Source organism: Cystobacter fuscus (assembly GCF_044360685.1).
GTDB classification, from domain to species: Bacteria; Myxococcota; Myxococcia; order Myxococcales; family Myxococcaceae; genus Cystobacter; species Cystobacter fuscus_C.
This window is the reverse complement of the sequence record NZ_CP043491.1, coordinates 6264762-6322432: the sequence shown is the minus strand read 5'-3', so window position 1 is coordinate 6322432 and position 57671 is coordinate 6264762. Positions and strand designations below refer to the sequence as shown.

Below are 57671 nucleotides of genomic sequence, written 5' to 3'. Positions count from 1 at the left end.
CGCTTCACGGTGCGCGCGGACGGGCGCGCCTGGCAGGGCCGCGTCATCCACGTGGCGGACGCGGCGGATCCGACGAGCCGCATGGTGAAGGTGATCGCGGAGGTGACGGGTGCGGAGGCCCAGGGGTTGCGGCCGGGCTCGTTCGCCTCGGTGACGGTGCCGGTGGAGACGGCCCACGGGGCGCCCGTCATTCCCCAGACGGCGGTGCGCCCGAGCGAGCGCGGCTTCCTGGCCTTCGTGGTGCGCGAGGGCAAGGCGCGCGAGCGCGTGGTGGAGCTGGGCCTGCGCACGGCGGATGGGCGCGTGGAGGTGCGTGAGGGGCTCGAGCCCGGCGAGCAGCTGGTGGTGCGGGGCGGCGAGGCCCTGCGGGAAGGCGTGGCGGTGCGGCTGGCCAAGGGGGACGAGCCGTCCTTCACCGGCGAGCCCCGGGTGATGAGCACGGATGGGGGCACGGGAGCGGTGCGATGAACATCACCGAGGTCTGTATCAAGAAGCCCGTCTTCGCCTGGATGTTGATGGCGGCCACCATCACCTTCGGTCTGGTGGCGGCGCAGCGCATCGGCATCAGCCAGTTTCCGGACGTGGACTACCCCGTCATCAGCATCGGCGTGACGTGGGAGGGCGCTTCGCCCGAGGCGGTGGAGAGCGACATCATCGAGCCGCTGGAGGAGGCGGTGATGCAGGTGGAGGGCGTCAAGTCCATCACCTCCAGCGCGCGGCAGTCGAGCGGCTCCATCACGGTGGAGCTGGATCTGGCGCGCAACGTGGACCTGTCGCTGCAGGACGTGCAGGCCAAGGTGAGCCAGGCCCAGCGCCGGCTGCCCGAGGACATGGATCCGCCGGTCATCTCCAAGAGCAACCCCGAGGATCAGCCCATCATGACGTTGGGCGTGTCCGGTCCATTCTCGCCGCAGTACCTCTCGGACTTCGCCCGCTACCAGCTCAAGGAGATGCTGCAGACGGTGCCCGGGGTGGGGGAGGTGTCCCTCTTCAGCTCGCTGGAGCGCAACGTGCGCATCTGGGTGGACGCGGCGAAGCTGGACGCGCGGGGGCTCACGGTCGCGGACGTGCTCGAGGCGCTGCGCCGCGAGCACGTGGAGCTGCCCGCCGGGCGCATCGAGGCGGAGGGGCGGGAGATCAACGTGCGCGTCATGGGCGAGGCGCTGGAGCTGGAGACGCTGCGCCACCTGGTGGTGCGCGAGGCCGAGGGCTCCCCCGTGTATCTGTCCGACGTGGCCCTGGTGGAGGATGGCTTCGAGGACGAGCGCCGCCTGGCGCGCGTCAACGGCGAGCCCGCGCAGGGGCTGGGCATCAAGAAGCAGCGGGGAGCCAACGCCGTCGCGGTGGCCCAGGGCGTGCGCGAGAAGATGGCGCAGATCCAGGCGGATGCCCCCGAGGGACTGGAGGTGAGCGTCAACTTCGACTCCACCCAGTTCATCGAGGAGAGCGTGCATGAAATCGAGTTCGAGCTGTTGCTCGCGTGCCTCCTGACGGCGCTGGTGTGCTGGGCGTTCCTCGGCTCGCTCTCGAGTACCTTCAACGTCATCCTCGCCATCCCCATGTCGCTCTTGGGCACGGTGGCGGTCATCTACTTCCTGGGCTTCACGCTCAACACCTTCACGCTCCTGGGACTGTCGCTGGCGGTGGGCATCGTGGTGGATGACGCCATCATGGTGATGGAGAACATCTTCCGGCACGCGGAGGAGGGAGCGGACCGGGTGCGCGCCGCGCGCGAGGGCACGCACGAGATCACCTTCGCGGCCCTGGCGGCCACGCTGGCGGTGGTGGCCATCTTCCTGCCCGTCATCTTCATGAAGGGCATCATCGGCAAGTTCTTCCTCCAGTTCGGCGTCACGCTGTGCGTGGCGGTGCTGCTGTCGTACGTGGAGGCCATCACCCTGGCGCCGGCGCGCTGCGCGCAGCTGCTCAAGACGGGGCGCGAGGGGCGTGGCCGGGTGGGGCTCGCCGTGGATCGCGCCTTCCAGTGGCTGGAGCGGCGCTATGGCGGGGTGCTCGCGCGCGCGCTGCGCCATCCCTGGTGGGTGCTGGGCGGGGCGGTGGTGCTGATGGCCGTGTCCGGGCTGGCCTTCAAGGGCCTGTCGAGCGAGTTCGTCCCCTCGCAGGATCAGAGCCGGTTGATGGTGAGGATGCAGACGCCGGTGGGCAGCACGCTGGCGGAGACCAACCGGCTGTTCCAGAAGGCCGAGGCGTTCGTGCTCGGGCGGCCCGAGGTGGCGCGGCTCTACGCGGTGGTGGGCGGCGGCGGCGGGGTGAGCAGCGTCAATGGCGGCATGCTCAACATCACGCTGGTGCCTCCCGAGCAGCGCATGAGCCAGGCCGAGTTCCAGCAGGTGCTGCGCAAGGAGCTCAATTCCTATCCGGGCCTGCGCGCGGTGGTGATGGACCTGTCGCAGAGTGGCTTCACGGCCTCGCGCGGCTTCCCGGTGGAGTTCAGCGTGCGCGGCTCGGATTGGGAGCGACTCATCGAGGCGAGCACGCAGATGCGCGAGAAGCTCCAGGCGAGCGGCAAGGTGGTGGACGTGGACACCGACTATCAGATCGGCATGCCCGAGCTGCGCATCACCCCGGACCGGGCACGCGCCGCGGATCTGGGGGTGTCCATGGAGGCGGTGGGCAGCACGCTCAACTCGCTGGTGGGCGGGGTGCGCGTGGGCAAGTACAGCACGGGCGGGCGGCGCATCGACGTGCGCATGCGCCTGCTCAAGGATCAGCGCGCGCGGCCGGAGGACTTGTCGCTGCTCAAGGTGCGGACCGGCTCGGGTGCGCTGGTGCCGTTGTCGTCGCTGGTGACGCAGGAGGAGCGCCCGGCGCTGCAGGCCATCACCCGGAGGGATCGCGAGCGCGCCATCAGCATCTTCGCCAACGTGGCTCCGGGCGCCACGCAGCAGGAGGCGATGGAGACGGTGGAGCGCCTGGCGCGGGAGCTGCCCGGGGGCACGCGCGTGGTGTTCGGCGGCTCGAGCGTGGCCTTCCAGGAGTCCATCAGCAGCCTGCTCTTCGCGCTCGTGCTGGGGATTCTCGTGGCCTACATGGTGCTCGCCTCGCAGTTCAACTCGTTCCTGCACCCGGTGACGGTGCTCACCATCCTGCCGTTGTCCATCGCCGGGGCGGCCTTCGCGATGGCGGCCACGGGCACGACGCTCAACATCTTCAGCATGATCGGCCTGTTGTTGCTCATGGGCATCGTGAAGAAGAACTCCATCATCCTGGTGGACTACGCGCTGTTGCAGCGCGAGCAGGGCGCGGACGCGACCGAGGCCATGCTGCGCGCGGGGCCGGTACGCCTGCGGCCCATCCTCATGACGACGCTGGCCACGATGATGGCGGCGGTGCCGGCGGCGCTGGCGCTGGGCGCGGGCAGTGAGACGCGCGCCCCCATGTCGGTGGCGGTGCTCGGTGGCCTGTCGTTGTCCACGGTGCTCAGCCTGCTGGTGGTGCCCGCCTTCTACGTGGTGGCGGATCGGATGAAGACGCGGCTGGGGCGGCGCTGGGGTGGCTCCTCCGGGGATGCGCCTGTCGCCGAGGGAGACAAACCCGGGCTCGCCAGGCCCTGAGGTTGTTGTTGGTGCGCCCGGCACTGCTGCTCCTGGCCTCGCTGCTGCTCCTGGCGGGTTGCGCCACGGGCGCGATGGGAGGCTCTGGCGACGTGGACGGGGAGGTGTCCACCTGTGCCACCCAGGCGCTTGCCCCGGGTTGGCTCGACCTCTCCTCTGGCGATTCCCAGGCGCTCCTGGAGCCCTTCCTCTCCTGTGCCTCGCCCGGCGACTTCCTCGCCTTGCAGCGGCGCGTGGACATGCCCCGGCTGGTGGCGCGGTTGGATCCATGGAGCGCCGTGCGGCTCGGGGCGCTGGGGCCGGTGTGCGAGGAGGCATCTGGCCCGCTCAACCGCCAGCGCACCGTCTTCCTGCTCCAATCGCTGGAGCACTACGGCGCCGCCAACACCGAGGTGCTCGCCCACTTCGTCCTCGACTCCTGCCATGACGATGATCTGAAAGACATCCTCCGCCTGCTCGCCGAGGACAAGCGGCTCACGGAGCTGCTCGAGCAACTGCCTTCCCTGGGCCCGGCGCTGGAGGCGAGAGGAATCCAGCCCTCGGCTCACACCGAACGCGACTTCCAATGGAGTGATGTGGGCCGAGGTCTGTCCCGCGCGGCGAAGGACGCACTGTCCACCAGCCCCGTGGTGAACGGCGCCCAGTCCACGCTCATGGCGTTGCAGGCGCGCAAGGCCCAACTGCCACCGCCCTACCAGCGGGCGCTCGACGCGGTGGAGCACGAGCAACTCGAGCGGCGATTCTCGGCGGGCTCCGTGGCGGTGGGCGTCGTGGACCACATGACCTTCGGAGTGCCACTGGGCTTCTACGGCCTGGTGGCCGGGACGGGCCAGGGGGCGCACTCGCTGGTGCGGGGCAGGTACGAGCAGGCCGTGCGCGAACTGGCGCCCGCGGCCATGCTGGTGGCGCTCTACGCGGGAGGGAGGGGCGCGGCCTGGCTCTCCGAGGGCCGAGGCGTCCCGGGAGTAGGGACGCGGGTGTTGAGTGGACTGGAGGTGGTGGAGTCGCGGGTGAAGGGCCTCCAGGACATGGCGCGGCGGGGGCGGGAGCTGTTGGGCGAGGAGGGGATGCGAGAGCTGGCCGGATACATCCGCGCCAGGAGGGAAGCGGGACGCCTGGTGGCTGTCGGGGGGGTGGATGCGGCCCTGGCGTTGCACGAGACGCGGGGGAACGTCGCCCAGGCCCAGGCAATGCTGTCCAGGGCCCACCCCGAGGCCACGGGCTCCTCGACGGGAAGAGGCGGCACGAAAGGCGCCTCCGCGGCGAATGAAGCCGCACGCCCCTCGCTGAAACAGGGCGGCGTCATGGAGCACCCCGCTACCCTGGCCGCATGGGTGGATGAGCGGTCGGGCTTCACCCGGGAGGTGGTACAAGCCAAGCTCGCGGCGGCGGAACTCGAAACCGCGAGCCCGCGCCTGCCCAGGAACGTGGCGGTGCTGGAGAAGCAGCGTCCCTCGCTCGATGCCTCGCCGCCCGCGGCCCAGGGCAATCCGCGCTGGAGCGAGTACGTCGCCTACTACGAGAGGCGCCTGGCGGAAATAAAGGAGGGCAAGTCCTCCAAGGGTCCTCTGCGCTGGGATGCCTATGAGCGGCTGTGGGGGTGGTTCACCCGCGGGCTGGCCTTCGAGCGTGTCATGGTGGAGCGGCTGAAGGCCGACGCGGCGCTGCCCCGAGCCCAGCGCCGCTTTCTCGGTGATTTCAACAAGCCCCCATCGACGCACCCCCTCATTGTCGCAATGGTCGCGAAATTCGGTGGTCATCACCCATCCACTCCATCCGTTCGCAGGCCGTAGGCTTCCTCTGCTACAGCACATCCGGCACCTCGGACGCCCTTGTGTCGTGCTGCTCTTTCCTGATGGCCGACCCGCCAAGCTCCCCGAGGACTGGACGGACTTGAGGCCCTGGCCCACTCCGGTCGAGTTCCGAGGGAAATGTCCGAAGCTACACCCTGAATCGCTCCGCGAGCTGAGTGCCCTTCTTGACGACTTGAAGCATAGGTCGCAGCCTTATGACCAGAAAAGTAGTACGTCGAACGAGAAGCCCCCACGGTCGGCCACCGCCGGGCACGCTCTACGCCGCACTGACTGCGGCGGCCCGGCACGAGCTGCTGGGCGTGCTGGCCGACGTGCTGCTCAAGGCCACCACCGAAGCTCCCTCAAGACACGAGACAAGCGATGACCACCAAGATTCGGCCCGAGCACCTGGCCAGACCCGCTCTGGTGTACATCCGCCAGTCCACCCTGTTGCAGGTCCATGAGCATCGCGAGTCGACCGAACGCCAGTACGCCCTGGTGGAGCTGGCCAAGACGCTCGGCTGGGACGCCGCCCAGGTCGAGGTCATTGATGAGGACCTCGGCCAGAGCGGCGCCAGTGCAACCCAGCGCAAGGGCTTCCAGCGGCTGACGGCCGAGGTCAGCCTCGGCAAGGTGGGCGCCGTCTTGTCGCTGGAGGTGTCACGCCTGGCGCGCTCCTCGGCGGATTGGCATCGGCTGCTGGACCTGTGCGCGCTCTCCGACACGCTCATCATCGATGACGATGGTGTCTACGACGCCAACGATTTCAACGACAGGCTGGTGCTGGGCATGAAGGGCACCATGAGTGACGCCGAGCGCCACTCCATGCACCTGCGCCTGCGAGGCGGCATCCTGCACAAGGCCAAGAAGGGAGAGCTCGTCTTCCCCCCTCCCACCGGCTACGTCTTCGACAACGGCGCGCTCGTCATCGACCCCGACGAGCAGGTGCAGAAGGCCATCCGCCTTCTCTTCGAGCGCTTCCGCCTGGAAGGCAGTGTCAGCGGCACCGTGCGTTACTTCGCCCGCAACAAGCTGCTCTTCCCCTCGCGGCATGCCCACCGGGGCGCTCCCGCCGAAATCCGTTGGCATGCGCTGGACGTCCCGCATGCCCTCTCCATCCTGCGCAATCCGGTGTACGCCGGTGCCTACGTCTGGGGACGCACCCATGAGCGGCGTGTCCTCGTCAAAGGCGAGGTGCGTCGCAAGCAGGAGAAACTCGAGGCCCGTGAGCAGTGGCATGCATTCTTCCGCGATGCACACCCCGGGTACATCACCTGGGAACAACATCTGGAGAACTTGAAACGGATAGAAGAAAATGCGGTCAGGAGCGGGTATGTCCATGGACGCGGCGCTCCTCGCAATGGACAGGCGCTCCTCCAGGGGCTGGTGCTGTGTGGCAAGTGTGGCCGACGGATGAGCCCTGTCTACCCCGTCGCCCACTCCCCCAGTTATCAGTGCAGCCGGCACAACTACGGTGAGGGAAACTGCTGGTCCACCGTCGCGCGCCGCGTTGATGACAAGGTGGTGGAGACCATGCTCGCGGCATTCGCGCCGCCCGAGCTGGACCTCTCATTGGCGGTCCTCAAGGAAGTCGAACGGCAGGCCGCGGATGTGGACCGCCAGTGGAAGTTGCGCCTGGAGCGGGCGCGCTACGAGGCTCAGCACGCCGAGCGCCAGTACAACGCTGTGGAACCGGAGAATCGAGTAGTGGCCCGCACGCTGGAGACACGCTGGAATCAGAAGCTCCAGGAACTCGCTCAGGTGGAGCACGAATACGAGCAGGCCAGGAGTACGCGCAAGCTGGAACTGTCGGAAGAGGACAAGAAGAAGATACTGGCGCTCGCTCGTGATCTGCCTGGCCTGTGGAACGCGCCGACCACGACCAACTCGGACAAGAAACGGATACTGCGGCTGCTCGTCCAGGAAGTAGTGCTCTTGCCGGTGGAAGTGCCAAAGCGCGCCATCCGCATCCGAATCCTCTGGAAGACGGGGGCCATCACGGAGTTGCTGGTACCTCGGCCGACCATGCATGAGGCCAGAAGGACGCCGCCACAGGTCATCGCCGAAATCCGGCGCCTGGCCCAGCAGCACTACTCCGATACGCAGATAGCCGAGGACCTCAACCGGCGTGGCTTCAAGAGCGGCCTGCGCCGCGCCTTCAACACGCGGCTCGTGGCGGTCCTTCGTACGCGACGCAACATTGCTGCTGGGCGACGCCCGGGAGGATGCAACACGCAAATGCCCGAGCGCGACGAGCAGGGGCTCTATTCCACCAGAGGACTGGTCGTGCATTTCGGGGTGACGGTCGCGATGATCCACCACTGGGTCAGACGCGGCCTGCTCATCCCCGTGCACAGCCGCACGCCCATGCCCAAACGTGGGACGGAGCCCTTCTGGTTCGAGATGACGCCCCAACTGGAGGCGCTGCTGGCCAAGGCGCGCGCCCAGGGCTACGAGCCGGGCAAGCCACCGCCCGGCCTACACGTCAGTGGCCGCCCGCGCCCGCCGAGCCGTCTGCCAGATGGCCGCTACTCCACTAGCGGCCTCGTCGAGAAGTACGGAGTAACTTGGAACACCGTGCGGTACTGGATAAGGAAGGGCATCCTCACGCCCGAGCGCACTCTGCCGGGGGGCAGTTTCTGCTTCCGGCTGACACCCGCGGTCGAGCAGCGCATCCAGGCAGCCCTCACTCGAGGAAGGCGGTCACGTGGGTCCAAGCAAAACCACCGTCGTCACATCGATTCCCACTAACACAGGTGTTCTGATGCCAGTTCCAACAAGCCTCGCATCGAAACCTATGTAGGCGTGAGAAAGCCGGACACGGGCCTGCGCTTCGTGGATGTGCTCATCATTGAAGAGGGTGAAGTCGCTGGACGGCAACCTCGTGTCGAGACGTTCAGCTTCAAGAGTCGAGACCTTTCGGGATTGGATCTCGATGGCTTGAGAGTGCAGATGATTGAAGACGCAGGGGAAGCTCTGCGGAAGTATGGTGAGACATTGGATACCCGCCGAGACTCTCTCCAGTCCCTCCTTTCTCAGGGCCGCATGGTGTCAGTCTCAAGGGTTCGCCTCGTCTACGAAGGAAATGGACTCATGCCCGGAGATTCAAGGACATTGAACAGAGCTGTGAGCGAGGCCAGGGCAGAAGTGCCGGAAGTGGAGGTGCTGTTTCAATGAAAACGCTGAGCGTGCACGCTTTGAAGCCGGAGGACAGCATCTGGGTTGACTTCGTAGGTGATGTGGATCCTCAAGCCGCAAGGGAGAGTGAGCTGGATCCCTTTCTCCAGGCGCTCGAAGAGTACGCCGACGGATGGATGCCGAACGTCGTCAAGGGCAAGCGAAAACGCAAATACTCTCGCGCATCATTCTGGCAGGCGCTGGATGAGGGGCGCTCTGGAAACAGCTCAAGCCTTGGGCTCTACCGGACGGAGTTGCCCGCTATGGATGGTTGTTTTGGGCTAAGGCACCCACCGCGTCCGCCCCAACTGGACATCCTCATCAACGTGAAGCCTCTCTCCTTCTTCGCGGAGGCAGAGCGCTGCCGGAAGTTCGTGGAGATGGTTCGCGCCTGGGCCTGTCGCTACCCGGTCGCTCATGCCTCCGCCCATAGCTCCGATGACTCGAATCTGGCGGGCGCTCCCAGTTTTGGCCGCGATGACGAGACACAAAGAAGAGACGGGTTCGACAAGATCTACGAGGTGTTCTGGCTCAACGTCTTCGGCCCCAAGCTCGTGCGGTCCGTCGGCCGCGAGCGCGTACTGTCCACGCCTGCCTGGAGGGTGGAGGAGTTGCCCAATGGCTGCGTTCTCCTGGTGACATGGCCCACGGCGGCGGACTTCGCCAGTGACGAGGCACGCCTCGCCCAGGCCCGTGCCCATGCCCACCTCCGGCCGGACCTGGACTTCGACACCGTGCTGCGCACCCTGCGCGAGCGCAGCGCCTTGCTCGCCCCCGTGGAACCTCGCTTCCACCCGGACCTGGCGCCGCTGCTCTCCCGCGTGGTGGACGACGTCGCCAGCTATGAACGCCAGCGGAAGATCGCCGGGTTCAACGCCTGGCAGCCGCCCGAGCCCGAGGAATGGGCTCCCGCCTCCTCGGCTCTCCCCTCGGACGTGGACGACCCGGCAGTAGCGCGCGCGCACTACGACACCCTCGCCGAGCACCTCGTGGCCTTGCTGCACACAAAGGTGCCCTCCGTCTTCGAGGCGACGCCCGAGTCGCTCACGGACGCCGACTTCTACTTCTGGCACGAGCACTTCCCGACGCGCTATCTGCCGGAGGCCATCGAGCGATACGCGATCCCCGCGGTGGGCGCCTACCTGGGCGAGGTGCTGGTGCGCCACCTCGGAGGCCAGTGGATTCCGCGCCAGAAGCTCGAGGAGGCCCAGGTGCTCGTGGGCAGCCGCGTCTGGTTTCCCTTTGTCCGGGCGCGCCACTACCTGCGCTCGCGCCAGTCGCTCCTGGACTACTCCCTCACCTGGCTGTACCGCGTGGCCGAGCGGCACCGCTCCTGAGCCCCAGGGCTCCTCACCGCGGGGGCTTCTTGTTGCCCAGCCACCGGCTCACACGCACCTTGCCGAAGCGCTTGCCGAACAGGAACCAGGTGAAGGTGGCCCCGAAGAGCCCCGCCGACAGGGCGAGCCCCAACAGGCCCAGCACGGGCAGGCCGTGGAACTGCCAGGGCCCCGTCTGCGCGAAGGAGATGAACACCCCCACGATGGTGCCGCACGCGCACAGGCCCAGGAACATCACCAGCGCCGCGCTGCGCAGGCTGTCGTTGAGCCGGTCGAACTGCTCGGCCCGCACCGTCACGCTGAACTTCCCCGACTCCAGATCCAGCAGGATCTGCGACAGCTGCGTGGGCAGGTCCGCCGCCATCGACTGGAAGCGCAGCAGGGTGCGCATCAGCCCGCCCTGCAACTGGCTCGGATCGTACCGGTCCGCGAGCAGCTCCTTGGCGTAGGGCATCGCCACCTCGAGCACGTTCATGTCCGGGTAGAGGCTGCGCAGCATGCCCTCGGTGGCCACCGAGGCCCGGCCGAGCAGGGCGTACTCCTTGGGCACGCGGATGTGGTAGCGCACCGCCAGATCCAACAGGTCGCGCATGAGGCTGCGCGAGTCCACCTCGCCCAGCGTCGTGGTGAGGTACTTGCCGAGCAACGTCTCGATGTCGTTGCGGAAGCCCATCAGGTTGGCGCGCGAGTCCGGCGCGCCCACGCGGTAGAGGATGCGCGCCACCGAGTCGCTGTCCTTGAGCGCCACCGCCATCACCAGCATGACGAGCGTCTCCTGCATGACGCGCGTGAGCCGGCCCACCACGCCGAAGTCCAGGAGCGCCAGCCGGTTGCCTTCCAGCACGAGCAGGTTGCCCGGGTGCGGATCCCCATGGAACAGCCCGTCCTCGAAGAGCTGCCGGAAGCTCGTGTCGAGGATGTGGCCGGCCACCTCGCGCCGGTCCTCGGGGGACAGCTGCGCCTGGCTCACCTTCACGCCCCGGACGAACTCCATCGTCAGCACCGTGCGGCTGCTGAGCGCCTCGTACACGCGCGGAATCGTCATGTACGGCCGGTTGCGGTGGTTCTCGAGGAAGGCGCGGATGTTGGCCGCCTCGTGCACGAAGTCCAGCTCCTCGTGGATGGCCCGGTCGAACTCGTCGATGATGCCCGTGGGCGAGTAGAGGCTCGTCTCCTCCACCACGGCCTCCAGGAGCCGCGCGAGCGAGCGCAGCACGGCCAGGTCCGAGTCGATCTGCTCGGCGATGCCCGGCCGCTGCACCTTCACCACCACCTCGTCGCCCTCGAGCGTCACCGCGCGGTGCACCTGGGCGATGGACGCCGCGGCCAGGGGCTTGGGATCGATCTCCCGGAAGAGTTCCGAGGCGTCGCTGCCGAGCGACTCGCGGATGCGCGCGTACACCTGCTCGAGGGGGAAGGGCTCCACGTGATCCTGCAGCGTGGCCAGCTCCTCGACGTACTCGCCGGGCAGCAGATCCGCGCGCGTGGAGAGCACCTGCCCGAGCTTCACGAACGAGGGGCCCAGGTCATTGAGGAGCATCCGGAAGCGCCGCGCGGTGCTGGCGCGCTGCGTCTCGGCGGAGACCTCCACCTTCTCGCGGCGGCCGAGCAGCCGCCACACCCCGGCCCGCTCGAACCACTCGCCGAAGCCGTGGCGCGCTGCGATGACCCCAATCTGCCGGAGGCGGTTCAAGTCCTGGAAGAGCACGGTGGGGGGCACCTTTCCACGGGCCCGGGCGCCCGGCAAACCCCAAGAATTTCAGGGTGCGTCCGTCCTCGGGTCCGGCGCGGGCTCGGACGCGGGGGAGGCCGGGGCGAAGCGCAGCAGCAGGTAGCCCACCACCGCGGACAGGAGCGAGCCCAAGAGGATGCCCAGCTTCGCCTCCGCCAGCAGGTGGGGCTCGTTCGCGAACGCCAGCCCCGCGACGAACAGCGCCACCGTGAAGCCGATGCCCGCCACCACCGCCACCCCATGCAGCTGCCCGAGCCGCGCCCCGCCCGGCATCTCCGCGAGTCCCGCCTTCACACTCGCCCAGGTGAACAGGAAGATACCCGCCTGCTTGCCCACGAAGAGGCCGGCCATCACCCCCAGGGGCAGGGGGGCGAGCAGATCCGCCAGGTGCATGCCGCGCACGGAGATGCCGGAGTTGGCCAGGGCGAACAAGGGGACGATGCCGTAGCCCACCCAGCCGTGCCACAGGTGCACGAAGCGGGTGAGCGGCGGCTCGATGTCCTCCAGCCGCTCCTCGATGTACAGCAATTGGCCACTGCGCACCTCCTCGTCCTCGGGCTCGTTGAGGAGCTGAGCGACGAACCCGTGCAGCTCCTGCAGCACCTCCCGGCCGCGGCGCGTGGGGCGCGCGGGAATCATCATGCCGGTGATCACCCCCGAGATGGTGGCGTGCACGCCGCCGTGGTGCAGGGCGTACCAGAGCGCCGTGCCCAGCAGCGCGTACACCACGCCATTGCGCACGTAGTAGTGGTTGCAGGCCCACAACACCCCGGTGACGGCCAGCGCCCCGAGCAGCCACGACACGTGCAGTCCCGTGCCGTAGAAGAGGGCGATGACCAGGATGCCGCCGATGTCGTCGAAGATGGCGAGCGCCGTGAGGAACACCACCAGGCCGTGGCTCACCCGCCCCTTGAGCAGGGTGAGGCACCCGATGGCGAAGGCGATGTCGGTGGCCATGGGGATGGCCCAGCCCTTGAGCGCCGGGGTGCCCGCGTTGAACGCCGCGTAGAGGGCCGCCGGCACCACCATGCCCCCCAGCGCGGCGATGAGCGGCAGCAGGGCCCGGGAGGGGGAGCGCAGCTCGCCCGTGGCCAGCTCGCGCTTGATCTCCATCCCCACGAGGAAGAAGAAGATCGCCATCAACCCGTCGTTGATGAACTCACGCACGGTGAAGTGGAAGAGGGTCTCGCCCAGGCCGAGCGCCAGGGGGGCCTCGAAGATCGCCTCGTAGCCGTGGGCCCACGGGGAATTGGCCCAGACCATGGCGGCCACGGCGCATAGCGCCAGGAGGATGCCGCTGCTGGCCTCGAGTTTGAAGAAGGCCTGGACGGGGGCGACGGCGGCCCGGAACAGCCGGGGGACGGGAGGCACGGGGCGAGGGTCCATGGGTTGGGACAGTTCGCACACCTGCGTCCACTTGGGCCACGGTTTTAGTCGGGGCTCACACCGATTTTCCCCAACCCGGGGCGTCTGCCCTCCAAGCGGGCATGGGCCCATGGGCGGAGTAGGCGTGAACGGGTGGACGGCGGAGGTCAGATGTTCTGTTGATCCCCGACGGGACGCGTGAGACAAGAGGCGGCGATGGGCGCGACGCAGGCGAAGGCAGTCAAGGGCAGCGGGGACGAGGGCGAGGCGGCGGTGGAGGGGGCGGGCGAGCCCTCGGCCGGGGCGCGGGAGATTGGCGCGCTCACCCCGATGATGCGGCAGTACCTCGAGGTGAAGGCGCTCAATCCGGACGCCATCCTCTTCTTCCGGCTGGGGGACTTCTACGAGATGTTCTTCGAGGACGCGGTGCGCGCCTCGGAGCTCTTGCAGATCACCCTCACCGCGCGGGCGAAGAACGCAGAGAAGGTGCCGATGGCGGGGGTGCCGTACCACTCGGCGCGGCGCTACATCGCGCGGCTGGTGGAGCACGGGCTCAAGGTGGCCATCTGCGAGCAGGTGGAGGAGCCGGGGGCGGCCGGGCCGGGCATCGTGCGGCGCGAGGTGACGCGGGTCATCACGCCCGGCATGGTGCTGGACGAGGAGGCGCTGGAGCCGCGCGCGAGCAACTTCCTGGCGGCGGTGTACCCGGGGGCCGAGGGCTTCGGGGCGGCGCTGCTGGAGGCGTCCACGGGGGAGTTCTTCTCCCTGGAGGCGGAGACGACGCAGGAGCTGGTGGAGGCGCTGGCGCGGGTGGAGCCGCGCGAGCTGCTGGTGCCCGAGGGGCATCGGGACTCGCCGGAGACGGCCGTGGTGGTGTCCCGGCTCTCGCGAGCGCCGGCGGTGGCGGAGCTGGAGAAGGCGGCGTTCGAGCCCGCGCGGGCCGCGGCGTTCCTGCGCGGCCACTTCGCGGTGCAGTCGCTGGAGGCGTTCGGACTGCAGGACGCGCCCCTGGCCACGGGGGCGGCGGGCGCGGCGCTGCGCTACCTCAAGGACACGCAGAAGACGGACGCAGCGCACGTGGACAGGCTCAGCCGCCAGCATCGCGGCGGGCACCTGCTGATGGACGAGTCCTCACGGGCCAATCTCGAGGTGCTGCGCACGCTGCGCGATGGCGGGCGCAAGGGCTCGCTCCTGGGGGTGTTGGATCGGACGGCCACGGGGTTGGGGGCGCGCAAGCTGGCGCGCTGGCTCGGGGCGCCCCTGTGCTCGCGGCCGGAGATCACCGCGCGCCTGGACGCGGTGGAGGAGCTGTCGCAGCGCAGCGTCTGGCGCGAGGAGCTGACGGTGGCCCTCAAGGAGGTGGGGGACATCGAGCGGCTGTGCGGCCGGCTGTCCCTGGGGGCGGGCAACGCGCGGGACTTGAGGGGGCTGGCGGTGTCGCTGGCGCAGCTGCCGCGGCTCGCGGCGGTGCTGGCGCGCTGCGAGGCGGGGCTGCTCAAGGCCCTGGGCGGGCCGCTCGGGGCGCTGCCGGAGCTGACGGAGCTGCTGCTGCGGGCGGTGGTGGACGAGCCGCCACCGACGCTCAAGGAGGGCAACTTCATCCGCCCGGGCTTCCACGCCGAGCTGGACAAGCTGGTGGCGCTCGCCACGCAGGGCAAGGACTACCTGCTGCTGATTGAAACGCGCGAGAAGGAGCGCACGGGCATCGGCTCGCTGAAGGTCCGCTACAACCGGGTGTTCGGGTACTACCTGGAGGTGACGAAGTCGAACCTGCACCTGGTGCCGGCGGATTACATCCGCAAGCAGACGATGGCGGGGGCCGAGCGCTTCATCACGCCCGAGCTCAAGGAGTACGAGGAGAAGGTCCTCACGGCGGACGAGCAGCGGGGCACGCTGGAGCTGGAGCTGTTCGAGCAGCTGAGGGCGCAGGTGGTGAAGGAGGCGCCGCGGCTGCGCTCGGCGGCGGAGGCGGTGGCCACGGCGGACGCGCTGTTGTCGCTGGCGCGGTGCGCGGCCGAGTACGGCTATGTGCGGCCGGTGGTGGACGACTCCGAGGTGCTGAGCATCACGGGGGGGCGCCATCCGGTGGTGGAGCGGATGCTGGGGGCGGGGGAGGCGTTCGTTCCCAACGACGTGAAGATGGACTCGGGCGAGTCGCAGATCCTCATCATCACGGGCCCGAACATGGCGGGAAAGAGCACGGTGATGCGGCAGGTGGCGCTCACGGTGCTGATGGCGCAGGTGGGCTCGTTCGTGCCGGCGAGCGCGGCGCGGATTGGGCTGTGCGATCGGATCTTCACGCGCGTGGGGGCGGCGGACAACCTGGCGCGGGGGCAGTCCACCTTCATGGTGGAGATGACGGAGACGAGCCACATCCTGCACCACGCCACGCGGCGCAGCCTGGTGGTGCTGGACGAGATTGGCCGGGGCACGTCCACGTATGACGGCCTGTCCATCGCGTGGGCGGTGGCCGAGCACCTGCACGACAAGAGCGGGGCGCGCACGCTCTTCGCCACGCACTACCACGAACTGGTGGACCTGGCGCGGGAGAAGCCGCGGGTGAAGAACCTGTGTATCGCCGTGCGCGAGCAGGGGGGCAAGGTGCTCTTCCTGCGCAAGCTGGTGCCGGGTGGGGCCAACCGCTCGTATGGGATTGAAGTGGCGCGGCTGGCGGGCCTGCCTCCGGAGGTGGTGGCGCGGGCGCGGGACATCCTGCAGAACCTGGAGTCGGGCGAGTTCGACGACAATGGGAAGCCCCGGCTGGCGCGGCGCGGCTCCCGGGCGTCGGCGCCGGCGCCGGGTCAGCTCGGCCTGTTCGGCGGAGGCGGGCCGAAGCTGGAGCCCGCGCAGCAGAAGGTGCTGGAGTCGCTCAAGGCGACGAAGGTGGACGAGCTGACGCCGCTCGAGGCGCTCAACCTGCTGGCGGCGCTCCAGCGGGAGCTGAAGTCGTCTTGAGTCCACGTCGTTGAGGCTCTTCCCACCCGAGGGTGGCCCCATACCGGGGCTCCTCGGGCGGGGTTGGCGTGTCGTCGCGCCGTGGCGCGCTCGCTCAACCGATTGTCGCCCATGCGGAAGCCGGACCTGGGGCTCTTGGGTACAAGATGCTCGTTCGTTTCATTCATTCAAATGAACCGTGAAGACAATCCTCAATGACTGTCATTCGCGGTGAGAGACATGACACTGCCGGATGGGAAGGTGCTTTTCGTGGGAGGAGGCACCAGGCCGGGGAGGTGCTGGAGGTGGGAACCTGCAACGTGCCGGGCTCGTCCACCTCGGGCGACACCTACCTGCTCACCCCGCCAGGCCATAGCCTCCATCCTTCCTCAACATCCTTGGGGGCACGCGCTGGGCCGGAACTTGCTCGGCTTGCCATTCGGGTTGGGACTCGGTGCGTTGCGACCCTGGAGCGCACCCGATAATGTGCCGCCCATGCGAGCGGATGGCTCCAAGGGGGCTGAGTCAGCGGGGACGGTGATGGTGGATATCGTGGCGCTCGAGGGTATCAGCTCTCAATCGGCTTATGAGTCCTTTCTCTCCGCCGTGAAGGCCCTCGAGCCCGGCTTCATCGAGGAGTGCTGCGCCGACATCGTTCTCACCTACCACGGTGTGAATCATGCGGTGGAGCAGGTGCTGGGCAGTGGGGCGTCGAGCCTGGGTGGACTTCCCGGCGTCAATGTCGTGGAGCTCTCTCTGCTGCCTCGTCTCGTTCAGGGCCTGGCCTTCGCGGCACTCCGGGTAGAACGCGAGCGCGAGGCGGCTTCGTTCGGCGCCGTGTTCGAGCGCGTGCAGCAGGTGCGGCGCAGGTTACGCAAGGCTGCGGACGCCTTCGCCGAGGCTCATCTGCTTCCCGATTCGGACGTCGATGAGGTCTGGCTGCATGCGCGGCATGATGTTATCGAGGACTGCGTCGCCCTCGTGGCGTTGTTCCGCAGGAACGCGGCGAGAATCGCGGGCCGCTCTCCGGTGACTTCCGAGGAAGTCGATGAGGCGGAGCGGCTCATCGGGCAGTTGCGGATGGTGCTCGGGCAACAGGGGAGCGTGAAGCATGAGGAGAACGCGCTCTTTCGGGCCATCGAGATGCGAGATAGGTTTTGGACGCTGCTCAACCAACGTTACGACGTGCTCTGGAGGTGTGGGGCCTGGCTTTACGGCCGCGCCGTCGCGGAGCGGGTGCCGCCGCTTCCCGTGCGTCCGGCGCTGGTGCGGAGCAACCCGAGCGGTGCGAATGATGGGGCGGCCCCTCGGGTGGACGTCGCGCCGCTGCGAAGCGTGAGCATGCCCGTCCTCGCGCGGGGGAGTGGACCGTCCTCGCCTTCCAAGGTGCCCGAGCGGTCCGCGTCCCGGCATCTGGACGAGCTACAGCGGGAGATGGATCGCAAGACACGGTTCCTGGTCCGCATTGGTGCCATTCCTTCCTCTCGCCGATGAATCTTCAACCTGTCACCATTTCCTCTCTCCGGCGGGAGCAACCGGATGGCCTTCGACATTCGTAAGATTCTCGAGCAGCTCGAGTCAGGAGCTTCCGCGGAGCCGGGGGTTCCCACCTGGCAGCAGGAGAGCTGGGATCGGTCCGAGGAGTTCTTCACCGCGCTCGCCGCGGCCCACGTGGGCCGCGGCGCCCCCCTCAAGAGTCGGGTGGGCCAGCATTACGACTTCTTCCACGATGCCGTGGTGCGCCACGCGAATACGGACCGCATCGCCCTGCGGCTCTACGATCGCCGGAGCGGCTGGCAGGTGCTCGGCTACCGGCAGTTGCACGAGCAGGCGGCGCGGCGGGCCACCGAGTGGGCTCGGCAAGGCGTCAAGGCGGGCGCCAAGGTGTGTTTGCTCTACCCGGTGGGCAGCGAGTTGCTCATCTCCTTCGCGGCGGCCCTGGGCCTGGGCGCGTGCGTCAGCCTGTTGCCACCGCAGGGCCGGCGGTTCATCGCGCACCGGCTGACCACGCTCGCGCCGGACCACATCGCCACCGAGCCCCACCAGATGCTCCTGGTGGCGGGCTTCGAGAAGAAGGTGTTGCAAAGCAAGGGACAGGCCGCTCCGGCCTTCACCTCGCACACGGCCAAGCCAGAAGAGCCCGTGGGCCTGTTGTTCTCCCCGCTGGTGGAGCCCGCGGGCACTCCCGCGGTGTTGACGGCGGAGGATGCATGGCGCGGGGCGCTGGTGGACGGCCTGCTCACCTTCGGCCTGGGTCCGGGCGAGCACCTGTGCGCCCCGGGCTACCACCCTCTGCAACACCTGCCCTCGTTCCTGCTCACCACCTTGCTGCGCGGGGCCACCTACCTCCACCTGGAGTTGGCGGACCTCGAAACGAATCCCGCGCTGCTCACCGAGCACCCGGTGCGCGCGCTGGGCGTCACGCCGGCCTTGAGGGATCTGCTGCTGCGCGCGCGCACGCCGCTCAAGAACGTGGCCCACTGGTTCCGCAACCCCGAGGAGCCCATCGACTGGGTGGCGTGGCGCGCCTGGGTCAAGCAGTGCGGACTGTCCGCGGTGCCCTCCGCCAACGTGCTCGTGGATCCTTGCGCGGGAGGCGCGGTGCTCGCCTCCCCCCGGCAGGTGAGGGAGCTGCACACCGAGGCACCGCCCGCCGCGGGCCGGAGCTGGGCCCTGCGGGACGTGAACATGAGCGGCCAGCTCGCGCCGGGGGACCTGGGTGTCTTCACGCTGCTGCCGGACAAGGACCGGCCCCCGGGCTACGTGGTCCTCACACGCGCCTATGGGGTGTACCACTACGGCGGCCCCCGCTCCGCCCGGCGCGACGGCCGGGTGTACCCCGGGGCCGAGGTCGCTCAGGCCATCGAGCAATTGCCTTTCGTCCGAGGCGCCACGGTGGTGCCCTCGCCCACGGGCGGGGTGGCGGGCCACTACCGGCAGGTGTTGCTCGTCTTCACGGGAGCCCAGAAGCCGAACACGAGTGCCTGGTCGCAGGAGATCCGCCGCTCGCTCGAGTTGCAGATGGGCGGCGAGCACCTGCCTGATCGCACGGAGTTCATTCCCCTGTACGCACGCCGGGTGAAGGGGAGGGTGGATGAGGAGTGGTGCCGCGCGCAGTACCTGACGGGTGCGCTTCACCGGAAGAGCTCGGATCCCCTCTTCCGCTCGCTCACCGAGCTGCGCGGGCACCTGCTGGAAAAAGAAGGCGCGGGTGTGTGAGGATACCCCGTCGCTCCGTGAGGGGCGTCAAGGGAGATGGACCATGGGAGTCCAGGTCGTCATGGGAGCCATGCTGCAGTGCAGCTTCGGGGCGGCTCCTTCGTCGTTGGTGGTGCTGCCCACCAACAAGATCCTGGCCACGACGCCCGCGGCCAACATCATGGACAACAAGCCCCTGGTGAATGTGCTGCCCTTCGGCATGTGCATGTCTCTGGCCAACCCCACGGTGGCGGCGGCGACGGCGGCCGCGATGGGGGTGCTCACGCCCATGCCCTGCGTGCCCGCCACGGCGGCGCCCTGGGTGCCCGGCTGTCCCAAGTTGCTCATCGGCAACATGCCGGCCGTGGACAGCAATTGTAAGTTGATGTGCAACTGGGGCGGCGTCATCCAGGTGGTCTCGCCCGGTCAGGTGGTGGTGCAGAATGGCTGAGCCCGCGAAGCAGTTGTCCCCGCTCCTGCCCCAGTTGCTGACCCAGGCACTGACGGCCGAGGCTCCGGATCTGGAGAGCGCGGATGAGCGGCTGGAGAAGGTCAACAACCTGGTGTCGCGCAGCGACTACGTCGAGGCGGCGCGCGCGGCGCAGGAGCTGTTGGAGCAGGGCCTGTACGATGTGCGCCTGGTCGGCCCCTACCTGATGGGTCTCTTCATGGAGGGCGGCCTGGAGGCGCTGCCGACGCTCTTCCATTCGCTCTCCAGCACGTTGCTGATCAACTGGCAGTACTTCGGGCCGCGCGAGCGCAAGGACGTCTTCGCCGACGCGGGCCTGCGCTGGCTGCTCAAGGTGCTCAACAAGCACATCGAGCACCACGAGCGCCTCAAGAACGAGACGTGGCAGCGCTGGAGCCAGGCGAGCAACCGCGAGCCGCTGGAGCAGGCGCTCGCGCTGAGCGAGGAGATCTTCGCCTCGTTCAACCGGGTGTTACAACGCAATGCCTGCGAGGCGCCCTTCCGCCGGCTCACCCAGTGGATGGAAGGCCATCTGAACTCGCTGCCCGAGCCGGAACCCGAACCCGAGCCAGAACCCGAGCCCGAGCCGGAAGCCGAGGCGGAAGTCGTTCCCGTGCGCACGCGCGCGGCGCCCGCCGAGTCCCCGCGCGCCGCGTCCGCGTCGGCCGGGCCCAGCATCCCGGTGTCGCCGGCGCTGGCGCAGTTGATGCGCAAGCTGGCCGCGTTCGACACGCTCCTCGAGCGGCAGGACTACCGGCGCGCGACGGTGGTGGCGGCCGACGTGCTGCAGGTGGTGGAGCACTTCGATCCGCGCGTGTACCTGCCCGCGCTGTTCTCCCGCTTCTTCGCCGGGTTGAGCATCCGGGCGGATGAAGTGGAGCCGCTGCTGCAGAGCACCGATTCGCTGGGGTTTCGCGCGCTCGATCAGCTCTACCGCGTGGACCTGGAGGCCTTCCTCGCCCAGGAGGAGAACGTGAACGCGGGCGAGGACGAGGAGTAGGGCCATGAACGGCCCGATCGAACAGCGCATCCGCGAGCGCATTCGCGGCTTCGACATCCCCGCGCTGTTGTCGGTGCTCGCCGCGTCCGGGTACGGCGACGCGCAGATCGAGTACCGCAGCCACCGCACCACCGTGCATCAGTCCCACCTGGTGCACGACATCGAGTTCATCCGCGAGCCGGCCAAGCGGGTGATCATCACGGTGAACATGGGGTTGCTCAGCGCGCAGTCCCCGCTGCCCTCGTTCCTGATGCAGACCATGGATCAGCTGGATCATGATCGGCTGGAGCGGTTCGTCGGCTACTTCGATCACCTGCTGCTGCACGAGTGCTTCACGGGCCTGTACCCGGAGCGCGACGAGGCGCTGCTGCCGGGCTGGTCGCAGACGGTGTTGGACCGGCTGCGCATGCTGCGCCCCACGAGTCCCAGCACCCTGCACTGGCTCTTCGCGAAGATCTTCCCCGAGGTGGAGCTCTCGGTGCGCCGCGAGGTGCGCCAGCAGCGGGTCCCCGCGCGCGAGATGCGCCTGGGCGCCACCACGCTGGGGGAGGGGGACTCCATGGGAGGCTTCGCGTCCATTCCCACCGGGGGCATGGAGGTGAAGCTGTATTGCGACGAGCCCATCGCCAGCAATGGCGTGGCGTGGGCCGTCGAGGCCCGTCACCGCTTCGAGACGAAGCTGCTGCCGCTGCTGTCCGAGTCGGTGTTCATGCTCACCGTGTTCCTCGTGCTGCGTGACCAGGCCTCGGTCCTGCGCACGGAGCGTGACAGCTACCTGGGGTATGATCCGCTCCAGGAGGCATCCAACTATACCCAACAGGTCTTGCTCTTCTCGGGAGATACCTCGAGTCCTCCCGAGACCAACGTCGCCGTGTGGAACAAGCGCCCTTGACCCTACTGTTCGCTTTTCTCTACAGTATTAGCCCAGCACACAGTGGGTTGATCCTGCGGCAACCAGGGGTGGCGGAGTCAGGGGTTCTGCAGGAGCTGCAAGCCGACTCGTGTAAGGAGAAGCCGTGCCCATCCAGGACAATCTGCCCAAATCCCGCATCACGCTCACCTATCGCACCAACATCAACGGCCAGTCGGCGGAGGTGAAGCTTCCTTTCCGTGTCGTGGTGATGGGAGATTTCTCGCTCGGCAGCTCCAAGGATCGCCAGCAGGACCTGGAAGAGCGGCAGCTGCGCTCGGTCAACGACACCAACATCAACGAACTGATGAAGGACATGGGCATGTCCGTCTCGTTCGAGGTGGATGACAAGATCAGCACCGACGCGGGCGCGAAGATGTCGGTCACGCTGCCCATCACGGGGATGAAGTCCTTCAACCCCGATGAGATCGTCCACCACGTGCCCAAGCTCAAGGCGCTGATGCTGATGCGCAAGCTGCTGCTGGAGATGCAGTCGGACATCGACAACCGCAAGGAGCTGCGGCGCACGCTCTACGAGCTGTTCTCCGACAAGGAGCAGCTCAACAAGCTGCTGCAGAGCGATCAGCTCAAGGGATTCGCGTCCATGCGCCTGCCCGTGGCGAAGGCGGCCCCGTCCGACTCCGGGCAGCCCGCCCTGGTCGCCGAGACCGTCACCGAGCCGGCCACCGTCAAGGCCTGATCCCCTCTCTCTCCATCCATCTTCTTGCCGGGAAGCCCATCGCTCATGGCCGAAAAAAATTATCTCAACGAGCTGTTCAAGGTCCGTGGTTTCGACGTCCCCCTCAACGCCAATCCGATGATCGGCACCGGTCTGGTGCCCATCGCGCAGGACGAGGAGCAGGTGGGGGGCGAGGAGCGCTTCATGTCCGCGGTGGCGGCGCTGCTCCAGAACGTCGAGCCCATCCAGGACGACGTGGGGCAGGTGCGCTTCGACAAGGGCGAGGTGATGAAGGCCATCGCCCGCATCGATTCGCTCATCGAGGAGCAGATCAACGAGGTGCTCCACAACGAGAAGTTCCAGAAGATGGAGTCGGCCTGGCGCGGGCTGGATGATCTCATCGGCCACACCAACTTCCAGGCCGACATCACCATCGACATCCTGGACGTGGACAAGGAGGAGCTGGCCGAGGACTTCGAGAAGAACTCGAGCAGCATCTTCTCCAGCGCCCTGTTCGACAAGATCTACATCAAGGAGTACGACCAGTTCGGTGGCAAGCCGTACGGGGTGATGCTCGGCCTGTACGACTTCAGCGCCACGCGCGGGGACATCACCTGGCTGGAGCGCATGGCGAAGGTGGCCAACGCCGCGCACTGCCCGTTCATCGCCTCGGCGAGCTACAAGTTCTTCGACTGCGACAGCGTCGAGCAGCTCGAGTCGCTCAAGAACCTGGACGGCGTGCTCAACCACCCGCGCTACGGCCGGTGGAACCAGCTGCGCGACAAGGAAGAGGCCGCGTACATCGGCCTGACGCTGCCGCGCTACGTGGTGCGCCAGCCGTGGGATCCGGACACCAACCCGTGCACCGTGCTCAACTTCAAGGAGGACGCGCAGGGTGATTCGAAGAAGTACCTGTGGGGCAGCGCCGCCTTCCTGATGGGGCGCAACCTGGTGAAGGCCTTCGAGCAGTCCGGCTGGTGCCAGTCCATCCGCGGCCCCAAGGGCGGCGGACTCGTCACGGGCCTGCCGGTGGACACCTTCACCCTGCGCGGCCAGAAGATGATCCAGGCGCCGGTGGAGATCGCGATTCCGGACTACCGCGAGTACGAGTTCGCCCGCAACGGCTTCATCCCGCTCGTCTACCGCAAGGGCTCCAGCGAGGCGACGTTCTTCAGCACCCAGTCCATCAAGCGCGCCCAGAAGTTCAAGGACGCCAAGGACTCGGAGAACTCGCAGCTCGTCACCAACCTGGCCTACACCTTCTCCATCACCCGGCTCGCGCACTACGTGAAGAGCATCATGCGCGACAACATCGGCAGCACCGCCGATGCCGGCTACGTGCAGCGGCAGATCGACGCGTGGCTGTCGGGGTATGTCACCACGGTCGTCAATCCGGATGACCTGACGCTTCGTCGCTTCCCTTTCAAGGCCACCAACGTCATGGTGGAGTCCAGGCCTGGGGAGATCGGCTGGTATGACTGCAAGATCGCCGTCTTGCCGCACATCCAGTTCGAGGGACTCAGCGCGGAGCTGATGTTGGAGTCCCGCCTGGGATGACCGGGCGACCGTCGTAACTTCCATCCAACGACACACAGGAGGAGTTCATGCCTCAATTCGCTCGTTCCCTGGACGTCTACCAGGGCTTCAATTTCAAGAAGGACAAGCAGACGCCCGTGGGCTACATCACGTCCCTGAAGATGGGGGGCATCGCGCTCGCCGCCGATCAGGCGACCATCAAGGATCCGGAGCAGCCGGACAAGACCATCGCCGACAAGGTCGTGGGCGTGCTCAACCACTACATGTGGGAGACGGGCACCACGGATGCGATGTACATGTCCGCGCAGATCTCCACCGAGAACAAGCAGACCCTGGCCGCGGCGCTGCTCGGCTCGTGGTCCAACATCGAGGTGGAAATCAAGTACGTGGTCTACGAGTACGACCCGAAGCTGAAGAAGTATTACAAGTCCAACTCGGTGGACGCCGTGCTCAAGGGCCTGCTGGAGAAGAACGGGGACGAGCTGAACCTGTCGGTGGCGGATGACCCGTCCACCGAGGTGCAGTCGCCCAAGAACTTCACCCTGCAGATCGGCGTGAAGCCGCAGTCGCTCGAGCAGACGGTGAACCTCGCCACGGCGTCCGGCAAGAACCTCGTCAAGCAGTGGGGCATCACCGAGGGCGCCTGACGCGCGTCCTCCCAGGAGTCCACGACATGCAGCGTCACAAGCTCGCGCGGGTCCGCTGGCAGGTTGGCCAGACGCTCCTTCCCGAGCACTTCCGCGCCCAGGACGAATCACTCTCGGCCGAGGCGCGGCTGCATGGCGAGTTGTCCGGGCTGCCCCAGGTCGGCATTGCCTCGCTCGTGTGGAACGAGGCGCTGCTGGCCGAGGGCAGTCTGTCCCTGCCTTCGTTGACCGCCCTCCTGCCGGGAGGCTACCTGGTGGATGTGCCCGGCAACGCCGCCGAGCCCTCGTTCTCGCTCGAGGCCACCGGCCGGGCGGAAGTCACCGTGTACCTCCACCTGATGGATGAGGTGCGGGGCACGGAGGGCGTCCCGCTCTACGCGGATGCACCGCCCACCGTGCAGCGCCTGCTGCAGCGCCTGCTGCTGTCCACCGAGCCCGCCGTGGATCGGGCCCGCTCGTCGCTGGAGTTGATGACGTTCTCCAAGAACCTCGAGGGGGTGTGGAGTCCCTCGGAGCGCCGGGTGCCGCCGCTGCTGCTGGTGGGGCCCAATCCCTTCCTCGAGGGGTTCCTCCGGGAGCTGGACTCCCTGCTGGACAAGGCCCACGGGCAGTTGCGCACGCTGCTCCTGGACAGCTACCAGCGCGGAGAGCGGCTCGCCAGCGCCCGCCGGACGCTGCTCGAGGTGCGCCGCCTGCAGGCGATGCGCGCCGACATGCGCAACGACGTCTTTCCCCACCCGTACCGCTTCTTCGAGGCGCTGCGGCAGTTCTACTTCGAGGTGTGCTGCTTCCTCGAGCTGGTGCCGGACGACTCCATGCCCAGCTACGTGCACGATGATCCGGGCGCGGGGATGTGGGGGTGGATGGAGCTGTTCAACCGCGCCTTCCGTCCCGAGGACACGCGGCTCACCTACAAGCCCTTCGAGTCGCGCGAGGGCCAGTTCGTCCTCGCGCCCCTGCCCACGCTGGAGGAGGGCGTGGCGAGCGAGCTGTACCTGCTGGTGCGCAACGAGGATCCCGGCCGGCCCGCCACCCTCGAGGGAGTGAAGCTCGCGAGCCCCTCGCGCCTGCCCGCCGTGCGCCGCCTGGCGCTCCGGGGAATTCCCCTGGAGCACGTGCCGCATCCCGCCTTCCCCCACGCCTTCGGTCCGGAGATCTCCTGGTACAAGCTCTCGCTGGGCGAGGAGTGGCAGTACGCCGTGCGCGACAATGGCATGGCCTTCTACATCACCCCCGCGCTGCAGGGCACCCAGGTCTTCCTGTTCTGGCGCAAGGCGGGGTGACATGAGCCGCCCCTCCTTCCTGGACAAGTTCACCGGGGCCGCGCCGCGCGCGCCGGGCCGCCAGGGCGAGCTGGAGCGGGTGCGGCTCAACCTCGAGTCCGTGCTCAACACCAAGGAGGGCTACGGCTACTTCGTCGAGGGCTTCGGCCTGGGGCGCTACACGGAGAAGTACGGCACCCAGGAGTTGATGAAGACGCTCACGGGCGAGCTCCTGCACTCCATCCAGGCCCATGAGCCGCGCCTGCAGGACGTGGAGCTGAAGCTGCGCGGCCGGGACTCGGGATTGTGGCTGCACTTCGTGCTCACCGCTACACTGCAGGGCGCCCCCTGCACCCTGCGGCTGCTCTTCCATACCGTGAGCGCGCAGGTGCGGGTAGATGAGGACGAGGAGCGATGATGGAGCGCACGTTCGAGGATCGGCTGTCGGTGTCGCTGACCCTCACCGTGGAGGGAACGGCGCACGAGGTCATCGCGGGCAGCATCAAGCGCGTGGCGCTGGAGCTGTTCAGCTGGGGGTTGCAGGGCGAGGTGGAGTTCCTGCTCATGGACAACCATGCCCAGGGCGGCCAGAACAAGGACGCCCTGCTGGCCTCCTTCCTCAAGCCGGATCTGATCGAGATCACTCTCGGCATCAAGGCCATCCTGCCGCAGGCCTCGGCGCGCGCGGAGCCGACGGAGCTCAAGGTGAAGGGCTTCGTCACCGACAAGTCGCTCGTCGAGGACGCCATCACCACCGGCGACAGCAATCTCATCCTCCATCGCCGCTATGGCATCCGCTTCCAGGACGCCGCCCAGCTCTTGTGGCGCCAGCACCACCCCACGGCCCTCTACACCGGAAAGACGGTCAAGGACGTGCTGGAGGCGCACAAGGGCGAGAAGATCGACCTGAGCTATGACTGGGACGCGGGGCTCGGCTCGTCACACCCCGTGCTCTTCCTGGGCCTGGCGCCCCAGGACGGAGCCAGCTTCTACGACTGGGTGATGTGGTACGTGCACGGCCACGCGGGTGTGTTCACCCACGACTACACGACGCACGGCTACAAGTTCGCGGGCGCCAAGGACACCTCGGGCACGCCGCTCACGTTGAACGCGCTGCACCTGTCGGGCATGGAGGTGCTGATGCCCGAGGTCATCCGCCACGACGTGACGGTGCTCAACGCCACGGCCGTGAGTCCCCAGACCCAGGCCGTCCCTCACACGCACGCCGTCCAGGGCATCCGCCACGACGTGCTGCTGTGCACGCCCATCTCCGACGAGGTGCAGGCACGCGTGGACCTCGAGACGGCCCGGCTCAAGCCGCGCGAGTCCGAGGTGGAGCTCACCTGGCGCTCCTTCCCCGAGAAGGCCGTGGCCCCGGGCGCGCTCGTGAAGTTGCCCGCCAACGATGCCTGGAGCGCCGCGGGGGTGACCAAGGACGAGGTCTTCCGCGTGCGCAGCCTGCACCTGTATGGCGAGGTGGCGGACGAGGATCAGGAAGAGGTGTATGGCGAGGACTACGCCCTGCTGACCCTGAGCCTGAGCACCCGGCTGGAGCGCAAGACCGAGGCCCATGTGGAGCTGCCCGCCTGGCAGCCCCCGGTCTACCCGCGCTACGTCGAGGGCCTCGTCGTCAGCGAGCAGGGCGGGGACGGGGACGAGACGTGGCAGGCCTACACCGATCCGGACACCTCGGTGGAGGGCTACAAGGTGAAGCTGCCGCTCTTCGAGGATCAGATCGTTCCCGCGCCCTTCAACCCCAACCTGCTGCCCGGCCATTTCTACTTCCCGGCCTACAAGGGCGAGCGCGTGCTCGTGGGGCTCGACTTCCAGCGCGCGTGGATCAAGCGCTTCCTGGACTGGCGCGCCGGCGCGCGCATGCCCCAGGCGGGGCAGGGCGTCCAACTGCTCGTGGGCAAGACGCCCGAGAATGGCACCGCGCTCAAGCACTACTACACGGAGGACAAACCCGTGTTCCTCATGCAGCGCACCCATGACAAGGACACCCAGAAGATCCAGCTGAACGAAGGTACGCTGCTCATCCAGGTGAAAGAAGAGCCGTCGTGAAGAGGGAGGGGGGCCCTCGCGCCTCCCACCGGTGAGGGTCGATCATGGGCAAGCTTGTCTGCACCGTCGAGTTGGACAAGGAAAAGGGCGTCACCGTGAAGGTGGAGAACGCCGACGGGAAGATCACCCAGACGGTGGTGATGGATGGCACGAGCATCACCCTCAAGGTGCAGGGGAACGAGGAGACGAGCACCGTCGTGCAGAAGCAGGACAGCGTCACCATCACCTGCAAGGACTTCACCGTCGACGCCACCGGCACGCTCACCCTCAAGTCCGCCAAGGCCTCGAGCTGGGCCAGCCAGGACATCCTCAAGGTGGAGAGCACCAAGGACATGACGCTGGACACCAAGGCCAAGCTCACCCAGAGCGCGGCCCAGGACGCCAAGCTGTCCTCCAACACCAACGTCACCGTGGAGGCCACGTCCAAGCTCGATCTCAAGGGCATGCAGACAAACCTGACGGCCTCGGCGGGAGACAACACCGTGGAGGGCGTCAACCTGAAGATGTCCGGCAAGGCCCAGGCGGAGCTGTCCGCGCCCATGACCAAGGTGGCCGGTCAGGGCAAGCTCGGCCTGGAGTCCTCCGGGCTCGCGGAACTCAAGGGTTCGATGACCACCGTGGGTGGTGCGCTCGTGAAGCTGGGGTGAGGTGGCGGTGAGTGACTCGTCGGACCGGATCTACCTGGAGTATCTCAATGAGCTGGATGCGCTCGAGCGCTTCCGGCAGCGTTTCCTGACCGCCTACCCCACGGTGCCCCTGGACCGGGAGGATCCGCACGTGCGGCGCCTCGTGGAGTCCATGGCCTTCTTCTCCGTGCAGACGCGCGCGGCCACGCAGCACAACGTGCGCTCCACCTGGCTGCGGCTCTTCTCCGCCTTCTTCGACTTCCTGCTCCAGCCCCTGCCCGCGGTGGCCATGGTGCAGGCGCTGCCGGGGGACAAGATGACGGAGACGGTGACGCTGGCCCGGGGCACCGAGCTGCGTCTGTCCCCCGCCCATGGCGCGCCCGGCAGCTTCCGCACCCGGCGCAACCTGCGCATCCTCCCCATCGCCCCCGCGGGCACGGACGTGGTGCGGCTGGCGGATGGACGCTACCGGCTCATCCTGCGCTTCGAGTCCAGCTTCGCCCGGAGAGATCCCGTGGGCATGTTCAGCCTGCACGTGCGCCACCTGGACGAGTACCGCCCCTCGCTCGCCGTCTTCCACGCGCTGCGCCAGCACCTCAAGCAGGTGTCGGTGGTCTACGACGCCCACGCGAGCGAGACCTCCCAGGGCCTGCCGTGTGAGTTCTCCCTCGGCGAGCCTCCGGCCGAGCTGGACGACGCGGGCAGCTACGAGCACCCGCTGCACCGCGTGCGCGCCTTCTTCCAGATGCCCGAGCAGGGGCTCTTCCTCCACGTCGCCGTGCCCTCGCACCGCAAGGAGTGGAGCCGCTTCAGCCTGTGCCTGGACCTGGACAAGTCCTGGTCCGTGGGCCGCTCGACCCACCCGGACTTCCTCGTGCCCTTCATCGTGCCGGTGGAGAACCTCAAGGCCGAGCCCGCCCAGCCGCTCGTCGCCGATGGCACCCGCTCCGAGTTCCCCATCCGGGGCATGTCGGCCGGCAAGGCGCTCCGGCTGCACTCGGTCACCGGCGTGTTCACCCTGGGCCGCTCGGGACGCGTGCCCATGCGGCCCGCCTTCCTCCCGGGCGAGGGGCCGAGTTACGAGCTGGATGAGTCCCTGGACGCCGAAATGCGTCCGCGTCACAGTCTGCTCGTGTCCCTGCCCCAGGCCTTCACCGAGCCCCAGAAGCTGTTGGTGGAAGCCCTCTGGCACCAGCCCGACTTCATCACCGAGGCCGTCGGCCGCATCAGCGTCTCCATTCCGGGCCGGCACGTGGATGGGCTCGATTGGCGGCTGGTGGGCCGGCTCGAGGCCCACCGCGACAGCACGCTGCGCCAGGACGTGGCGGGGTTGACCCGCCTGCTCGCGTGGAAGGTCAAGTCGACCCTGGACCGCAACGAGCTGGCCGCGTTGCTCAACTACCTGGGCACTCCCGTCGACGAGCCCTTCAACCGTGTCCTGCCCTGGGTGCGCGAGCTCAAGGCCACGGTGGCTCCGGATGGAGCCCTGCGCGGCTCGGGCCTGCTCCACGTCTACGAAATGGTCCTGGAGCCGTTCGATTCCAGCGCCGAACCCCTCGTGGCGTGCTTCCTCGAGCAGATCCAACGTCTGCTGGAAGCCTGGAATGGCGAGGCGTCCGTGGTGCTACGCTCGTCGATCGCGGGGGCGGGTGCCTTCCCGGTGAAGACCTCTTCATGAAACTCGAGCATTGGCAGATCGTCCTCCAGACCTACCGGCAGGTGCGTCTGCTCCTGGATCAATCCCTGCCGGCGGAGCCCGCCGACGGTGAGCCGCGTCCCCAGGTGCGCGTCGGCGCCCAGGGGCTGGCGCTCGTCCAGCAGCAACTGCTGGCGGAGGTCAATGGTCTCCAGCAGGCGTTGGGCGGGGCCTACCGGGAAGAGGAAATCACCGAGGGACTGCGGCCCTTCGTCTACCTGACGGACGAACGGGTGCTGCGCCGGCTGGCGGACTCCGAGCAGGCACAGTGGCCCCTGCTCCAGCACCGGCTGTATGGCATTGATTCGGGCGGCGACCACTTCTACGAGCTGGCCGACGAGAAGCTCGCGCTCCGGGTGGCGCCGCCCCTGGTGTTCGAGCTGTTGCACTTCTGCCTCACCGCCGGCTTCGAGGGCCGCTACGCGGGCAACACGGCGCGGCTGCGCGAGTACAAGGAGCGGCTGGCGGCGCGGATCCCCAAACCCGAGGCCGTGCCCGCTCCCCCTCCAGCCGTCGGACAGGCCCCCCTCGTCCACGCCTTCCCGTTGCGCTACTACCTCGTGTCCGGAGCCGTGGTGGTGACACTCCCGGTCTTGCTCTGGTGGTTGTCGAGATGAAGGACGAGGCGCAGAAGAAGACGCAGCCTGGGGGGGCCCGGGCTCAACTGGTCCAGCTCGAGCAGGCCATCCGCGCCGAGCTGGGTTCGCTCGACGCGGCGGTGGAGCCGCTGCTCGTCCAGGTGCGCTCGGACGTGAACGCGCTCTATCCGGAGTCGGGGGGCACGCGCCTCGCCCCCAAGGAGCAGGAGAGCCGGCAGGAGAAGCTCCTGGGTGCGTTGAATGAATTGGAAGATGTGCTGGAGGCGCTCCAGCTGGCTGTACGCTCGGGACGTCCTGGTCCCACCGCGGTCAGCGGAGGGGGGTAAGCCGTGGGGTGGCTGCTGAACGTGGTCGTGTCGGAGTCATTGAGCGCGGCGGATCCAGCCAAGGCGATGGAGGCGGGGGCGAAGTCGATCGCCGAGACCGAGACCGCGTTCCAGAAGTTCTGGCACGCGGTGAGCCCGTACGTGCCCTGGCTGCTGTTGCTGTTGGGCCTGGCGCTCGCCGTGTTCGTCGGGTGGATGCTGGTGAAGTGGTGGCGCGCCCGGCGCGTGGCCGCCCCGGCCTCCAGTGGGCCTCCGCCCATGGCCGCCCAGCGCCTGGTGCAGGTGCGCGGCACCTTCCTCAATGGGCTGCCGCTCGCCCATCGCGCCGCCGTGGTGGATCTGCCCACCGTGGTGGTGTTCGGCCCGGCGGGCAGTGGCAAGACGAAGCTCATCGGTCTGGACGTGGACTGGCAGCGCCAGGCCCGCCAGTACCTGCCCAGCTACACGTCGGATCCGCTGCTGCAGATGTACCTGGGCCCGGACTGCGTGGTGCACGAGGTGTCGGCCCCGCTGCTCGAGGACGAGACGCTGTCGGCCCGGACGGCCCTGCGGCGCATGTGGCGCAAGTGCTTCAGCCACCGCCAGCAGGGGCTGGCCGTCATCGTCCTGGACGTGCGCTGGCTGTCGGATACCCCGCCCGACGAGCAGCGGCGCTTCGCCCAGCTGTTGCGCGGCAAGCTCAACCTCATGTCCGAGGCGAGCCGCGGTCCGGTGGAGACGCGCCTGTGTCTGACGAACATGGACGGCCTGGAGGGCTTCGAGGACTTCGCCCGGCTGCTCAAGGCGCACGGCGTGGCGCTCGCCTTCGACATCCCCAAGCAGGGCGAGGAGGACGGGCTGTCCTCGCTCTTGCGCAGCCAGGAGCAATACCTGGCCCTGGGCCTCACGTCGCTGCCCGTGGACGCCTTCGAGCGGCTCGAGCGCTTCTACTCGCAAGGCGGGCGCTCGTTCTCGGGACTGGGCCGCTTCGTCACCGCGCTGCTCGAGGGCGATACCCTCTCGTTCAAGCCGCTGCTCTCGCGCGTCTACCTGTCCTCCCTGACCCCCGAGGCGCGCGCCAGTGGCACGCTGTCCGTGGTGGCCGCCGAGGGCACCAACGACTCGATGCGCAAGCTGTACCTGCGCACCCACCTGCACCGCGCCGCGGTCATCGCCGCGGTGTGCTGTCTGCCCGTGCTGGCCGCCTACGCCAACTTCTACATGTTGCTGGACGACGTCCAGGACGAAGTGACCGTGCTCGAGGAGACGGTGACGCAGCTGCGCGAGCAGGGGCTGGAGGGCAGGGGAGAGGTCGTCGAGGTGCAGGTCAACAAGGCCGCCGAGGCGCTGCTGCATCTCAAGCGCGCCGAGCGCTGGTGGCCGCCCCTGGAGACCAGCTTCCCCGATGAGACACTGGAGCTGCGCCAGCGCCTGGCCAGCGGCATCCGCGAGATCCACCTGCGGCCCGCGCTCGAGCGCTGCCGCAAGCAGCCCCAGGCGTGCCGCCCCGAGCAGGTCGTGTATCTGCTGGCCACCCTCCACGCCTCGAATGGAGACGGCCTGGGCACGTTCGTGATGTCCAACCTCCAGAAGGGCTCGCGCCGGTTCGACTCCAAGTCCGCCGCGCCGGACACGCTCTCCGGGGCGTCCCACCGCACGTGGATCTCCGCGCTCGACTTGAGCGAGCCACTCATCGCCACCTACATCCTCGCCAGTGACGAGCCCTGGGAGCGCACGCCGCCGTGCCGCCGCGACACCACGGTGCAGCTGTCCAACACCGAGGAGGTCTGGTCCTGCTGGCCCTTCACCGAGCGGATCACGTTCGAGAGCCAGCTCAAGCCCTGGTTGGATCACCTGCGCCTCCTGCGCCGCTCCCTGGAAGCCGGCCCCCGGGGCATCGCCGAGTTCGATCTGCACCGCGACGAGCGCGAGCGGCTGCTCGCGCAGCTGGCCGACCTGGACGTCTACGCGTCCCTGCCCACGCTGCTCAACCTGTTCGACGCCTCCAAGGTGCAGGTCAACACGCGCTACTTCCAGGGCATCGAGACCACCGTGGACGTGCTCGAGTGGTTGCGCAACAACCGCGAGGCGCTCGCGGCGGTGCTGCGCATGGAGGACGACGCGTACTCGGGGCTGCTCGCGGTGCGCAAGATGGGCGCCTCGGAGCTGCTCACCCGGGATGGGCTCTGGCTGCCCGGCAACAACAAGGGCCCCTACCGCATCGAGCTGCTCCAGGAGTCCTTCGAGTTCGTTCCCGAGAAGCTCTCCCGGGAGCTGCTCCAGAAGGAGCTCGACACCCAGGAGGCCAATGGCCAGCTCACCGTCAACGCCCAGGCCGCCGTGCGCCCGGGGATGATGGTGCTCAGCCGCACCGCCTTCGAGACCGACTTGAAGCCCCTGGTGGATGACTTCACCCAGCGCATCAAGAACGCCCAGCTTCCCACGGACGAGGCCGCCCGGCGCTCCCAGTACGTGCAGAAGCGCGTGAATTCCTTCTCCCTGGGCTACCGCGACGGCCTGTTCCACACCGTGGACCAGTACCGCTTCAACGTCCCGCGCAAGCAGCTCATCGACGAGCTGGGGCGGCTGTCCCAGCCCTCCTCCGGCCAGGTGGACATGCTGCGCGAGGTGGCCGAACGGGCCAACCTGGATCCCCTCGAGGGGCCCTACTACGAGCCGCTGCGCAACGCCGTGGCGCCCTTCCGCCCCGTCGTCCAGCTCATGGTGGCCGACAAGAGCGGCTTCTACGCCGCGCTCGCCCCCTATCAGGCGCTCGTGGCGCAGATGCGCGACGAGCTGGATGCCGGCTCCAAGGCCAAGAGCGCCAAGGACGCGGCCGCCAAGGACGCGCCGGCCCCCAACAAGGACGAGGCGTCCGCGGAGGGCACCCCGGCCGACGCCCAGTTGTCGGAGATGATCAGCCCGCTGGAGAAGGTCGCCCTCGCCATGCTGCTCGAGGAGGAGAGCTCCTACCTGCGCAAGGCCCAGGCCTGGCTGGACTCCCAGGGCATCACCGGCGAGTTGCGCCAGCCCTTCCTGGAGCCCTTCCTGCGGGTGCAGAAGCTGGGCAAGGAGGAGCTGGAGGGCACGCTGGCGCGGGAGTGGGAAGAAGCCTCGTCGCGCATGCTGCGGCCCCTGCTCACGCGCTACCCCTTCAACCCCGACGCCAAGGAGGACGTGGATCCGAGCGAGCTCGAGGTGCTGCGCCGCAAGGATGGCGCCTTCTGGCACTTCGTGGAGCAGGTGTACTCGGGCGTGTGCGTGGAGCGGGGCACCCAATGGGCGCTGCGCGGCACCCTGCGTGACAAGCTGCAACTGCCCGAGTCGCTCCTGCCCACCCTCAGCCAGGTGGCGCGGCTGTCCAAGCTGCTGTGGGACGACGAGGGCCGCCCCCGGCCGCTCATGCTCAAGGTGCAGCCCCAACCCCTGCCGCCCCCGCCCATGCCGGGGGTGTTCGTCACCATGTCCTCGCTCAAGTGCGGCAAGACGACCGCCTACGGCTTCAACCAGAGCCCCTCCTGGCAGGACTTCCCGCTCAACTGGTGGGATCAGCAGGTGTCCTCCATCGTGTTGGAGCTGCGCTCGCCCTCGCGCGATGATCCCAAGTTCTTGTCCCTGCCCTGGAATCGCTCTATCTGGAGCTGCTTCCGCCTCTTCGAGGAAGCCCTGGTGACGACCGATCAGCGCCGCCAGTGGAGCCTGGTCTTGCAGGGGAACAACGTGAACAAGCGGGGAGTGGACATCAGCTTCGGCCTCAAGGGCGACCCCTGGGTGCCGTTCCGGGAAGTGCCGCGATGAGGCGCGCCGCCCTGGGCCTCTTGGCGCTCGTGCTGGGCGCCTGTGGGCCGAGTCAGATCAACATCGCCGTGAAGTCGCCCGTGGGCACCAACATGGGCCGGCCCCTGTACATGCTCGTGCGGCAGGTGGATCCCAAGCAGTACGCCAACGAGGCGTACTCGGAGGTCGCCGCGCGCGTGGGCGTTCCGGACACCACCGTGTTGCAGACGGCCGTCATCTACCCGGGCACCATCCAGCGCTTCCAGGTGAAGGCGCCCAAGGAGGGCTCGGTGGCGCTCTCCTTCCTCTTCACCGCGCCGGACGGCAACTGGCAGGTGCTGCTCAGCCCGCCCCTGGCGAGCGCGGTGGACGTGGAGCTGGCCACGAGCCGCATCCTGCGCGACACCATTCCCCAGGGGCCCTCCCTGGATGAGCCTCCGGAGGCCCCCAAGGCGCCGGAAGTCAAACCGCCGGAAGCCCCCAAGGCGCCGGAAGTCAAACCGCCAGAAGCCCCCAAGCTCGGCGGCAAGTAGCGCTCAGCCCGTCAGCTCGCGCACCCGGGCCTCGGTCTTCCCCATCACCGAGTCCACCTGACCGCGGGCCTGCTCCACCACCGGCGCGAAGGGGTTCTTGTCACGCAGCGAGGCCTCCAGCGTGTCCAGTGGCACGAGGAGCCGCTCCTTCGTCGAGTCCACCTGGCCCAGCATTCCGTCGAGCCGTTGGGCCGCGGGATCTCCCAGGCTCCCGGCTTGCTGGGTGAAGGCGGCGAGCACCTGCTCCACCTGCGCTGTCACTCCGGCCTTGAGGCGCTCGAGTCCCTCGCGTGCCTGGGCGAGCGCCGCGTCCACCGTGCCACCGAGCGCGTCCAGGCCGGAGCGCACCTGCTGCTGGGCGGCGGCGAGCTGCTGCTCGAGCTGGGCCTCCACCGCCGCCACCTGGTTGGCCGCCGCCTGGACGCCGTCCTCGAGCGCCTGCTGAAGCGTGGCGAGCTGCTGGCTCACCTGCGCCTGGAGCGACTCCACGCGCGAGGCCGCCTGGGCCTTCATCGCCTCCACCTGTTGGGCCACCTGGTCGCGCGCGGTGCCGATCTGCTGCGTCACCTGCGCCACCAGCTGCCCGGCCTGGGTGACGGCCTGATCGATGCCGCTCTGCACCGACTCGGTCAGGGATTGGATCTGCTGCAGGATCTGCTCCTGCATCGTCTGCACCTGTTGCACCGCCTGCGTCTGGACCTGCTCCACCTGGGAGATGACCTGATCCTGCACCGTGGTCATCTGCTGGCCCACCTGTTGGGTGAGGGTGCCGAGCTGGGTGGAGATCTGCGTCACCACCTGTTTGATGGCCTGGACGGCGGGATCCACCAGCGGCTTGGGGAGATCCGCGGCGGGGATGGCCTCCAGCATCTGCACCGCCCGGGACAGCAGGGACTCCAGCGTGCCCACCAGCGTCTTGAACAGCGTCTGGAGTTGCTCGAGCTTCTCGGGCAGGGCGGTGAAGAGGGCCTGGAGCTGCTTCTCCAGTTGGTTGAGCGTGTTCGTCAGTCCGTCGAGCACCGCGAAGGCGGAGTCGATCGTCTGGCGCACCGGCGCCTGGATGGAGTCGAGGGTGGTGAGCGCCGTGCTCATCAGCGTGTCGATGGCGCCAACTCCCTGGGTGATGAGCGCGTCGAGCTGCCCGCCCACCTGCTCGAGGAACTTCTCCACCGCCTCGAGCTGCTGGCTCAGCGAGCGCACCGGCCCGCCCAGTGACGCATCCAGCGTGTCGAGCAGCTGCCCGAGCTGCTGACCGCCAGCGAGCAGGGTGGCGCCGAGGGTGGTCTCCAGCGTCTGGAGTGCCTGCTCCGTCGACTGGGTGGTGCCCTGCACCTGGGTGCGCAGCGGCTGGAGTCCGGAGCGCAGCTGCTCCACCTGACGTTTGGCGTTGGCCTTCGAGGACTCGCCCGTGGACTGGACCTGGGTGTGAAGCTGCTCCAGGGCCAGCAGGGCCGGGCCGAGCACCGCCTCGAGCGCGGCGAGCAACCGCTGGACCTCTCCGTCCGTGGCCTCACGCGTGCGCGACACCTGGCCGAACACCGAGTCCGCCGTGGCCGTGAGCTGGGAGTGGGCCCCCCGCAGGTGCGCATCCGTCTCGCCGCCCGTCGTGCTCAGCAACTCCTGGAGCTGCTTCTCCCGGGCCTCGAGCGCCTCCAGCTCCTTCACGCGCTCCGGCTCGCTCCGGGCGGTCCGGGCACGCACCTCCTCCTTGCGTTGCTGGAGGCGCGCCGTGCCCTCGCTCAAGAGCGTCTCGCGACGTCTGGCCGTGTCCTGGCTCAGCGACTCGAGCTGCTGGGCGAAGGAGTCCCGCGAGCCCTTCACCTGCTCTTGCAGGGCGTCACAGCGGGAGGAGACGGAGGGGGTGAGCTCCTTCACCGAGTTGCGCACGCGCTCCCCGGAGCCGTCGAGCCGCGTGCGCAGGCCCTGGACCTCTTCCGCCGTCTGGTCGAACCGCGTCCACAGCGCCTTCACTCAGGGCTCCAGGTCCGCCAGCTCGGCGTCCAACGATTCGATCTTCCCCGTCAGCGAGCCGTCCACCGTGGACACCTCGGGCCGCAGGGTGGCCAGGGTCTGCGCCAGCTTGCCCGACAACGAGTCCACGCCGCCGCGCAGGGGCGTCAGGCGGGCCGTCGCGCCCGTGCTGAAGGACTCCAGTTGTCCGCGAAGTTCCGCGAGTTTCGCGCTCAGTTCCCGCATGGGTGTCCCCCATCCATCCGTTCGTTGCTCACCGCAGCTTCTGCAGCGAGGCCTTGGCCGACTCGCTCGCCGCCGAGAGCTGGCCGGAGCTCTGGGACAGCTTCGCGGAGGCGCCCTGCATTCCACTCTTGGCCGCCGCCACCTTGGCGCCCACCTCCGCGCGGGCCGCCTTCATCGCCGTCTTCATCGCCGCCTGCGCGCCCTGCATCTTCGCACGCGAGGCCGCCATCGCCCCCTGGAAGGCCGCGGACGTCTGCCCGAGCGAGTCGCCCACCGACGCCGAGAGATCCCCCTTGGCGGCCTCCACCTGGGGCGAGACGTCGTAGGTGGGCGTGGGCGCCGCCGAGGCCTGGGTCTCCTTCACCTGGATGAAGAGGTTGCCCTCGCCCATGCGGATGACCTGCGTGTCGCCGCCCGAGGTGCGGAACATGCGCCACACGGGCTTGTCCTCCTGGAAGTCATGGGTGAGCGCCGTCTGACTCGACTTGTTCTCGCCCAGGAGGAGCTGATCGCCCTGGCCGGACTGGGGCGTGCGCACGCCTTCCTTCCAGTCGATGAAGCGCAAGAGCTCGGCGCGCTCGTGGTGGAGCGCCACCAGCACCCGGGTGTTCTTGTACGGCGGGAAGAAGAACTGACCCGGCATGTGGATGGGCTCGGCGGGCACGCTCACGGTCTTGTTCCACAGGGGAACCGTCAGCCGGTAGTCGGTGAGCGAGGTCTTCTCGTCCTCGACGATGAGGTAGCGCCGATCCTCGGGCTCGCCGCCCGGGCTGTGCACCAGGCCCTCGACGTGGATGGGATAGCGGGGGACGCGGTAGGCGGGCAGCGGGACCGCCGCCTCGGAGGCGGACTCCAGCAGGACCGACCACCGGATCATGTACCCGGCCAGCAGATCCTGCTGATTGTCATTGGGACCCGCGCCCTCGGCATGGGCCTCGAAGTCCATCTCCACCACCCGCATGTCCTCGTCGCGCCCCGTCAGGGACTTGGGCCACATCGCCCCCTCCAGACGCAGCAGCGCGCCGGGAAAGACATCCACCGGGGGATAGCGCTTGAAGGCCACCTGGAGCTGGCGCTGACGGAGCTTCAGGCGCGTCTTCTCCAGCTTCTGCCGCTCATCGGCCCGGTTGGCCAGTGGGGTGCGCACCACCACGTCGTGGTACGTGCCCTGGACGGCCTGGGGTTGCTCGATGGGCGTGGTGGTGGGCGCCTGGGCCACGGCGTTGAGCACCCGCGCCGCGTGGCGGATGGGGGGCGGCAGGAGGACGCGCGTGCGATGGACCCGGAGCGGACCGAGCGGGGCCGCCTGACCCGAGGACGGCTTGCTGTCGGCGAAGAGGTACTCGTTCTTCTGGTTGTCGTAGCTGAAGACGCCCTGGTGCGAGTCCACGTACCAGCAGACGTAGTCGTAGAAGCTGACCCCGGGCTCATCCGCTCCCAACCCCAGGCAGATCATCGGCTGCTTGCGCTTGAGCTCGGTCCAGTCGAGCGCGAGCTGGAGGCTGGCCTTGTGGGCCTCGAGCAGCTCCTTCATGGAGGTGTTGGTGTGCAGCTCCACGGGGCGGTGCTGCCGCCAGAGCACCTGGGCGGCGTCGGCGAACTCGAACGTGTAGCGGCGGAAGACGCGGGGGGTGTCCTGGAAGGTGCCGTGCACCTCCGCCACGAGACGGCGGCTGCGCACCAGGCCCATCAGCACGATCGGCGCGGGAGGCGAGGGGAGCTCGGGATCCTCCGTGGCGATGGCGACGCGCACCTGGATGAGATCCGGCTTCTGGAAGGCGGCGAAGAGGGGCGTGTCCTGCTTCTCCAGCGAGGTCCAGAAGGTCACCGCCGCGGTGAAGCCATGCGAGGTGAGCTGCACCGACAGGTGTTTGATCCGTCCACCGGGAATGGTGAAGGTGCTGCCGCCCGCCGTGAGTGACAACTCGAGCCGGAGATCATCGTGAAATGTCTTACCCACCGGCGGTCCTCCCCATCGCGTCCGGACGCGCCGTTCATCATCGCACATCCCCTCGGTCCGTGCGCCAGTCCCACGCGCGGCGCGAGCTCAACCGCGCAAGGGCAGGGTGAGCTCGAGCTCGAGGCGGGTGCCGGCCAGCTCCGGAGGAAGCGCGGCGCGCACGTGCAGGCCCCGCTCGCCCCGGCCCAGGGACACCACCTCTCCGTGCAGCTCGCAGCGGCGGCCCGGGCCCGCGGGAAGGAACGCGCTCGCCGCGCGGGCACATACCTCCGAGATGGCTTGGGGACTGGCCTGGGGAGGCAGCCGTTCGATCAGCTCCTGCGCGAGGCGGACGATGCGGCCGGTGAGCAGTTGCGCGGGGAGGGGCGCTGCGTCCCGGCCGCCATACACGGTGGGCGCCGCCGCCAGGTTCACGTCCCACGAGTCCCACCACCCACTCACCCCCGCGAGGCCCCGCGAGGCCAGCCGCTGCTGCTCCCGGAGGGAGAGACACGCCTCGGTCGCCACCGGGCCCCGTGCCTCCTGGGGCCGCCACACGGCGGGGGCGCGCACCGGACTGCCCGGACCCACGAGCCGCGCGAAGGTGTGCGTGTCGCGGAAGCTCGCCGCCAGCAACACCGCCACGCCCAGCACGGGACTGGCGAGGCATTCCGCGTGGACCTCTCCGTGCCGCTCGGCGCGCATCACCACCGGGTTGAGCGCGGCGCACAGCCAGCGTGAGGCTTCGTCGGCGCGCAGCCGGTTCCACGCGTCCGGGGGACGGAAGTCCTGGGTGCCCGCGAGCCCGGCACCACCCAGGGACGCGGGGGCCGCCATGACGAGGGGCAGCCAGGCCTGCTCTCCCAGGGCGGCGAGCCTCCCCGGGGTGGCCGGATCCTCGCCCACGTCCAGCAGGAAGCAGGCATCGGGACGCTGAAGCGCGGGCCCCTCGAGGCTCGCGGCGAGGGTGTCCACGAGCGCCTCGGGCCCGACGTCGAGCACCTCGAGCTCCATGCCCGCGGAGGCGGGGCACTGCGTCCACAACCAGTGCAGCCCGCGCCAGGCGGACTCCAGCCGGGCCACGAGCGGATGCTGGAGCAGCTCCCGGGCGGTGGTGAACAGGGCTTCCTCGACGAGGGCGAGCGAGGCGGCTCGGGAGGTGCGGGCGCGCGCCAGGGCCTCGGTCAGGCGGCCCTCACCCAGCGAGGCCCGGAGCTGGGCGGCGTCCTCGGGCGCGAGAGGGCGCGTGCCGGAGATCGCCTCGCGCAGGGCGCTCAGGGCGCGCAGCTCCGGCAGGGAGGCGATGAGCGCGGACATCCCGAAGGCGTCCAGCGAGCCGAAGGACAGCGTATGGGTGCTCGTGTCGCCCGAGCCGATGCGGTCCGGCACGGTGACGCGCAGGCCCGTGGTGGCGCGCCGGAGCTCCTCGGCGAAGGACTGCTCGGTGAGTGGGAAGCGCCGCCCCGTGGGCGCGGGGTGGAATGCGCCGGCGACGAGCCAGCGCACGCGGGTCCCGGACATCACGCCGCGCGGCGCGTGGGGATCACTCCGCGCAGCACCTCATGGGCCTGGCGCAGCATGGTCTCGGTGGTGCTCCAGTCCACGCACGCGTCCGTCACCGAGCAGCCATAGCGCAGCTTGGACAGATCGGCGGGGATGGGCTGGTTGCCCGCCTCGAGGAAGCTCTCGATCATCAGGCCCATGATCGAGCGGTTGCCCTCACGCACCTGGTGCACCACGTCGCGCATGACGAGCGGCTGCAACTCGGGCTTCTTGCTGGAGTTGGCGTGCGAGCAGTCCACGACGATGTTGCAGGGCAGCTTCGCCTTGGTGAGCGCCTGCTCGGCGAGGGTGATGGACACCGTGTCGTAGTTGGGCCGTCCGCCGCCGCCGCGCAGCACCAGGTGCCCGTGGGCGTTGCCCCGGGTGCGGATGATGGCCGACACCCCGTTCTCGTTCAGCCCCAGGAAGCTGTGCGCGTGCGAGGCGGAGAGGATGCCGTTGACCGCCGACTCCAGCGCGCCGTCCGTGCCGTTCTTGAAGCCCACGGGGGTCGACAGCCCCGAGGCCATCTCCCGGTGGGTCTGCGACTCCACGGTGCGCGCGCCAATGGCCGTCCAGGACACCAGGTCGCCGTAGTACTGCGGCGCGATGGGATCGAGCGCCTCGGTGGCGGCGGGCAGGCCCAGCTCGGCCACATCCCTCAGGAAGCGACGGCCGCGCTCCATTCCTTCCTCGATGTGGAAGGAGTCGTCCATGCGCGGATCATTGATGAAACCCTTCCAACCCGTCGTGGTGCGAGGCTTCTCGAAATACACCCGCATCACCACGTACAACGTCTCGCGGACCTCCGCGGAAAGCGCCAGCAGGCGGCGCGCGTAGTCCATTCCCGCCGCGGGGTCGTGGATGGAACACGGACCCACGATGACGAACAGGCGCGGATCCCTGCGCTCCAGGATGTTCACCAGGGTGCGGCGGCCGGCGAGGACGGACTGGGCGGCACGCTCGGTCATGGGGACCCGCGTCTTCAGCTCAGCGGGAGTGGCCATGCGGTCAATGCCGACGACATTCAGGTTTTCGGTACTGGAGGTCATGGGTTTCATCGAATCAGTGAAGTTCCCGAGTATAACAGATTCCGGGGAAAGCTATATCGAGAACACGTCACGACGACGTCAATACACATTGTACTTACGACGCAGGGCCTCGTGTTCCTCGGCGTTGCGCGAGGGGTGCAGGCGCCGCTCGGAGTCGTGCAGGTAGTACCAGAACTCGTTGGTCTGGGGGGCGAGCGCCGCCTGGAGCGACTCCACGGTGGGAGAGCCGATGGCACCCGGCGGCAGGCCCTTGCGATGGCGCGTGTTCCAGGGGTCCGTCGTGTCGCGCAGCCGCTGGAGGAAGGCCTTGCGGTCGTTCCACTCGCTCAGACTGTAGCGCGAGGTGGCATCCACCCCCAGGGGAAAGCCCTTGTCGATCCGCTTCCAGAGGATGCCCGCCACGACGGGGCGCTGGGCGGGCACGGGCTCCTCGCGCTCGAGCATGGAGGCCATCACCACCACCTCGTGCAGGGTGCGCTTGCCCCGTGACAACGCCTCGCGGTGGGGGAGGTAGAAGCGCTCGGCGAAGGTGTCGAGCTGGCGCTGGACGAGCTCCTCCACGTTGAACGCCCCGGGCACGACGCCATACGTCTCCGGGTAGAGGTAGCCCTCCAGGGTGCCCTGGGGGAGCTGGAAGGGGGCCTTGTAGCGCTCGGGGTGGCTGGCGGCCTCCACGTAGGCCCCCGGGGCGATGAGCTTCGCGGCGGCGAGCGCGGCGTCGGTGTCGCGCAGGCGCCAGCCCTCGACGATGACGAAGGGCTTGTCCTCGGGCAGCGGGGCGGACTCGAGCGCGGCGGCGAGCTCCGCCATCGTCATGGACGGGCTCACCAGGTGCCGGCCCGCCTTGGGAGCGAACGCGCCACGGCGGAAGAGGAACCAGCGCCACATCCGGCCGTCATTGATGAGCTTCGCCGAGACGAGCTGCGGCCCCAGGGCACGGCCCGTCGTACCCTTGGAGACGACGAACTCCACCGTGGGAGCCCCCGGAGGCGCCGCGGCGCGCTGCACTTCCCGTTGTACCCAGACCCAGGCGCCACCCGCCGCCACCACGCCGAGGAGGACGACCCCGAACAGGACCCATAGAAGACGCTTCATGTCGCCCCAGGTTAGCACCGCCTCGCGCCCCCAGGCGGGCGAAGCGCGCCCGCCGTGCCGCCGTCCGAGGGGCGGACAGGCGCTCAGGGCCGGGGCAGGCCCCTGCCGGTCACCAGGTACACCGCGAAGCTGCCCAGCCAATGCCCCCCTTCATAGTGGGCCCCCGTCACCGAGCGGAGTCCCGCCTCCCGGTGGCGCTTCGCCGTCTCCTCCAGGGCGCGGCGCCGTTTGTCCTGGGGGGGGAGGCCCGAGAGGATGCCTTCCAGCATCCACGCCCGGCTCAGGTTCAGTCCATCCAGGTGCGCGAGCTTCGGATCGCCGGGATCCGTCACCACCGCCGGCTCCAGCCAGGACGCACTGGCCTTGGTGGGAATCTCCGGCAGGAAGCCGCTCAGCCAGGTGGCGAAGCGCGCCGGGGGGAGCACGCGCCGCATCAGGTCCGCCTCGGCGAGACACGGAGAGAGGAAGTCATGCCCCGAGGGCTCATAGGCGAGCGGGCCCCGGACATCCTTGCCGTAGAACGTCTCCACGCGCTCGGTGAGCAGCTTCACCATCGCCTCATCCCCGGCGCGCCGGGCCCAGTCCAGCACGAGCCCGAAGGCGAAGGCCGTCTGATCATGCTCGCCCACGCGGATGGGCCGCGACAACTTGGGCAACCACTCGCGCAAGCGCCCGGCCGCGTGCGCCTCCAGGGGCTCGAGCGCGGTGGACCACGCGCGGGCCTGGGGATCCTCCCATTCGCGCAGCTCCGCCGCCAACTGCAGCAGCCAGGCGAGCCCATAGGGGCGCTCGAAGGACAACCGGCCCGAGACACTCAGGTAGCGCACCTCCGCCGCGATGTTCTCGGGCGTCAGGCTCCGGGCCACCGCCTCGCGGGCCCGCGCGGCGAAGGGGGCCTGGGGATGGAGCCGTGCCAGGCGCACGAGCAGCCAGTGCCCATGCACCGAGGAGTGCCAGTCGTAGCACCCGTAGAAGGCGGGGGTGAGCTCGCGAGGCGGGCGCGCGTCCGCGTCGCCGTTCATCACGTGGGCGATCTTGTTCGGGTACTCGCGATGGACACAGGTGAGCGCGAGCTCCGCGAAGCGCGCCGCGGCCTCTTCGCCGAAGTCCGGGGGAGCGGGAGCCTGGGTGTTGAGCGTGGTCACGAGGAGGGCCAGGAGGAAGGAGGACTGCATGCCGGGACTCTACCCCGGACGCTCGCTCTGCATGGGCAGATCGATGGTGAAGGTGGCGCCCAGGCCCGGTCCCTCGCTCTCGCAGGACAGCGTGCCCGCCATCTCGATGGCGGCCAGGGCGCTGATGTGCAGGCCGAACCCATGCCCGTCCTTCTTGGTGGTGAAGCCCTGGGTGAACATGCGTGTCAGGTGCTCGGGCGAGATGCCCTGTCCGTTGTCGATCACCTGGATCCGCACCCGATCATCGGGCAGCGCCGCCAGGCGGATGATGATGCGCTTGTCGTCCCGCTCGCTGTCGAGCAGCGCATGGCGGGCATTGCTGAGCAGGTTGAGCAGGATCTGCAGCAGCTTGTGCCGGTCGAGCAGGATGGGCGGGAGCGGCTCGTACTCGCGGCGGATGTCGATGCCCGAGCGCTGGAAGGACACGGCATGCAGCCGCAAGGCATCGTCGATGAGCTGGGCTACCTTCACCAGCTCCACCGGCGCGGACACGCGCGCGTGCTCCTGCTGCATGCCGATGATGGATTTGACGTGATCCAGCGCGTCGGTGAGGGTGCGCTGCTCGGCCAGCAGGGCCTGCTGCTCCTCGATGAGCTGCCGCGAGAGGGCGAGCATGTAGGAAGGCAGCTGCTGCCCGCGGGGATCCTGCTCGAGGAACCTGCCCAGCGCCTCGCGGTGCGTGTGGATGAGCTCCGCGGCGCGCACCATGCTGCCCACGCGCGAGGCGCGGATGCGCTCGGTGACCAGGTGCACCGAGACGTTGATGCTGTTGAGGGTGTTGCCCACGTTGTGCAACAACCCGGTGACCACTTCGGCCATGCCCGCCTGACGCGAGACATCCACCAGGGAGCGGTGCATCTCGGTGAGCTTGTGCTCGGCCTCGCGGCGCTCGGTGACGTCCCGGCCGAAGAGGGTCACGCCGATCGGTTCCCCCTGCTCGCCGAGCACGGGCTTGAAGGACAGCTCCAGCACCTTCGGTGGGCTGCCCTCGAGCGAGCCATCCTCGATCCTCACGGACTGCCCGCGCAGCACCTGCTGGAGGATGTGCTCCACCTGCCGCTGGTTCTGGGCCTCGGGGGAGAGCAGGGGCTCGCCGGGGATCGCCTGCCATCCGTAGCGGCCACGGCAGTAGTCGCGCATCGCCGCGTTGGCGACGAGGATCCGGCCCTTCGTGTCCAGCGAGCACACCAGATCGTCGGTGTTCTCGATGAGCATGCGCAGCTTGTACTCGCTCTCGTGCAGCGTGTGCAGCACCAGCTCCCGGGAGACGCGTGCCTGGTCCAGCGCGGAGGCATGCATCCAGCTCACCCCCCAGATGCACAGCATGAAGACGGCGGCGGACACATCCAATATCCATAACTGGACCAGGTCCTGCCGCGGCATGAGCCCGAGCAGCGTGTAGCGCATCGGGTGGAGCACGCCCAGAACCAGACAGACGGGGAGCGTGAGGAAGAATCCCAGGCGCGCGCCCACCAGATAGACGGACAACGCGGGCAGCAACATGGTCGCCGCATGCGAGGCCGCGTAGGGCAGCTCCTGGGCGGTGCTGAAGAACACGAGCGCCACGGCCAATGCCGAACAGACCAGGAGCGCCGTCTTCTCGGGCGAGCACGGGCGGCGCAACCGCGCCAGCGCCCACGTGGACACGCCCAGGATGAGGATGGCGAGTGGACCCTGCACCCAGGGCTCGGGGCTCCAGGGCAGGAACAGCAGGCTCAGCGCATGGAGCAGCAGCAGCCCAAGGGAGATGAGGATGAGCAGCCGGTAGCGGCCGAGATCCTCCGGAGCCGCCCGGCGCAGGGGCTCGGAAAGAAAGACGTCCAACCGGCGGAGCAACCGTCCCCCCGGCGTCAGCCAGGAGTTCTCTACCCCGGGCATTTTCGCTCCACTCTCGGTCTCCGGTTTCATGTTGGTTCGGGAAGGTCTGTATAGGATGTGGTCCATGCAACTCGCCATTCCTCAAGCGCCCCGGCGCGTTTCGCTCATCCGAGTCCCTGGTGCCCTCGCCCGGCTCGGCCGGGTGTTGCTCGGAGGACTCGCGCTGATGACGGCCCTCGGGGCGGGTGCGGCGCTGCTCGGCCGCTTCGTCGTGGAAGAGCAGGGCTTTGTCGCACGCGCCGAGCCGTTGGATGGTCAACTGGTCACCATGACCCTGCCCCCGCTGGACGAGCGCGACGGCGCCGAGGCACGCCTGGAGGTGCTCTATAATGTAGGGCCCGTGAGCTACTCGGCCAGTGGCGTGCGCGCGCGCGTCGAGGATGTCGAGGGCCTGGGCCGGGGCGCCCGTATTCCCCTGTTGGTGGATCCCCAGGTGCCAGACAAGCCCCGGGAGGAGCGCCACGTGCGCGCCCGGGCGCGGGCGCTCGGGCTGGTGCCCTGGGGCGTACTGCTCGGAGCGCTCGGGGCCCTGGGCCTCTTCGCCTGGGAGCTCAAGCGGACCCTGCGCGCGGAGCTGGAGCCGCTGCGCAAGGGCATGTTGGTGTGGCTGACACCGGACACGGCCCTGCCCGAGTCCCGCCGGGAGACCATCTTCCCCGCCACCTACTGGAAGCAGGACCAGAAGCACGCGGTGCGCGCGCGCCTGCGGGGCGGCCGTGCCCCGGTGCGCAACGGGGACAAGGTGCTGGCGGCGGTGCTGTCCTCCCTGCCCGGAGAGGCCCGGGTCATCGACGAGGAGCTGGCCCGGACCCTGGAGTGGGTGCGCTGAGGGGCGAAAAATTGCCGGGGGGGGAGGGCCATGACACACGTCTGTAGCCCTCGCCCTACCTGGAGGCCTCGTTCATGCGCTCTCACCTCGCTCCGCTCCTGGCCCTGCTGCTGCCGCTCTCCGCCCAGGCGAAGCGGGACCCCGCCGAGGTCGCCTACGAGGAGGCGCGCCGCTCCTATTACGTCCTCAAGGACGACGCCGCGCGGCGCAAGCTGCGCCACCACTGGCTCAACGTGGCCAGCAAGTTCGAGGCCGTCGCCAGCCACTACCCCAAGAGCGAGCGCGCTCCGGACGCCCTCTACACCGCGGCCGAGCTGCTCAACTCGCTCAGCCGCCTCTCGTTCGTCGTGGAGGATCAGCAGGCGGCCATCGCCGACTACACCCGCGTGGTGGAGGCCCACTCGAAGCACCGGCTCGCGGACGACGCGGCGGTGACGCTCGCGCGCATCTACTTCGAGCGGATGGATCAGCCCGAGACCGCGCGCCGCATCATCACCAGCTTCCTGGCCAAACACTCCAAGGGAGACCGGATCGCGGAGCTCAAGTCGCTCCTGGCCTCGCTCCCTCCGCCGCCCAAGGCGGCGCCCACTCCCGCGCGGAGCAAGCCCGCGGAGCCGGCGCCCGCGCCCGTCGTGGCGTCCGCGCCCGAGCCCGTCAAGCCGGCTCCCACGCCGCAGCCGCCGGTCATCCGCGTCGATCTCAGCAAGCCCGCGGAGCCCGCCACCGCACAGGCCTCGGCCACGACGGGCGGCGAGCGTCCCGGCTCGTCGCCGTTGCTCGACGCCATCAGCCAGCAGGCACGGGAGGCGCCGCCCACGCCGTCGTCCCCGGCTCCAGTGGAGACGAAGACCGCCGAGACCAGGCCGGCGGAGCCGAAGGCCGCCGAGGTGAAGGTCGCCGAGTCGAAGCCGGTGGAGCCGAAGCCGGTGGAGGTGAAGTTCGCCGAGTCGAAGCCGATGGCGGCGCCCACGGCGGCCGAGCTGATCGAGGCGAACAAGCCCGTCACCGCGGCGGTGGACGAGCACATGGCGCAGGCGCGGCTCAAGGCCGCGGCGAAGGTGTCCAACGGCGCGGAGCTGACGCTGGCGGAGCAGCTCGGGTTGAAGGTGCGCCGGGTGGTCATCGACGCGGGGCACGGTGGGCATGACACGGGCGCCATCGGCCGCAAGGGGCTGCGGGAGAAGGACGTGACGCTGGCCATCTCGCGCAAGCTCGCGCGGGAGCTGCGTGAGCGCGGCCTGGAGGTGCTGCTCACGCGTGACGAGGATCGCTACCTGAAGCTCGAGGAGCGCGCACGCCTGGCCAACGACACCCGGGGCGATCTCTTCATCTCCATCCACTGCAACTCGGCGACCACGTCCAAGCTGCGCGGCGTCGAGACCTATACACTCAACACCTCGGCGGACCGCTACTCCATCCGCCTGGCGGCGCGCGAGAACGCCTCCTCGGAGAAGGGCATCAGCGACCTGCAGTTCATCCTCGCGGACCTGGCCACCAAGGCCAACACCGAGGAGTCCACGCGGCTGGCCAACCAGGTGCAGAGGAACCTGGTGAGCCACCTGTCGGCGAACTACTCGGGGGTGAAGAACCTGGGCACGAAGGAGGCGCTGTTCTACGTGCTGCTGGGCGCGAAGATGCCGGCCATCCTCGTGGAGACGTCCTTCCTGTCCCACCCCGAGGAGGAGAAGCGGCTGGGCTCCGAGGCGTACCAGGACGAGGTGGCCCAGGCCATCGCCCAGGGCGTGGAGGACTTCGTCGGGGGCCGCCGCCAGGTGGCCAAGGCGCCGTCGGCGGTGCCGTAGCGGCCAGCCCCCGTGGGCCACGCCTACTTTTTCGGCGCGGGCGACTCGACGAGCTTCAAATCCAGCTCGTTGATCTTCGCGAGCACCCGATCGAAGCGGAAGGGCAGCGGCTTCTGGGGATAGACATACCCGTCGTACTTGTCGCCCAGGGTGCGGAAGAACGACTCGAAGAGTCCCGGGGTGAGGAACCCGACGAAGCGCGTATAGGGGCTGTTGAGCTGGTAGGCGTGGATGGTGCGGGCGGGCACGTGGACGTAGTCGCCCGGATACACCGTCAGCGTCTCACCGTTGGCCCGCATCGTCATGAGGCCATCCAGGCAGAAGAAGTTCTCCGTGTGCTTCTCGTGGTAGTGCGCCGGGATCATCGGACCCGGAGGGCCCTCGGTCATGACGGCGATGAACCTGCCATCGCTGTTCTTCTGATCGCCGAGGAAGGTGAAGAGCTGATCTCCCGCGACCATCCTCTGGCCCTCGCCGGCGGCGAGCACGTAGGGCACGTTCTTCTCGGGGAGGGTGGCGTTCTGGACGCGCTGGGGCGTGCCCTTGGCGAGGGGCCTGGCGTCGAACCGGACGTCCGCGGTGGCCTCCGCCTTCTTCTTCAGGTCCGCCGCGATCGTGGGGTCGACCTTCTCCGGCTGGACATGGCCGGCGTAGGTCTGGCCGAGCGCCTTGTAGAGCGGCCCCACCTCTTTTCCGGTGGTCCAGGACAGCACCTGTGTCCGGTGGCTCAGCATCTTGAGGGCGTGCGGCGTCCCCGGGGGGATGCTGGCGTAGTCGCCCCGGTGCATGACGTAGTGCCCATTGCCCAGCCAGAACTCGACCTCGCCGTCGAGCACCAGGAGGGCCTCGTGTGAACGGGCGTGGGTGTGCTGGGGGAAGTTCGCGTCGCGCCCGCCCGTCAGGATGGCGGTCTCGAACATCTCTCCGGTGTCCTGTCCCCGGGCGATCAACGTCGCGACCAGCCCACCCACCAGCCACCGCTCGCCCTCACCACTCCTGATGTAATAGGGCGCGAGCTGCCCGGGCAGCTTGCCTTGCGGCACGACCTTCTGGATGTCGGTGGCGCCGTTGTCCTGCGCGTGGGCGCTCCGCATGGGAACGGCGGCCATCATCAAGGCGCAGGACAGCGTCCACGCACTCGGCTTCAGCCAATGCGAGTTCATTCTCGTCTCTCTTTCTGAGGCGGGTTCGACTCACAACATGCCGTGGCCAGATAAAGAGTTCCAATATATAGAAAGGGCTCTACTTATCATTGGGACTGATGAATGGAGCTGCGCCATCTTCGCTATTTCGTCACCGTGGCCGAGGAGCTTCACTTCGGCCGGGCCGCGCGGCGGCTGGGCATCGTGCAGCCCGCGCTGAGCATGCAGATCAAGTCACTGGAGGAGGAACTGGGCGTGCGGTTGTTGAACCGGACGCGGCGCACGGTCGAGCTCACCGAGGCGGGCAGGCTCTTCCTGGAGGAGGCACGACGGACACAGGAACAGGCCGAGCGGGCGGCCCGGGTGGCGATCCGCGCGGGGAGGGGAGAGCTCGGGCGCCTGGACATCGGGTTCTCGTTCAACGCCGCGCTCTCGGGGGTCCTGGCCCGGGTGCTCAAGGCCTTCCGGCAGCGCGCGCCGGACATCGAGCTCGTGTTCCACGAAATGCACCCGAATGATCAGCTCGCGGCGCTCCTGGAACGGCGCCTCCACGTCGGTTTCATCACGGCCCCCTCGTCCTCCATGCCCGCCGAGCTGATCACGGCGAGGGTAGGGGCCTGGCGGTTGATGGTGGCCCTTCCCGCGGATCACCCGCTGTCCAGACGGGACAGTGTTCCGGTGGAACTGCTGATGAAGGAGTCGTTGATCGACTACTCGAGTGCGAGGGCCGAGCTGGGCATTCCCACCATCGAGGGCATCGCGGGCTTCGTCTCCCGCACGGCCTACCGCGGCACCAACATCATGGCGGGCCTCAATCTGGTGGCCGCGGGATTCGGAGTCACCCTGGTGCCCGAGTCCATCGTGCGGATGAACATCGACATCGACGTCGCCTACCGTCCGCTCACCGGCGTACGCGCGAGGATGGAGACGTCCATCGCCTACCGGCGAGACGAGCAATCTCCGGCCGTGCAACGTTTCGCGGAGGTCGTCCAGGCACTGCCCAAGACCTGAGCCAGCCGGGATGACGCCTTTCACGACACAAAAGCCGGGTGTGCACAAGTCGCCAGCACCCCCGCGAACGTCATTCGGACCACTTCAGCAATCGAAGCTCCTCGCGATTGCGCCTCCTCAGTTCGGCGATTTGCTCTTCCGTGGGTGGGCCATCGAGCAGAAATATTCCACGTTTGGCGAGCGTAAGCTCGGTTTCGAGGACCGCACGAAGCTGCGCGTATAGAATTGGGTCATCAGGAAATCTCTCCCGAGCTTCACGCTCGAGCGCTGGGTCCAGGACGAGCGCCTCGAACTTCTCGGCATCATGCCCGGCCTCGACGCGGATTGATTCTCTCTTGTCGTAAAACCAGTGGGCGGCGCCTTCGGAATTCATTTGTACCTCCGAGACTGTCGCTCGAACGTGGCGACAATTTCGCTAAACATAACTTCGAGAGGAATATTACTCTCAGTGCCGAGTTCCTGCGAGAGGGAACCGACGAATGTCGGGGAAGGGACCGCGCGCTTGAACACGTAGGCGTGTGAGGCCCTGCGAGCGGCAGAGCCACCGAGATGACGTGCTGCTTATATCCATCCACACAACTGGACCGTCCCATGGATGCGGAGGGCATTACCGGCACACGATTCATTGATGTGTGACGTGAGACATTCCTCCGAGGCTCGGCCCGGGAACATGCGTGCCGCGCATGAGGGATGTGCCCCACTCGGGAATCGGCACGTACTATCTTCGGCCGCCCACAAGGGAGGACGGGATGCGCGCGATCAGGCTGAGGAAACCTGGGGGGCTCGAGCGGTTGGTGCTCGGAGAGGCGGAGCTGCCACCAGTTGGCAAAGGTGAAATCAGGGTGCGGCTGCACGCCAGCTCACTCAACTACCACGACTATTTCGTCGTGACGGGCAAGGCCCCGACACCCGACGGCCGCATCCCGATGTCGGATGGTGCCGGCGAGGTGGTCGAGGTGGGGCAGGGCGTCACCGAGTTCGCGCCGGGCGATCGGGTCGTCAGCACCTTCTTCCCGCGCTGGTTGGGCGGTGAGCCGACCCTCGAAAGTTTCTCCTCGGTGCCTGGCGACGCGGACGACGGCTATGCGCGCGAGGAGGTGGTGGCGCCCGCGACCGCCTTCACCCGCGCGCCGGCCGGCTACAGCCACGCCGAGGCCGCGACGCTCACCTGCGCCGGGCTCACCGCATGGCGCTCCCTGTTCGTGGAGGCAACGCTCCTGCCCGGTGAGACCGTGCTCGTCCAGGGCACGGGCGGCGTGTCCATCTTCGCGCTGCAGTTCGCCAAGGCCGCCGGCGCGCGCGTCATCGCCACCTCGTCCTCCGACGAGAAGCTCGAGCGGCTGACCGCACTGGGTGCGGACCGCGTCATCAACTACAAACGAGACGAAGCCTGGGGCGCCACCGCGAGGCGGCTGACCGGCGGGCGCGGAGTCGATCATGTCGTCGAGATCGGCGGCGCCGGCACGCTCACGCAGTCGATCGCGGCCTGCCGCCTGCGGGGCCACATCGGGCTCATCGGCGTGTTGGCGGGCTTCGCCGGCGAGGTGCCAACGGCCGCCATCATGACGGGCAACGTGCGGATCAGCGGACTGACCGTTGGCTCGCGCGAGCAGCAGCTCGCGATGATCCGCGCCATTGAGGCGAACGGCATCAAGCCGGTGATCGACTCGAGCTTCCCGCTCGAGCGCATCGCCGACGCCTTCCGCCACCAGGAGTCGGGCCGCCACTTCGGCAAGATCTGCCTCGAATGGTGAGCCGCGGCCCCAGCCTGCATTCCCGAGCCTCGGGCTACTCCTCGGGAGGTGGATTCACCAGCCCCCGGCGCGAGACCTCCGAGTCGGGCTCCTCGTCACCGCGTGCCTCGCGCTCGGGCACCTGCTCCACGGTCCACTCCTCGCCGCGCTCCACACTCGCCTCCCACGGCGTCTGCTCCTGGGGCCCGGGATTGATGGCCTCGTCGTCCGTGGCGAGTTCGCGACTCACCCGCGCGGCGCCCTCGTCCAGGGCGTCCTCCATCTCGCCCCGGTTGCGCGGCTGGAAGCTCTCCCCGGGTTGCATCATGCCCGCCTGTTGATCGTCCCCGATGTCCCGGGGCGCGTCCTTCCTGTTCTTGCCGGCCATGGCGTTGTCTCCGTCGTGGGCCCTCGTGGGGCTGTCCGTCTCAAGGTCGGCATGCGGGGGCACCGCATCACCTCCCCAGGAGGGGGCGGACGGCTCGCTGGCTCGGCGGCACTCCGCTCGGGGAAGCCACCATGTTGGTGCTCGCGAAGGTGGGTGAACACTCCATGGGGATTCGATGCACCACCCAGAGGGAGTCAGACATGAACCACCGCATCCTTGGACGGACCGGTGTCCGTGTGAGTCCGTTGTGCCTCGGCGCCATGATGTTCGGTCAGTGGGGCAACCCGGACCATGCCGACAGCATCAAGATCATCCACCGGGCTCTCGACGCGGGGATCAACTTCATCGACACCGCGGATATCTACTCGCGGGGCGAGTCCGAGGAGATCGTCGGCAAGGCCCTGGCCGATGGCCGGCGCGACAAGGTGATCCTCGCCACCAAGTTCCATGCGTCCATGGGGGAAGATCCCAACCAGCAGGGCAACTCCCGCCGGTGGATCTTCCAGGAGGTCGAGGCCTCGCTGCGCCGCCTGCGGACGGATTGGATCGATCTCTACCAGGTGCATCGGCCCTCGGCGGACACCGACGTCGAGGAGACGCTTGGGGCGCTGAGCGACCTGGTGACCCAGGGCAAGGTGCGCTACGTGGGCTCCTCCACGTTCCCGGCGTCGCAAATCGTCGAGGCGCAATGGACCGCGCGCGAGCGGCGCCTCACGCGCTTTGTCTGTGAACAACCGCCGTACTCCCTGCTCGTGCGAGGCGTGGAGGCGGACATCCTGCCCACCTGTCAGCGCCACGGGATGGGCGTCATCCCCTGGAGTCCGCTCGCGGGCGGGTGGCTGTCGGGCAAGTGGCGCAAGGGCTCGGCGGCGCCCTCCTCGCCGCGCGCCACTCGCATGCCAGCCCGCTATGATCTGTCGCAGCCCGCCAACCAGCGCAAGCTCGAGGCCGCCGATGCCCTGGGCCAGCTCGCCGACTCCGCGGGCATGTCCCTCGTCCACCTCGCCATCGCCTTCGTCATCCGGCATCCGGCGGTGACCTCGGCCATCATTGGACCTCGTACGATGGAGCAGTTGGAGTCGCAGCTCGGCGCCGCCGAGCTCACGCTGGACAGCGCGGTGCTGGATCGCGTCGATGAGATCGTCACTCCCGGGACGAACATCCATCCGGCTGACGCGGGATGGGACAATCCGGCGCTCGCTCCGGCCGCTCGGCGACGGTGAGGCGGATTCGTGGTAGCGGGCTATCCTGCTGCTACTCCTGCTGCTCCTCATGGCCCGGTCCATCCCATCCGATGTCGAGGCGGTCTCCCGCCTGGAAGCCGTTCCCACGATCCTGCGGGTCGTGACGGAGACGACGGGCCTGCGCTTCTCCCTCGTCGCGCGTGTCACCCAGGACACCTGGACCGCGTGCGCGGTGCACGATGAGCTCGCCTTCGGTTTGAAGGCGGGCGGCACCCTCGACGTCGCGACCACGTTGTGCAGCGAGGTCCGCGACTCCCACACTCCCATCATCATCAGCCACGTCAGCGAGGATCCCCACTACTGCACCCACCACACCCCGAAGATATACGGCCTGGAGAGCTACATCGCGGTGCCCATCTTCCTGAAGAACGGGGAGTACTTCGGCAACCTCTGCGCGTTCGACTCGCGGCCCACCCCGCTCGGGGCGCCCAACATCCTGGCGATGATGAAGCTCTTCTCCGAGCTCATCGCGCTTCAGCTCGACGCCGAGGCACGCCAGGAGGCGACACGCGAACAGCTTCGCAGCGAGAAGGAGGCCGCCGAGCTGCGCGAGCAGTTCATCGCCGTGCTCGGCCACGATCTGCGCAATCCGCTCGCGTCCGTGGTCGTGGGCGCGGGCTCGCTGATGCGTGGTCCGCTCTCCGAGCGGCAGGTCGACGTCGTCCGGCGGATCCGCGAGAGCTGCCGGCGCATGTCACGGCTCGTCGATGACGTCATGGATTTCGCCCGGGCGAGGTTGGGAGGAGGCATCGGCCTCACTCTCTCGCTCGTCGATGATCTGCCGGCCGCGCTCCGGCACATCGTCTCGGAACTGGAGAGCGCGCACCCGGATCGGGTCATCCGGTTCACCGCCGACGAGGACTGCACGGGCGTGCGCTGTGATCGCGAGCGCATCGGACAGCTCCTGTCGAACCTGCTGGCGAACGCGCTCGAGCACGGCGACGCCGGTGAGCCGGTGGACGTCTCGCTGCGACGCGGGGCGGCCGGTGTGGTGCTGTCGGTCACCAACCGCGGCCCGCCCATCCCGGCCGAGATGCTGCCGCTGCTCTTCCGCCCCTACTTCCGGGGGCCGGCGGGCCATCCTCGTACCGGCCTCGGGCTCGGGCTGTACATCGTGTCGGAGATCGCCCGGGCCCATGGCGGAGCGCTCGAGGTGTCCTCGTCGAGAGAAGAGGGAACGGTCTTCACGTTCACCCTGAGCCAGGCCCCGCCCGGGCCCTCCGTGGTGGACGGCCCGGGCGGGAGTGACGTCAGGGGGCGCTGAGTGGTTTAGAAGAGCTGCTGGTAGCGCGCCGCGGAGTTGGGCATGCGGGTGTTGGCGGTGGGGTAGAGCAGCCAGCGGCGGTTGTCCCTGTCCACGTTGAAGAGGACCTCGTAGAGGACCTTGCCGGCGCCGGTGCCACCGTTGACCTTGAAGAAGTTGTACATCTGCTCGATAAAGACGGGGGAGTCACCGTTGTCCGCGTTGCCGGACCACTCGGAGATGGACAGGGGCAGACCCACGCTCTTGGCGAACTCGAGGTGCCTGGCCAGACCCTTGGGAGCGCCGTAGCCGTCGGTCTGCTGGATGGCGTTGTTCCAGTCGGTGACCGTCGCGACGTAGGGGTACTGGTTGTAGTAGTCCACGCCCAGCACATCGACATAGGCGGCGCCGGGGAACGTCTTGCGCCAGTCGATGCCCGAGCTCACGGACTCACGATTGACGTTGAACACCAGCCTGGCGGCCGGGAAGATCTCCTTCTGCAGCGCGCGGTAGCGCTTCCAGGCGGTGATGAAGGACGTCGCGTCGCTCGCCGTGACCTTCCAGGGGTACCAGTTGCCATTCATCTCGTGGGCGAAGCGGATGTAGACCGTGCCCGGACGGCTGCCCCACTTGTTCTTCAGCGTGGTGAGCGACTGGCGCCACCGCGCGTCGTAGGCACCGGAGGCCGCCGCGCTCCAGGACTCGCCCGAGTCGATGGCGCCCACCGCGATGTCCAGGTTGTTCTGCCAGCTGCCGAACTCCGCGCCCGGGTCCAGTTGCCAGAAGTTCGCGGCGGCCGTGTTGTTGTCGGACCACGTGGAGGCGATCTTCACCGGGGTGCCACGCCAGGTGCCGAAGGCGCCCGAGGCCACGCCCACTCCCGAGGCGCCGGAGAGCCAGGGGCCGGAGGTGCCCGGATCGCTCCCCGTGCCGCCGCCAGCGGCCGCCACCGAGAAGGTGAGCCCCGCGCCATCGAGCCAGGTGCTCGTGCTGTCTTCCCAGGTTGGATAGACCTCCCAGGTGCCCAGCGGATCGGTCGAGGAGAGAACGCGCGTGGCCGTGAGGGTCACGCTCTCACCCGGCTGGAGGGTGCGGTTGGTGATGCGCGGCGTCAGATCGTAGAAGGGGCCGTCCGCGTGCGTGCCGCCGGGCGCGCGCGAGGTGAGCACGATGTTCTTCGCGGTGACCGCGGTGGTGCCGCTGTTCTTGTAGGTCACGCTCGCGCTCAGCGTCTGACCGCGCTCCAGCGTGGCATCCACGATGGAGATCGACTTGCTGAGGGTCAGGGCGCCGGCGAGCGTGCCCTCGAGGGTGACGGAGGAGTCGTCCTGGGACGAGTTCTCCTCGAGGGGCCCACCGCAGGCCGCGGAGAGGGCGAGCACCGCGGCGGCGGTCATGAGCCGGGGGAATCGCTGACGAGAGAAGAGAGGGGGCAGGGTGGCCGACAGATTCATGGAGAACTGCTCCATTGGGGTGGGGTTGAAGTCTGCGGCGAACCCCAGGAGCAAACTCCGGACCAAGGCCAAAAACCCGGGAAACGCGAGGGCGCTCCCTCGGGGCGGGCCTGCTTCCACGCGGCCACTGTCCTGAGCGGAGAACAGGACCTGTCCACTCGAGAGGACAGGTCCCCGTTCTCAGCGGAGGATGGAGCGGAAGGTGACTTCCATGAAGTCGTCCAGGGGCTCCCGGTTCTTGACGACCTTCATCCGCAGGACCGCTCCCTGCCAGGCATTCACGAGAAAACGCGCGGTCCGCGCGGGCTCCAGTCCGCTCGCGAGCCGCCCGTCGCGCTGCGCCTCGCGCAAGGCCTTCTCCACGAGCTCGGTCCACTGATCCAGGGCGCGGTCGACCGCCTCGCGAACGAGGGGCGCGCTGTGGGAAAGCTCGTTGCCCAGACTGCCAATCAAACAGCCGCGCTCGAAGTCATGGTGGACCAGGCGCGTCACCAAGAAGTCGACGTGGTCGCGCAAGCGCTGCACGGGATCGCGCGTTTCGTCCTTCAGGATGTCGAGGCCGACACTCTGGCCGTAGCGCTCGATTGCCTCGACCGCCATCGCCTCCTTGGACTTGAAGTGATTGTAGAAGGAGCCCTTGAGCGCGCCCGCCGACTCGACGATCTCCTGAACGCCGCAGGCGTTGTAGCCAAGAAGGTGGAAGCGATCCAAAGCCGCCTCCACGATCTTCTCCC

Annotated in this window: 46 protein-coding genes (2 of these 46 cut by a window edge); 31 read left to right on the top strand and 15 right to left on the bottom strand. The window is 68.4% G+C overall.

Going from position 1 to position 57671, the window contains the following annotated elements; genetic code table 11:
• The 7 genes from F0U63_RS25885 to F0U63_RS25855 all read left to right on the top strand — a co-directional run.
• Nucleotides 1-468 carry the final stretch of an efflux RND transporter periplasmic adaptor subunit gene (locus tag F0U63_RS25885; RefSeq protein ID WP_395833439.1) on the top strand. The gene continues 705 nt to the left of window position 1, outside the view, so 468 of the gene's 1173 nt are visible here — the last part of the coding sequence; the start codon falls outside the window, past its left edge; it ends in the stop codon at nt 466-468.
• Entirely contained in the window at nt 465-3575 is a 3111-nt protein-coding gene (locus F0U63_RS25880) for an efflux RND transporter permease subunit (RefSeq protein WP_395833438.1), read from the top strand. Before F0U63_RS25885 ends, F0U63_RS25880 begins: the two co-directional genes overlap by 4 nt.
• An 11-nt stretch (nt 3576-3586) precedes the next feature.
• Entirely contained in the window at nt 3587-5368 is a 1782-nt protein-coding gene (locus F0U63_RS25875) for a hypothetical protein (protein WP_395833436.1), read from the top strand.
• Nucleotides 5268-5753, top strand: coding sequence for a DUF5372 family protein (locus F0U63_RS25870; RefSeq protein ID WP_395833434.1), 486 nt, complete (start codon nt 5268-5270; stop codon nt 5751-5753). Before F0U63_RS25875 ends, F0U63_RS25870 begins: the two co-directional genes overlap by 101 nt.
• Complete coding sequence (locus tag F0U63_RS25865) at nt 5750-8119, top strand: recombinase family protein (RefSeq protein WP_395833432.1); 2370 nt, start codon at nt 5750-5752, stop codon at nt 8117-8119. Before F0U63_RS25870 ends, F0U63_RS25865 begins: the two co-directional genes overlap by 4 nt.
• 84 nt (nt 8120-8203) lie before the next feature.
• Complete coding sequence (locus F0U63_RS25860) at nt 8204-8545, top strand: hypothetical protein (RefSeq protein WP_395833430.1); 342 nt, start codon at nt 8204-8206, stop codon at nt 8543-8545.
• Complete coding sequence (locus F0U63_RS25855) at nt 8542-9882, top strand: hypothetical protein (protein ID WP_395833428.1); 1341 nt, start codon at nt 8542-8544, stop codon at nt 9880-9882. The genes F0U63_RS25860 and F0U63_RS25855 overlap by 4 nt, the downstream gene beginning before the upstream one ends.
• Before the next feature lie 13 nt (nt 9883-9895).
• On the opposite strand, the gene F0U63_RS25850 is transcribed toward F0U63_RS25855, so the two are convergent.
• On the bottom strand, nt 9896-11590 hold the full coding sequence (locus F0U63_RS25850; protein ID WP_395848426.1) for an ABC1 kinase family protein: 1695 nt from the start codon (nt 11588-11590) through the stop codon (nt 9896-9898).
• Between the two features lie 51 nt (nt 11591-11641).
• Nucleotides 11642-13021, bottom strand: a complete 1380-nt coding sequence (gene nhaA / locus F0U63_RS25845) for a Na+/H+ antiporter NhaA (RefSeq protein WP_395833426.1) — start codon at nt 13019-13021, stop codon at nt 11642-11644.
• Nucleotides 13022-13309: 288 nt separating this feature from the next.
• Between nhaA and mutS the strand changes: the two genes are divergently transcribed.
• From mutS to F0U63_RS25755, 18 genes are all read left to right on the top strand, one after another.
• Nucleotides 13310-15934, top strand: coding sequence for a DNA mismatch repair protein MutS (gene mutS, locus F0U63_RS25840; protein WP_395848425.1), 2625 nt, complete (start codon nt 13310-13312; stop codon nt 15932-15934).
• 519 nt (nt 15935-16453) lie between these two features.
• Entirely contained in the window at nt 16454-17407 is a 954-nt protein-coding gene (locus F0U63_RS25835) for a hypothetical protein (protein WP_395833424.1), read from the top strand.
• A gap of 45 nt (nt 17408-17452) precedes the next feature.
• Complete coding sequence (locus F0U63_RS25830; RefSeq protein WP_395833422.1) at nt 17453-19132, top strand: long-chain fatty acid--CoA ligase; 1680 nt, start codon at nt 17453-17455, stop codon at nt 19130-19132.
• 43 nt (nt 19133-19175) lie between these two features.
• Nucleotides 19176-19562: a DUF4280 domain-containing protein gene (locus F0U63_RS25825; protein WP_395833420.1), complete on the top strand. Its 387-nt coding sequence runs from the start codon at nt 19176-19178 to the stop codon at nt 19560-19562.
• Nucleotides 19555-20580 carry a type VI secretion system protein IglI family protein gene (locus F0U63_RS25820; RefSeq protein WP_395833418.1) on the top strand — a complete coding sequence of 342 codons (1026 nt, stop codon included), beginning with the start codon at nt 19555-19557 and terminating at the stop codon, nt 20578-20580. Before F0U63_RS25825 ends, F0U63_RS25820 begins: the two co-directional genes overlap by 8 nt.
• Nucleotides 20581-20584: 4 nt before the next feature.
• A complete protein-coding gene (locus F0U63_RS25815) occupies nt 20585-21472 on the top strand; it encodes a hypothetical protein (protein ID WP_395833416.1) in 888 nt (295 codons plus the stop codon).
• 124 nt (nt 21473-21596) lie between these two features.
• Nucleotides 21597-22190, top strand: coding sequence for a type VI secretion system contractile sheath small subunit (gene tssB, locus F0U63_RS25810; protein ID WP_395833414.1), 594 nt, complete (start codon nt 21597-21599; stop codon nt 22188-22190).
• A gap of 45 nt (nt 22191-22235) precedes the next feature.
• Nucleotides 22236-23726 (top strand): type VI secretion system contractile sheath large subunit, encoded by a 1491-nt coding sequence (gene tssC, locus F0U63_RS25805; RefSeq protein ID WP_395833411.1) that lies wholly within the window; start codon nt 22236-22238, stop codon nt 23724-23726.
• Between the two features lie 47 nt (nt 23727-23773).
• Entirely contained in the window at nt 23774-24352 is a 579-nt protein-coding gene (locus F0U63_RS25800; RefSeq protein WP_395833409.1) for a hypothetical protein, read from the top strand.
• A 26-nt stretch (nt 24353-24378) separates the two neighbouring features.
• Entirely contained in the window at nt 24379-25635 is a 1257-nt protein-coding gene (gene tssK, locus F0U63_RS25795) for a type VI secretion system baseplate subunit TssK (protein WP_395833407.1), read from the top strand.
• Between the two features lies 1 nt (nt 25636).
• Nucleotides 25637-26032, top strand: coding sequence for a GPW/gp25 family protein (locus F0U63_RS25790; protein ID WP_395833405.1), 396 nt, complete (start codon nt 25637-25639; stop codon nt 26030-26032).
• On the top strand, nt 26029-27678 hold the full coding sequence (locus tag F0U63_RS25785) for a hypothetical protein (protein WP_395833403.1): 1650 nt from the start codon (nt 26029-26031) through the stop codon (nt 27676-27678). The genes F0U63_RS25790 and F0U63_RS25785 overlap by 4 nt, the downstream gene beginning before the upstream one ends.
• Nucleotides 27679-27722: 44 nt before the next feature.
• Nucleotides 27723-28325 (top strand): hypothetical protein, encoded by a 603-nt coding sequence (locus F0U63_RS25780; protein WP_395833401.1) that lies wholly within the window; start codon nt 27723-27725, stop codon nt 28323-28325.
• A 7-nt stretch (nt 28326-28332) separates the two neighbouring features.
• A complete protein-coding gene (locus tag F0U63_RS25775) occupies nt 28333-29982 on the top strand; it encodes a type VI secretion system baseplate subunit TssF (protein WP_395833399.1) in 1650 nt (549 codons plus the stop codon).
• On the top strand, nt 29979-30617 hold the full coding sequence (locus F0U63_RS25770; RefSeq protein ID WP_395833397.1) for a DotU family type IV/VI secretion system protein: 639 nt from the start codon (nt 29979-29981) through the stop codon (nt 30615-30617). Before F0U63_RS25775 ends, F0U63_RS25770 begins: the two co-directional genes overlap by 4 nt.
• Nucleotides 30614-30925 (top strand): hypothetical protein, encoded by a 312-nt coding sequence (locus F0U63_RS25765; protein WP_395833395.1) that lies wholly within the window; start codon nt 30614-30616, stop codon nt 30923-30925. Before F0U63_RS25770 ends, F0U63_RS25765 begins: the two co-directional genes overlap by 4 nt.
• A gap of 3 nt (nt 30926-30928) precedes the next feature.
• Nucleotides 30929-34702 (top strand): hypothetical protein, encoded by a 3774-nt coding sequence (locus F0U63_RS25760; RefSeq protein ID WP_395833393.1) that lies wholly within the window; start codon nt 30929-30931, stop codon nt 34700-34702.
• Complete coding sequence (locus F0U63_RS25755) at nt 34699-35214, top strand: hypothetical protein (protein WP_002629962.1); 516 nt, start codon at nt 34699-34701, stop codon at nt 35212-35214. Before F0U63_RS25760 ends, F0U63_RS25755 begins: the two co-directional genes overlap by 4 nt.
• A 3-nt stretch (nt 35215-35217) precedes the next feature.
• Here the strand turns inward: F0U63_RS25755 and F0U63_RS25750 are convergent, their stop codons facing one another.
• The 8 genes from F0U63_RS25750 to F0U63_RS25715 form a co-directional block, all read right to left on the bottom strand.
• Nucleotides 35218-37185: a hypothetical protein gene (locus F0U63_RS25750; RefSeq protein WP_395833391.1), complete on the bottom strand. Its 1968-nt coding sequence runs from the start codon at nt 37183-37185 to the stop codon at nt 35218-35220.
• Nucleotides 37186-37410 (bottom strand): hypothetical protein, encoded by a 225-nt coding sequence (locus tag F0U63_RS25745; protein ID WP_395833389.1) that lies wholly within the window; start codon nt 37408-37410, stop codon nt 37186-37188. It lies immediately after the preceding gene.
• A 28-nt stretch (nt 37411-37438) separates the two neighbouring features.
• Nucleotides 37439-39370 (bottom strand): hypothetical protein, encoded by a 1932-nt coding sequence (locus tag F0U63_RS25740; protein WP_395833387.1) that lies wholly within the window; start codon nt 39368-39370, stop codon nt 37439-37441.
• Between the two features lie 87 nt (nt 39371-39457).
• A complete protein-coding gene (locus F0U63_RS25735) occupies nt 39458-40870 on the bottom strand; it encodes a hypothetical protein (RefSeq protein ID WP_395833385.1) in 1413 nt (470 codons plus the stop codon).
• Nucleotides 40870-41943: a 3-deoxy-7-phosphoheptulonate synthase gene (locus F0U63_RS25730; RefSeq protein ID WP_395833383.1), complete on the bottom strand. Its 1074-nt coding sequence runs from the start codon at nt 41941-41943 to the stop codon at nt 40870-40872. The genes F0U63_RS25735 and F0U63_RS25730 overlap by 1 nt, the downstream gene beginning before the upstream one ends.
• A 78-nt stretch (nt 41944-42021) precedes the next feature.
• The gene (gene mltG / locus F0U63_RS25725; protein ID WP_395833381.1) at nt 42022-43038 is read right to left on the bottom strand and encodes an endolytic transglycosylase MltG; all 1017 of its coding nucleotides are present in this window, start codon (nt 43036-43038) and stop codon (nt 42022-42024) included.
• 83 nt (nt 43039-43121) lie between these two features.
• Nucleotides 43122-44213, bottom strand: coding sequence for a DUF2891 domain-containing protein (locus F0U63_RS25720; protein WP_395833379.1), 1092 nt, complete (start codon nt 44211-44213; stop codon nt 43122-43124).
• Nucleotides 44214-44222: 9 nt separating this feature from the next.
• Nucleotides 44223-46091 carry an ATP-binding protein gene (locus F0U63_RS25715; RefSeq protein WP_395833377.1) on the bottom strand — a complete coding sequence of 623 codons (1869 nt, stop codon included), beginning with the start codon at nt 46089-46091 and terminating at the stop codon, nt 44223-44225.
• 64 nt (nt 46092-46155) lie between these two features.
• Between F0U63_RS25715 and F0U63_RS25710 the strand changes: the two genes are divergently transcribed.
• Complete coding sequence (locus tag F0U63_RS25710; protein WP_395833375.1) at nt 46156-46920, top strand: DUF3592 domain-containing protein; 765 nt, start codon at nt 46156-46158, stop codon at nt 46918-46920.
• Nucleotides 46921-46994: 74 nt separating this feature from the next.
• On the top strand, nt 46995-48722 hold the full coding sequence (locus F0U63_RS25705; RefSeq protein WP_395833373.1) for an N-acetylmuramoyl-L-alanine amidase: 1728 nt from the start codon (nt 46995-46997) through the stop codon (nt 48720-48722).
• A gap of 23 nt (nt 48723-48745) precedes the next feature.
• Here the strand turns inward: F0U63_RS25705 and F0U63_RS25700 are convergent, their stop codons facing one another.
• Nucleotides 48746-49885 carry a quercetin 2,3-dioxygenase gene (locus tag F0U63_RS25700; protein ID WP_395833371.1) on the bottom strand — a complete coding sequence of 380 codons (1140 nt, stop codon included), beginning with the start codon at nt 49883-49885 and terminating at the stop codon, nt 48746-48748.
• Between the two features lie 102 nt (nt 49886-49987).
• On the opposite strand from F0U63_RS25700, the gene F0U63_RS25695 reads away from it, so the two are divergent.
• Nucleotides 49988-50875: a LysR substrate-binding domain-containing protein gene (locus F0U63_RS25695; RefSeq protein WP_395833369.1), complete on the top strand. Its 888-nt coding sequence runs from the start codon at nt 49988-49990 to the stop codon at nt 50873-50875.
• 70 nt (nt 50876-50945) lie between these two features.
• Here the strand turns inward: F0U63_RS25695 and F0U63_RS25690 are convergent, their stop codons facing one another.
• Nucleotides 50946-51248: a hypothetical protein gene (locus F0U63_RS25690; RefSeq protein ID WP_395833367.1), complete on the bottom strand. Its 303-nt coding sequence runs from the start codon at nt 51246-51248 to the stop codon at nt 50946-50948.
• 376 nt (nt 51249-51624) lie between these two features.
• On the opposite strand from F0U63_RS25690, the gene F0U63_RS25685 reads away from it, so the two are divergent.
• Entirely contained in the window at nt 51625-52629 is a 1005-nt protein-coding gene (locus F0U63_RS25685) for an NAD(P)-dependent alcohol dehydrogenase (protein ID WP_395833365.1), read from the top strand.
• A gap of 34 nt (nt 52630-52663) precedes the next feature.
• Here F0U63_RS25685 and F0U63_RS25680 read toward each other — a convergent pair whose 3' ends face one another.
• Entirely contained in the window at nt 52664-52996 is a 333-nt protein-coding gene (locus tag F0U63_RS25680; protein ID WP_395833363.1) for a hypothetical protein, read from the bottom strand.
• 200 nt (nt 52997-53196) lie between these two features.
• Here F0U63_RS25680 and F0U63_RS25675 point away from each other — a divergent pair, with 200 nt between their 5' ends.
• Together F0U63_RS25675 and F0U63_RS25670 are read left to right on the top strand one after the other, a co-directional pair.
• Complete coding sequence (locus F0U63_RS25675; protein ID WP_395833361.1) at nt 53197-54219, top strand: aldo/keto reductase; 1023 nt, start codon at nt 53197-53199, stop codon at nt 54217-54219.
• 49 nt (nt 54220-54268) lie between these two features.
• Entirely contained in the window at nt 54269-55504 is a 1236-nt protein-coding gene (locus F0U63_RS25670; RefSeq protein WP_395833359.1) for an ATP-binding protein, read from the top strand.
• Between the two features lie 5 nt (nt 55505-55509).
• Here F0U63_RS25670 and F0U63_RS25665 read toward each other — a convergent pair whose 3' ends face one another.
• The gene (locus F0U63_RS25665; protein ID WP_395833357.1) at nt 55510-56937 is read right to left on the bottom strand and encodes a glycosyl hydrolase; all 1428 of its coding nucleotides are present in this window, start codon (nt 56935-56937) and stop codon (nt 55510-55512) included.
• A 180-nt stretch (nt 56938-57117) separates the two neighbouring features.
• A protein-coding gene (locus F0U63_RS25660) for a TetR family transcriptional regulator C-terminal domain-containing protein (protein WP_395833355.1) crosses the window boundary here: on the bottom strand, nt 57118-57671 show its 3' portion. 19 nt of this gene lie beyond the right edge of the window; 554 of the gene's 573 nt are visible here — the last part of the coding sequence; the start codon falls outside the window, past its right edge; the stop codon is at nt 57118-57120.

Coding starts and splice junctions, on each gene's coding strand:
- F0U63_RS25665 (WP_395833357.1), bottom strand. CDS start 56,937: ATGAATCTGTCGGCCACCCTGCCCCCTCTCTTCTCTCGTCAGCGATTC.
- F0U63_RS25715 (WP_395833377.1), bottom strand. CDS start 46,091: ATGCCCGGGGTAGAGAACTCCTGGCTGACGCCGGGGGGACGGTTGCTC.
- F0U63_RS25730 (WP_395833383.1), bottom strand. CDS start 41,943: ATGACCTCCAGTACCGAAAACCTGAATGTCGTCGGCATTGACCGCATG.
- F0U63_RS25825 (WP_395833420.1), top strand. CDS start 19,176: ATGGGAGTCCAGGTCGTCATGGGAGCCATGCTGCAGTGCAGCTTCGGG.
- F0U63_RS25765 (WP_395833395.1), top strand. CDS start 30,614: ATGAAGGACGAGGCGCAGAAGAAGACGCAGCCTGGGGGGGCCCGGGCT.
- tssC (WP_395833411.1), top strand. CDS start 22,236: ATGGCCGAAAAAAATTATCTCAACGAGCTGTTCAAGGTCCGTGGTTTC.
- F0U63_RS25800 (WP_395833409.1), top strand. CDS start 23,774: ATGCCTCAATTCGCTCGTTCCCTGGACGTCTACCAGGGCTTCAATTTC.
- tssK (WP_395833407.1), top strand. CDS start 24,379: ATGCAGCGTCACAAGCTCGCGCGGGTCCGCTGGCAGGTTGGCCAGACG.
- F0U63_RS25755 (WP_002629962.1), top strand. CDS start 34,699: ATGAGGCGCGCCGCCCTGGGCCTCTTGGCGCTCGTGCTGGGCGCCTGT.
- F0U63_RS25785 (WP_395833403.1), top strand. CDS start 26,029: ATGATGGAGCGCACGTTCGAGGATCGGCTGTCGGTGTCGCTGACCCTC.
- F0U63_RS25820 (WP_395833418.1), top strand. CDS start 19,555: ATGGCTGAGCCCGCGAAGCAGTTGTCCCCGCTCCTGCCCCAGTTGCTG.
- F0U63_RS25745 (WP_395833389.1), bottom strand. CDS start 37,410: ATGCGGGAACTGAGCGCGAAACTCGCGGAACTTCGCGGACAACTGGAG.
- F0U63_RS25790 (WP_395833405.1), top strand. CDS start 25,637: ATGAGCCGCCCCTCCTTCCTGGACAAGTTCACCGGGGCCGCGCCGCGC.
- F0U63_RS25880 (WP_395833438.1), top strand. CDS start 465: ATGAACATCACCGAGGTCTGTATCAAGAAGCCCGTCTTCGCCTGGATG.
- F0U63_RS25695 (WP_395833369.1), top strand. CDS start 49,988: ATGGAGCTGCGCCATCTTCGCTATTTCGTCACCGTGGCCGAGGAGCTT.
- mltG (WP_395833381.1), bottom strand. CDS start 43,038: ATGAAGCGTCTTCTATGGGTCCTGTTCGGGGTCGTCCTCCTCGGCGTG.
- F0U63_RS25720 (WP_395833379.1), bottom strand. CDS start 44,213: ATGCAGTCCTCCTTCCTCCTGGCCCTCCTCGTGACCACGCTCAACACC.
- F0U63_RS25705 (WP_395833373.1), top strand. CDS start 46,995: ATGCGCTCTCACCTCGCTCCGCTCCTGGCCCTGCTGCTGCCGCTCTCC.
- F0U63_RS25700 (WP_395833371.1), bottom strand. CDS start 49,885: ATGAACTCGCATTGGCTGAAGCCGAGTGCGTGGACGCTGTCCTGCGCC.
- F0U63_RS25865 (WP_395833432.1), top strand. CDS start 5,750: ATGACCACCAAGATTCGGCCCGAGCACCTGGCCAGACCCGCTCTGGTG.
- F0U63_RS25710 (WP_395833375.1), top strand. CDS start 46,156: ATGCAACTCGCCATTCCTCAAGCGCCCCGGCGCGTTTCGCTCATCCGA.
- F0U63_RS25675 (WP_395833361.1), top strand. CDS start 53,197: ATGAACCACCGCATCCTTGGACGGACCGGTGTCCGTGTGAGTCCGTTG.
- F0U63_RS25835 (WP_395833424.1), top strand. CDS start 16,454: ATGGTGGATATCGTGGCGCTCGAGGGTATCAGCTCTCAATCGGCTTAT.
- F0U63_RS25780 (WP_395833401.1), top strand. CDS start 27,723: ATGGGCAAGCTTGTCTGCACCGTCGAGTTGGACAAGGAAAAGGGCGTC.
- F0U63_RS25770 (WP_395833397.1), top strand. CDS start 29,979: ATGAAACTCGAGCATTGGCAGATCGTCCTCCAGACCTACCGGCAGGTG.
- F0U63_RS25685 (WP_395833365.1), top strand. CDS start 51,625: ATGCGCGCGATCAGGCTGAGGAAACCTGGGGGGCTCGAGCGGTTGGTG.
- F0U63_RS25680 (WP_395833363.1), bottom strand. CDS start 52,996: ATGGCCGGCAAGAACAGGAAGGACGCGCCCCGGGACATCGGGGACGAT.
- F0U63_RS25815 (WP_395833416.1), top strand. CDS start 20,585: ATGAACGGCCCGATCGAACAGCGCATCCGCGAGCGCATTCGCGGCTTC.
- F0U63_RS25735 (WP_395833385.1), bottom strand. CDS start 40,870: ATGTCCGGGACCCGCGTGCGCTGGCTCGTCGCCGGCGCATTCCACCCC.
- F0U63_RS25690 (WP_395833367.1), bottom strand. CDS start 51,248: ATGAATTCCGAAGGCGCCGCCCACTGGTTTTACGACAAGAGAGAATCA.
- mutS (WP_395848425.1), top strand. CDS start 13,310: ATGATGCGGCAGTACCTCGAGGTGAAGGCGCTCAATCCGGACGCCATC.
- F0U63_RS25670 (WP_395833359.1), top strand. CDS start 54,269: ATGGCCCGGTCCATCCCATCCGATGTCGAGGCGGTCTCCCGCCTGGAA.
- F0U63_RS25855 (WP_395833428.1), top strand. CDS start 8,542: ATGAAAACGCTGAGCGTGCACGCTTTGAAGCCGGAGGACAGCATCTGG.
- F0U63_RS25830 (WP_395833422.1), top strand. CDS start 17,453: ATGGCCTTCGACATTCGTAAGATTCTCGAGCAGCTCGAGTCAGGAGCT.